This window comes from Pseudonocardia sp. NPDC049154, assembly GCF_040648315.1.
GTDB lineage: Bacteria > Actinomycetota > Actinomycetes > Mycobacteriales > Pseudonocardiaceae > Pseudonocardia.
The window spans coordinates 110,113-158,819 of the sequence record NZ_JBEZDN010000005.1; the positions used below are offsets into that span (position 1 = coordinate 110,113).

The window sequence follows — 48,707 nt, forward strand, 5'->3', positions numbered from 1 at the left end:
CCGTCGTCGCGGGCGTCGAGTCGATGGACCAGGTGCCGATCAACGCGAGCACGGACCCGACCTACGGCACCGGTCGCAACGCGCGCTACCGCGAGCACTGGGAGGTCACTACCCAGTTCGAGGGCGCCGAACGGATCGCCAAGCAGTGGGGGCTGACCCGGGAGGACCTCGACGCCTACGCCCTGCGCGCCCAGCAGCGCGCCGCCGAGTCCGTGGCGGACGGCCGGTTCGTCGACCAGATCGTCCCGATCGAGGTGGCCGACGGCGAGGGCGGCACCACCGTCTTCGCCATGGACGAGGCGCTGCGCGCCACCACCGCCGAGGGCCTGGCGAAGCTCAAGCCGAACCTCCCCGACCGCGCGGGCGGCGGCAAGCACACCGCCGCCACCTCGTCCCAGATCTCCGACGGTGCCTCCGCCCTGCTGCTCATGACCGAGCGCAAGGCGTCGGCGCTCGGGCTCACGCCACGCGCCCGGCTGGTCGGTTCCGCGCTCGTCGGCAGCGACCCGGTACTGATGCTGACCGGCCCGATCCCGGCTACCGAGAAGGTGCTCGCCGACACCGGGCTGAAGATCGACGACATCGACGTCTTCGAGGTCAACGAGGCCTTCGCCGCCGTGGTCCTGGCCTGGCAGAAGGAGTTCGGCGTCGACGGCGACAAGGTCAACATCGACGGCGGCGCCATCCCGTTCGGTCACCCGCTCGGCGCCTCGGGCGGCATCCTGCTCACCCGCGCCCTGAACCAGCTCGAGCGCACCGGCGGCCGCTACGGCCTGGTCAGCATGTGCTGCGGCGGCGGCCTCGGTACCGCCACGGTGCTCGAGCGGCTCTGACTCCGCGACGAGAACCACCGAGAACCAGCCGCTTCCCGGCCCACCCGCAGAACCTCTTGTACGTCGGCGGCAGAGTGTCTTGCCCTGAAACGAGGCGCTCCAGGTCGAGGGTCAAGCCCGTTCCAAGCAGAACTCGACGACCTCGGTAGCGGTTGGGTCGTGGTCGAACTCGACGGGTTCGGGGAATCGTGAGCCCGTCGAGTTCTTGTCCTGCCTCAGTCGACTCGTTGATGTCAGCGCGACCTCTTTGCGGACTGTCAGGCTAGGCGGCCCCTCCAGAGCGACGTGGCTAGCTGCACGACGATGTCAGAGCTCCGAGCCGAGAGCCCCCGAGACGACCAAGGGACTGCCCAGGATCCGGTTGACTCCTGGCCTGTGAGGACGTGGTCCTCGCTGGAAGGATCGACATCGTGCCCAAGCCGTTCCCGATGGAGTTCCGCCGCGACGTGATCGCTGTCGCCCGTCAGGGCGGCCAGTCCATTGCCGCGGTCGCGCGGAACTTCGGGATCTCGGAGTCCTGCTTGTCACGCTGGTTGAAGATCGCCGACCGCGAGGACGGCATCGCCCCGGACACACCCGCCGCGCCGGCCAGGGCGGGCGAGGGCGACCTGGAGGCGGAGAACCGCGAGCTGCGCAAACGCGCGAAGCAGCTCGAGCAGGAGAACGAGATCCTGCGCCGGGCCACTGCCTACTTCGCCCGTGACGTGCTCCCACAATGATGTACCCGCTGGTCCTCGACCTCGCCGACGACGGGATCCCTGTCGCGGTGACCTGCCGGGTGCTGGGCTTTAGCAAGCAGGCCTTCTACAAGTGGCGGGCCAAGCCCGTCTGCGACCGTGACTACGACGACGCTCACCTGGTCAATGCTGCGGTCGACGTCCACCACGACGACCCCGAGTTCGGCTACCGCTTCATCACCGACGAACTTGCTCAGCAGGGCTGGACGGCCTCGCGCAATCGCGTGAACCGGCTCTGCACACTGCAGAAGCTGTGGTCGGTCCACGCCCGTCGACAAGGCTCCCACCGCCGCCCGGGCCCGCCGGTGTACGACGACTCGTGGGCCGCGAGTTCACCGCCGCGGCGCCGAACCGGTTGTGGTTCACCGACATCACCGAGCACCCCACCGCGCAGGGAGCTTTACCTCTGCGCGGTCAAGGACGCCTGCTCCAAGCGGATCGTGGGCTACTCCATCGACGCCCGCATGACCTCGCAGCTGGCCGTGGACGCGCTGCGCAACGCCATCGCGCTTCGCGCCCCGGACGCGACTGCGATCGTGCACTCCGACAGAGGCAGCCAGTTCCGCTCCCACGCCTACCAGCAGGTTCTGCGTGAAGCGCAGCTCCAAGGATCGATGGGTCGGGTCGGGACCTGCGCGGACAACGCCGCGATGGAGTCGTTCCTCAGCCTGCTGCAGAAGAACGTGCTCAACCGCCGCCGCTGGCGCACCCGCGCCGAGCTCCGCCTGGCGATCGTGTCCTGGATCGAGACCACCTACCACCGCCGACGACGCCAAGACACCCTCGGCAGGCTCACCCCAGTCGAGTTCGAGATACTCGCCTCGGCCGCTCACGCGGCGTGAACGCCTACCCGACTCGGGTCAACCAAAGTCTGGGCAGACCCATGCGTCAGGACTCGAGTACGGCGGCTTCCCGGACCCCGAGCCCGAACCGGGCTTCACGGTTGTGCGGCTGGCAACGGCGGCCCTCAACTGGCACGACGTGCTCGTCCGGCAGGGCAGGTACCGCTCGCCCTTGACGCACGTGCCCGGCGCCGACGGCGCGGGCATCCGGGCCGACGACGGGAGCGAGGTCCTCGTCCTCCCGTCGTTGTGGTGGGCTCTGATGAGCGGTCCCCGGGCCCGCGAGGAGATCCTCGGGGATCACCGGCCGGGGACCTACGCCGAGTACGTCCGGGTACCGGACGAATGCGTCGTGCCCAAGCCCGCGGGCTTGAGCTGGGCCCAGGCGGCGGCGCTGCCGCTCGTCGGGTTGACGACCTACCGCGCCCTCTTCACCCGGGCACGGCTGGAGCCGGGCCAGTCGTTACTGGTCCTCGGCGCGGGCGGCGACGTCGCCACCATGGCCGTGATCCTCGCGTCCGCGATCGGGGCCAGCGTTCACGTGACCTCCTCCAGCACGGCCAAGATCGACGCCGGCGTCGGGCTCGGCGCCGCGGGCGGGGTGAGTTACCGCGACGCGGACTGGCCCGCCGCGGCCCGCGCCCTCTCCCCGGGGAAGGCCGGCTTCGACGTCGTCCTCGACTCCGTCGGTTCCTAGGCTTCCGTGTTCGAGGCGGTGCGGCCCGGCGGACGGGTCGTGGTCCTGGGATCCGTCTCCGCCGAACGCCCGGATCTGGACGTGCGACGGTTCTACTTTGGCCAGTACGACCTGCTCGGCACCACGATGGGCAGCCCTGCCGACTTCACGGGGCTGGTCGACCTGATCGAGCGACAGGGGATCGCGCCGCCGCCGATCGCAGGCGTCTTCTCTTTGTCCGAGACGGCGGACGCGCACCGTTACCTGGAGTCCGGCGCGGGCCCCGGCAAGGTCGTGCTGGACATCGGATCGTGACCTTTGCGGCAGGTCGAGCCGAGCGCGGTGAGGCGCGAGGGCGTAGGAGGCGGACCGAGTCAACTCGAGGGCAAGGGGCTGTCGACCTTGCCACCCGTGATCACCCCGCACGGCAGGCCGGAGGAGCTGTTCGACCTCGAACCCATGCGGGCAGGCCGAGGACGGGCGTCCGGCGCCAGGTGCCTCCGGGGTCTGGCTGTGCGACGGGCCCGGCCGTCCCGATGGGCGGACGGCGGTGGGAGCCCTGTCCGTCCTCCTCGACGACGTCTGGGGCAGGCCGTGCTGACCTGCATGCCCTCGGGCCACTGGACGGTGACCACCGAGCTGGGCATGAGCTTCCCCGTCCCGCTTCCCGCCACGGGCCGGGTGTCGGCCAAGGCGCACGTGGTGCACAGCGACCACACCAGGGGGCGCCGCCGAGGGACGGGCCGTGCACGAGGACGGGCGCGTCGTCGCCACTTCGACGGTCTGGGCGCAGGTGGTGGGTAGCCACCCGGAAGCCTGCGCGGCCGCCGTCGCTGGGGACGCGCGCCGGGTCGGCGGGCTCGCGGCCGCGCTGGCAGTGCGTGAGACGACGGGCGGTGGCTGCCGCGATCTATGCGGCCGTGGTCGTCGTTCCGAGGCTCGAGCGCTATGTGGGCAGGCTCGCCGACGCCTGGCGGCGGGTCCGTCTCGGTGACCACGCTGCCCTCGGCGACCCTGAGAAGGATGCCTACTTCGACGGCTTGACAGTGTCGTGCGCGTCACGCCAGTCTGTGGTCATCGTTATCAGCGACATCCTCCCCGTCGCGACTTCAGTGGAAAGGGGTGAGGGATGAAGCCGGCACCTTTCGAGCACTGGGGCCCGACCTCCGTCGACGAAGCGGTGAAGATCCTCTCGGGACTCGACGACCCGGGCGAGGCGAAGGTCATGGCGGGCGGCCAGAGCCTGATGCCGCTGCTGAACCTGCGGCTGAGCCAGCCGCAGCACGTGATCGACCTGAATGCCGTGACGGGCATCTCGGAGATCCGCCTCGACGGCGCGTTCCTCACAGTCGGGGCCATGTGCCGGCAGCGGGTGGCCGAGCGCTCCGACCGGGTCGCGACCGCCGTGCCGCTCGTGGTCGACGCCCTCGGTCAGGTCGGACACCCGGCGATCCGCAATCGCGGCACCGTGGGCGGCAGCATCGCCCACGCCGACCCGGCCGCCGAGCTCCCCACCGTCGCCCTCTGCCTCGACGCCGAGTTGGTCGCGCAGGGGCCCGCGGGGGAGCGCACGATCGCCGCTGCGGACTTCTTCGACGGCTTCCTCTCCACAGCCCTCACCGAGGAGGAGATCCTCACCGCGGTCCGCTTCCCCGTCGACGGACCGGGATGCGGCTCGGCGTTCGCCGAGGTGGCCCGCCGGCACGGGGACTTCGCCATGGCCGGCGTGGCCGTGCACCTCAGCCTCGCCGGAGACACGATCGAGCAGGTCCGGATCGCCGTCTCCGGTGTCGGACTCACCCCGGTGCGCGCCCCGGATGCCGAGGCCGCGCTGCGGGGTGCCACCCCGGGGGAGGAGGCGTTCGCCGCAGCGGCGGCGGCCACCTCGGCAGGCCTGAACCCGGCGTCGGACCTCCATGCGTCCGGCGCCTACCGCAAGCACGTCGCCGGCGTCCTGGTCCGGCGCGCTCTGGCCACGGCGACCGAACGTGCCACCGAGTCCGCGAGGAGGAACCCGTGAGCGAGCGGGAGATCACGGTGACGGTCAACGGCGCCGTCCGGAAGGCGACGGTCGAGCCTCGCCGCACCCTGGCGGACTTCCTACGCCACGACCTCGGCCTCACCGCCACCCACCTGGGCTGCGAGCACGGGGTCTGCGGGGCGTGCACGGTCCTGCTCGACGGCGAGACCGTCCGCTCGTGCCTCGCTCTGGCCGTGCACGCCGACGGTCACGAGGTCACCACCGTGGAAGGCGTCGCGCCACCGGGAGAGATGCATCCGGTGCAGGCGGCGTTGTGGGAGAGCGGCGCGTTCCAGTGCGGGTTCTGCACGCCCGGGTTCGTCATGGCGATCTACGGCATGGAACAGGAGCGCACGGCCGGCCTTCCGTGCCCGCGCTCGCGCGCGGAGATCCGCGAGGAGCTGTCCGGCAACATCTGCCGCTGCTCGGGCTACCAGAAGATCATCGACGGTGCCGAGGCTGTTCTCGCGGGGGAGGAGCGATGAGCTCGAGCGTGGTCGGCGGGATCGTCGGGGCGGCGGTCAAGCGTCGCGAGGACGTCCGCATCCTCACCGGCACCGGCCGGTACATCGACGACGCCGGCGACCGCTCCACCCTGACCGCCCACTTCGTCCGCAGTACCGTGCCGCACGGGCGCATCGCGGAGCTGAACGTCGACGCAGCCCGCGAGCTCGAGGGCGTGGTCGCAGTGATCACCGGCCCGGACATGGCCGCGTTCACCAACCCGCTCGTCCTGGGTGCCCCGATCCCGGGCCTCAACAGCCCGACCTACCCGGCGATGGCGGTGGACATCGTGCGGTACGTCGGCGAGCCGATCGCGCTGGTCGTCGCCTCGGACCGCTACGTCGCCGAGGACGCTGCCGGCCTGATCGAGGTCGACTACGACCTGCTGGATCCGGTCGTGAGCAGCACGGACGCCCTCGCCGAGGGGGCGCCGCAGCTGTTCGAGGAGGTCCCCGGCAACGTCGTGTACTCCGGCGGGTTCGAGGAGGGGGACGTCGACAAGGCGTTCGCCGAGGCGGACCACGTCCTGACCGACCGCATCGACCAGCACCGCTGGGGCTGCGCGCCCATGGAGGGCCGCGGCGGCGTGGCCACCTTCGACCGCTCGACCGGGCAGCTGACCTACGAGGCCTCCACCCAGACGTCGCACCTGCTGCGGCTGCTGGTCTCGGGCTTCATCAACCAGCCGATCCACCTCATGCGGGTCGTGACCAGCGACATCGGCGGCAGCTTCGGGCTGAAGTTCTCGATCTACCGGGAGGACGTGGCGCTCTGCGCCGCCGCCAAGCACCTGGGCGCCTCGCTGAAGTGGGTCGAGGACCGCAACGAGAACCTGACGGCGGGCGGGGCGGCCCGGGACGAGACCGTGACGATCGAGGCCGCGGTGAAGGCGGACGGCACGATCCTCGGGATCAAGGCCGACATGGTCATGAACTCCGGTGCCTACCCGATCATGCCGCCGGCCCCGGTGGTCACGAACATCGCAGGCTACATGCTGCCCGGTCCGTACCGGGTGCCCGCCTACCGGTTCAGCGCAAAGGTCACGGCGACGAACAAGGCGTCGTACATCTCCTTGCGCGGCCCGTGGGCGGTGGAGACGCTGGTCCGCGAGCGGATGATGGACCTGATCGCGGCAAAGGTCGGGCTCACGCCCGTGGAGGTGCGGCAGCGCAACCTGGTGCCCGTTTCGGAGCAGCCGGTGATCAGTGGCGGCGGCTTCACGATGGAGGGCGTCACCGCGGCGGAGACCTTCGAGAAGCTCGTGTCGATGATCGACTTCGACGCGTTCAGGGCCGAGCAGAAGGCGGCCCTCGCGGAGGGCAGGCTGCTCGGGCTCGGGGTCGGCACGTTCTACGAGCCCGCGCCGGGCACGCCGGAGTTCTGGGGCAGGATCGGCTTCCCGTTCGGCGCCGAGCCGGTGCGGCTGCGGATCGAGCCGGACGGCCACGTCACGGCGTTCACCACCCAGATCCCGCACGGCCAGGGGCACGAGACCACGCTCGCGCAGGTCGTGGCCGAGGAGATGGGGGTGGCCTTCGACGACGTCCGGATCGTCTTCGGGGACACGGACGCCACCGTCTTCACCATGATCGGCACCGGCGGCTCGAAGGCCGGGATGATGGCCACCGGCGGCGCGATGGTCGCCGCCCGCGAGGTCAAGGCGCGGGTGCTGGAAATCGCCGCGGCGATGCTGGAGGCCAACCCGGACGACCTGCAGATCGAGGACTCGGTGATCTCGGTCAAGGGCGCGCCGGCCTCGAAGGTGGCGCTCGCCGAGTTGGCCATGGGCTGCTACATGGCGCCGGCGATGATGCCGCAGGGCGTGGACCTCAACCTGGAGGCCACCGCGGTCTACGACGGTGAGAACGGCGGCTGGGGGCAAGGCAGCCACGCCTGCTGGGTCGAGATCGACCAGGAGACGGGCAAGATCACCATCCCGCGCTACCTCGTCGTGGAGGACTGCGGGAAGATCATCAATCCGTCCGTCGTCGACGGCCAGGTGATCGGCGGGGTGGCGATGGGCCTCGGCGGGATGTTGCTGGAGCACTCCGCCTACGGCGAGGACGGGCAGTACCTTGCCGGCACGTTCATGGACTACCTCATGCCCAGCGCCCCCGAGGTGCCGGAGATCGAGATCGTCCACATGGAGTTGGAGACGCCGACGATGGTGGGCTCGCGCGGGGTCGGCGAGGGCGGCACCGTGCTCGCCCCGGCCGCCCTGCTCAACGCCGTCGACGACGCCTTCGCCCAGGTCGGCGGCAGGCGGATCACCGCGACGCCGCTCACCCCGACGCGGGTACTGGAAGCCCTGGGCGTGATCGACGGCTGAGGCACGGGCCTCGAGTTCTCCGACGGCGACGGGACCCGCCCGTACTGAGCCCGCATGCGGGTCGGCATCCAGGGCGGGCAAGCCGGTGCGGGTGCGGGCGGGCGCTTTCGGCGCCCGGAGGTGTGGTCCCGCGCGGCGGTCAGGCGCGGAACACCGTGACCGGGTCCGCGTAGCGGGTGCCGGGGACGTCCCGCAGCCGTTCGGCGTTGGCCCGGACCACCGGCAGCGCGGCGGCGAGCGCCGTGCGCTCGGCGGGTCCGGCACCGAGGTCGGCCTGGTCCAGCATCGCCAGTGCCCCGGCGGACGGCGCCGGCAGCGTGCTGCCCGCCGCGGGCGCGGCCGGGCCGTCCACGGGGGCGGCTGTGGGTTCGGGGCGGGCCAGGTGCCAGGTCGTGCGTTCCTGGTAGGCCATCCCGACCCGCAGGACGGCCTCGTCCCCGAAAGCGGGGCCCACGACCTGCATCGCCAACGGCAGGCCTGCCGTGGAGAAGCCGATCGGGACGGTCAGCGCCGGGTTCCCTAGCGCGTTCCAGTACGCGGTGAGGTAGGCCAGGTCGGCCCCGGCGAACAGAGAGCCGACGTAGTCCCCGGCGGCCTCGAGCGGCGGTGCCGCGGCCGCGACGGTGGGGGTGACCAGGACGTCGACCTCGAGGAGCAGGCGTCCGAGGGCCTCCTGGCCCGCCCGGCGCACCCGTTGGGCCTGCACGTAGTCGGCTGCGGAGGCGAAGGCGGCCATACCGAGTCCGGCGCGGGTCGAGGCGAAGTAGTCCTCCCACCGGTCCCGCAGGTCCGGGGCGTGGTAGGCCGCGGCCTCGGCCAGGATCGAGACGGCGGCCGCCGCGGTGACCTCGCCGTAGAGTGGCAGCGCGACGGGAACGACCGTCGCACCCCGCTCGCGGAGGGTGTCGAGCGCGGCGTCGAGGAGCGCATCGAGCCCGGGGTCACGGGCCGTGCCGGACACGGCGTGCAGCGGGTCGTAGCCGACGCGCAGGCCCGCCAGGTCGCCCGGGACCGCGGGCGGCGCGACGGGCGGGCCGTCGACCGAGGCGGGATCGGCCGCCGCCCGCCCGGCGAGGACGGCGAGCAGCCGCGCGCAGTCCTCCGCGCTGCGGGCCATCGGTCCCACGCAGTCCAGGGTGTACCCGAGCGGGACCACCCCGGACTTGGGTACCCGGCCGTACGTGGGCTTGAGCCCGGTGATCCCGCAAAGCGCGGCCGGCATTCGCACGCTGGCCCCGGTGTCCGTGCCCAGGGCGCCCAGGAACATCCCTGCGGGGACCCCGGCTCCGGAGCCAGAGCTGGACCCACCCGCCCACCGCGTCGCGTCCCACGGGTTGCGCGGCAGCGGGAAGGGCTTGGTCGGGTCGGGGCTGCCGAGCGCGAACTCCATGGTCGTGGTCTTGCCGACGACGACGGCGCCTGCGGCGCGCAGCCGCGCGGCCACGGCGGCGTCTCCGGCTCCCCACGCGCGGTCGAGGACGAGGCTCTGGCCCGTCGTCTCGCCGTCCTCGGTCGCGATGATGTCCTTGATCCCGACCGGGACGCCGAGCAGCGGTAGGTCGGTCCCGCCCGACCGGGCCTCGTCGGCGGCCTTCGCCGCCGCCCGGGCGCGTTCGGGGAAGCGGGAGACGAAGACGCCGAGGGTCGCGTCGTCGCGGTCGGCCGCTGCGAGGGCGGCCTCGGTCAGCTCGACGCTCGAGGTCGTGCCGGCGGCGAGGGCGCGCAGCGCATCGGAGAGGGTGTGGGGGCCGTCGCTGGTCATGGCGGAAGAGTCGGGACGGCGAGTTGCGGAACGACATCCGCCCGGCTACGCGGTGGATGCGCGGCCCCGCGCGCCGGCATCGTGCCGCCGACCAGCGGCGATTCGGCGGGCGCGCGAAGATCCGCGGGTCCGCGCGGGTCAGGCGCGGTCCCTGCGCTGGCGGGAGTGCAGGGTCATCCGCCGTCCCGCCGAGCGGATCACCGCGACGTTGAAGGTCTCGCCCGCGCCGTCCCGCAGCAGCTGTTCCATGATCATGATCGGCTCGCCGGGGCGGAGGGTCAGGAGCTCGGCGTCGAACGCGTCCGCCAGGCCCGCCTCGAAGAGGATCTCGGTGTCCTCGACCACCAGGCCGGCATCGGCGAGCCTGACGTACCAGTCGGTACGAAACGGAGTGTCCCGCACCGCAGCAGCCTCCGGCATCCGGACGTAGTCGGTGGCGACGACGACCGGTTCGTCCCCCACTACCCCGACGTAGTCCACACAGAGCACCTGATCGCCGGGCTCGCGGCCGAGCAGCGCGGCGAGTCCCGCGGGGGCGGGCACGACGGCCTCCTCGAGGACGTGCGAGCGGATCGCCCCGCTAAGCAGGCTCGACGGCGTGGGCGGCTCCACCCCGTGGTACTCGCGCAACGACATCAGGGCGGGCAGGTCCAGCGTCACGGTGCCGCGGCCCTGCAACCGCGCGACCAGGCCCTCGTCCCGGAGGAGCCGCAGCGCGTCCCGGACGGTGGTGCGGGAGGCCCCGTAGGCCGCCATGAGCTCGCTCTCGGCGGGCAGTCTCCGGCCGGCGGTGCCCGCCCGGACCATCCCCGCGCGCAGCAGGTCCCGCAGCCGGCGGACGCCGTGCGCCGTGCGTTCTCGGGGCGCGCGCCGACCCCAGGCCAGGCGTTCGTGCCCGCGGCCCGCCGGTGTCCCGTCCATCGCGCCTCCGTCGGAGAGTCTAGATCTGGGCCGGTCGACGTCGGGCACATCGTGTGACGAAAGCAGCGACGATGACAGGGAATGTGTCCAAGGAGCGAGGAGTGGGTCGGCGCGTGGGCGACGGTGTAGCGGGTGTGGGCCTCGTACCGCGGATCGTGACGATCCCGTCGGGGCGGCCCGAGACGATGTTCGGCCTGGGCCTGATCCGGGCGACACGCGGGCGAGCCGAGATCCGATGACGACCGGCCCGTGACTGGCGGGCCCCGGCGGGCAGCCGTCCGCGACCGGGCTCGGCCTGCTGCCGGACGGCGCGCTCGGGCAGGCGATCCTCAACCACCGCGAGCCCGATCGCTGGTCGGCCACCACGGAGCCGGCGCTGGACATCGCGGTGCGGCTGCCGACTGATGGTCGGGAGCTGCTTGCCACGGCCGAGCCGGTCCTGCTCGACGACGGGGGCGGCCTCGCCCGCCGCCAGGTCTCGACGCCGCCGGGCACGTGCTCGCCCTGGGCACCACCTGGGCGCGGTACCTGCCCGGAGTGCCCCCGCCGTGCTGGATCCGCCGCCCCCGCCCAGCGACGTGCTCCGGGGTCGGACCTCGGGGAGCTGCTCGGTGTCGAGGCGGTCGCCGACCTGGTGGTGCCGGCCCGCCCCGACCTGGCCAACCCGGCGGGCGTGATGCACGGCGGCATCCTCGCCACGCCGGTGATGATGGTGGGGGAACGGGAGTGGGCGGGCTCGGACCTGGTCCTCGCCGCGGTCACGGTGCGCTACCTGCGGCCGGCCGTCGGGGAGCTGCGCTTCCGGACCGCCGTCAACCACGTCGGCCGGTCCCTCGTCCTCGTCCGGGTGGAGGAGCGCAACGCTTCGGACAGTCCTGGTGGAGGAGCGCAACGCTTCGGACACGGTCTGCGTCGCGGCGACGGTCAGCGGCCGCACGGCCACCCCGGCCTCGCCGCGGTAGCACGGCGGCCGGGTTGGGTGGTTCGGTCCGTCCCGGGTGGAGCGAGCGACCGTCGTGTCGGAGGGTGGGACCATGAACACCGAGGACACCCTGGCGATCCATGCCCTGCTCGCCGACTACGGCCACGTGGTCGACGACCACGACTGGGGGCGGGTCGACGAGGTCTTCGCCCCGAACTTCGTGTTCGACCGCACTGCGACGGGCCGGCCGGACGTGCACGGCCCGGCGGGCGTGGTTGCGGAGTTCAAGGGGCAACATGTACGCGTACCTCACCCCGAACACCACGCTTGACGAGGTCGACCCGGACACGGTGCGCGCCCACAGCAAGTTCGTGGCGTTCCCGAACGAGGGCCTGTCGGTCACGGGGGACTACCGCGACGAGATCGTCCGCATCCCGGCGGGATGGCGGCTGCGGCACCGGCGGGTCGAGATCCGGGCCCGCCGGTGCCGCAAGTTCTTCGACTGATGGGCGACCTGATCGAGGCAGGCGGCGGAGCCGCGCGGGGCCCGCTCCCCGCACCTGGCGGGGCCCGCGGGCGCGGCGTCGCTCAGTGGGCCTTGCTCAGCCCGACCCCGAGCTGCTCGGCGATGCCGACCGCGTCCCAGTAGGCGAGCTCCCGCACGATCCGGCCCTGCTCGTCAAACACGTTCACCGAGACCCCGCGGGTCTGGATCCGCTTGCCGTTCGTCGGCACACCGAGGAAGGAGGCGCAGTGCTCGGCGGTCCAGGTCCAGTGCGTGACCCCGCTGCGCTCGTCGCCGATGTACTCGTCCGCGACGAAGACGTGGATCCCGATGCCGTTGTCCGGGTCGGTGTTGGCGTAGGTCGCGAACGTTGCGGCGATGTCCTCCCGCCGGGTGCTGCGCTGGCCGAGCACGGGGTCCTCGTGCACCACCGGCCCCTCGGGTGCCCAGTGCGCCAGGACGTATTCCGGTCCCTTCGCGAAGGACTCGATGTACTCCGACGCCCATTCCTTGTTCATCTGATCTCCCTTGATCGGTGTCGTGCGCGGTCGGTGCGGCCGGTCAGCCGCGGGGGTCCTGGTCGGGCAACTGGCCCGCGGTGATCCCGCCGTCGACGACGAGGTCGGTGCCGGTGACCCAGCCCGCGGCGTCCGAGGCGAGATAGAGGTAGGCCTCGGCGACGTCGCCGGGGGAGCCGAAGCGGCGCAGCGCCGACTGGTTCGCCATCGAGTCGTGAAAGGCCTTCGGATCCTCCTGGAGGTCGATGAACTCCTGGAAGCCGGGAGTGAGGATGTAGCCGGGGGACACGCAGTTGACCCGGATGCCGAACCGGCCGCCCTCGATGGCCATGACCCGGGTGGCGGTCGCGATGCCCGCCTTGGACGCGCCGTACCCGGCGAGCCCGTACATCGCCATCCGCCCGGTGATGGACGAGGCGTTGAGGATGACTCCGCCGCCCGCCTCGGTGAACACCGGCCAGACCGCCCGTGAGGTCACGAACACCGAGCGCAGGTTCAGTGTGAGCATCCGGTCCCACTGCGGCACCGTCATCTCCGACACGAACGTCGGGTCCCCGTGTCCGGCGTTGTTGACCAGCACGTCGAGGCGGCCCCAGGTCGAGAGCACCTGCGTCACCGCGGTGCCGACGGCCTCCTCGTCGGTAACGTCGACGGTCAGTGGCAGCGCCTTCCCGCCGTCCGCCTCGATCACCGCGGCGATGCCCTTCGCCGCCTCGGCGTCGAGCTCGAAGAGGGCCACTCGCGCGCCCTCCGCGGCGAACCGGCGCGCCGTCTCCCAGCCGATCCCGGCCCCGGCCCCGGTGACCACGACGACCTTGCCGGTGAACCGGGTCGCCGTGGGTTGCGGTGCGGAAACGGTCATTGAGATCCACTCCTTCGTAGGCCGACCGAGCGCTCGCTCGGGTGCACTGTTGCAATTCTTCGCAGCGTGTGTCAAGTTGTGCACCGGCGGCTCGCGGCGGGACCGGCGAGGACCGTCCCGTCCACCAGTCAGAAGCGTCCCGCCAGCGACTTTCCGACCAGACGCGAAGGAGCACGACGTCGTGAACCGTTATCTCGAGGCGTTCCGGGATTGTCTGCAAGTGATCGCCGATGCCAGTGAGACGGAGAAGGACCCGCATCGACGAGCGATTCTCGACAATTTCCTGCGGCACGCGGGGCTCGAATTCAGCGGGCAGGACGAGAAGATCCTGACCCCGGAGATGACCGTGGACCAGCCGATCTACCACGTGAAGTGGGGCCCGAGCCTGGCCACGTACGAGGGCATGGACGCGGTGCAGGGCTACTACAACGCGGTCAACGAGGTCGTCTCGACCTTCCAGGACCACACCTGCTGGGTGAACGACTGGGGCATCGCGTCGTACTCGAAGTTCGTCAGGTTCACGACCGGGAAGGTGCTCGCCGGCGAGGGCGCGGACCTGCCCGCGGACGACCGGACCTACGCGCAGCTGCTTCCGATGGCGATGTTCTGGAAGTACGACGAGAACGCAAAGCTCATCGGCGAGGACGTCTTCATGCTCACCGATCCCTCGTACGAGGAGATCGGCGAGGGCGAGATGTTCGAGGTCGCCGAGCTGCACGCCGTCGCGCGGTCGTTCCTGCGGGACTGAGCTCCCGCGGGTTGCGCGGGTCCGAGCTGCGGCCGGGTGCGGCCGCGAGGAGAGGTGTGGGTGTGGCGAGGTCCGTCGCCGATCAGCAGGAGGACGCCGAGGACGTCGGCGCCCGGCTCGAGCGGTTCGTCCGGGACCGGGTCGGGGGAGCCGGTCACGTCCGGCTCACCGGCCTGACCCGGACGTCCGGCGGGCTGTCCCGGGAGAACTGGGTGTTCCGTGCCGCGTGGACGGACGCGAAGGGCACGCACGACCAGCCGCTGATCATGCGGCGGGACCCGGCGGGCAGCCTGCTCGACACCGACCGCCGCGAGGAGTTCGCGGTCCTGCGGGCGCTGGAGGCCACCGACGTGGCCGCCCCGCGCGCGTTCTGGCTGGACGAGGACGGCTCGGTACTGGGCAGCCCGTCGCTGGTGATGGAGCGGGTCGAGGGGGAGTGCGACTGGTTCGTGCTCAACTCGGCGCGGCCCGAACCGGTGCGGCTGGGCTTCGCACGCGGCTTCCTCGAGATGCTCGTGCGGATCCAGCAGGTCGACTGGCGGGTCCTCGGGCTCGACGCCGTGCTGAAGGACCCTGGTCCGGACGCGGCGGCGTCCGAGCTCGACCGCTGGGAGGGCGAGCTGCGCCGGGTCGCGCTGGAGCCGGTCCCGGAGCTGGAGGTCGTGCTGCGCTGGCTGCGCGAGCGGGCCCGGCCCGCCACCCGGATCGTGCTCGTGCACGGGGACTTCAAGCCGGGCAACGCGCTGCTGCTAGGCGACGGCATCTCGGCCATGTTGGACTGGGAGACCGCCCACCTGGGGGACCCGCTCGAGGACCTCGGGTGGATCACCAACCCCGTGCGGGCCCGGGAGCACCAGATCACGGGGGTCTGGGAGCGCGAGCGGATCGTCGAGGTCTACACGGAGCTGACCGGTCACGCCGTGGACCCCGACGAGCTGACCTGGTGGAACGTCTTCTCCTGCTGGAAGCTGGCCGTGATCGTGCTGACCGGTATGCACGAGTTCGTCGCGGGCCGGTTCGACCGCGTCCACCACAGCCCGACGTGGCTGGTGCGGGCGATGCTGCGGATGATCGAGGAGGGCGCACGGTGAGGCCGACGATCACCGAACAGCTCGAGGGGACCTGCGCGGTCCTGGAACGGGTGGTGGCTCCCGAGGTAGCCGGAACCCCGGCGGCGGAGGTCCTGCGGGGCCTGGTCCGCAACCTGCGAACGCTGGGCGAGAGCTGGACCGCCGACCTGCCGTTCCAGCACTGGGACATCCGGGAGACCGGGGCGCTGCTCGAGCGGCTGAGCGCCGTCGTGCCCGGCCCGCTGGCGCAGCGGATCGCGTCCGTGGGCCTCGACCCGGACCCGATCGACGCCGTCGCGGTGGACACGCGGGCCATCGAGCTGCGCGGGCTGCTCAGCGAGGCCGTGCGGGTGATGGACACCGACACCCCGGAGCACGCGGCCGTCGTCGCCCACCTGACGGAGCGGACCCGCCGCTACCCGCTGCGCATGGTGCCGGACACCCCGAGGTCGGCGGGCTGACGTGCTGACCAGTCTCGACGACACCCTCTGGCATCAGCTCCCGACGACCTTCGACCACGTCGGGACCAGCGATCCCCGGTTCTTCGACCGCTACTGGTTCGCCGGGTACGCCCCGGACGGCTCGGCCGCGGTCCAGGTGACCATGGGCGTCTACCGGAACATGAACGTCCTCGACGGCGGCGCGGTCGTCGTGCACCGGGGTCGGCAGTACAACGTCCGTGTGTCGCGCTCCCTGGGGCATGAGGTCGACACGGTCTGCGGACCGCTGCGGGTCCGCCCGACCGTGCCCCTGCAGGAGTTCCGGATCACGATCGATCCGGGGGAGCACGGTGTCTCCGGTGAGCTGACGTGGTGCGGGCTGCTCCCGGCCGCCGAGGAGCGCCCGCACTTCGCCCGCCGCCGCGGCCGCGTCACCGAGGACTATCGGCGCTTCGACCAGATCGGCACGCTGCGCGGCACGCTGAGCGTGGGCGACGAGCGGATCGACGTCGCCGAGTGGTGGTCCTGTCGGGACCACTCCTGGGGCGTGCGCCCGCGGATGGGGATCAAGGAGCCGGTCACCGGGCCGAAGGAGGACCTGGGGAAGCGCGGCTTCGCCATGGCCTTCCTGTTCTTCGCCACCGACGCCGCGGCCGGGCACGTGCTGTTCGAGCGCCGGGGCGAGGACCCGGGCTACCTGACCGGCGACCTCGCGCCGCGCGACGGCACAGCGGACGTGCAGTCGGTCTCCGGCACCGAGCTGGAGGTGGCGCTGCACGAGGGCACCCGCCGGTTCAGCGACTGCACGCTGGACGCCACCCTGGAGGACGGCAGCGCGGTCACCTTCCGCTGTGCCGCCCTCGGTCCCGCGATCGCGATGCAGGGCCTCGGCTACTCGGGCGGCTACGCCGACCGCGGCGGGCTCGGCGTCTGGCGGGGCGAGGAGGTCCTGGAGCACGACGTCTGGGACGTCTCGCACCCGTCGGTGATCGAGTACCCGGACGGGCGCACCGACGAGCACTGGCACCGGATCCAGCCGGTCGCGGTGGAGCTGGAGCGCGCGGGTTCGGTGAGCCGCGGGCAGGGGAGCATGACGTTGATCCTCAGTGGACGGCTGCCGTGGCTGGGCCTGACGTGAGCGCCGACGTGGGTGCCGAGGAGCTCCCGCTCGCCGGGATCCGCGTGCTGGAGCTCGCCCAGATGGTCGCCGGGCCGTCGGCGGGCCTGCTGCTCGCGGACTACGGAGCGGACGTGATCAAGGTCGAGCCCCCGCAGGGGGACGGCGGCAGGCAGCTGCGCTCCCTCGCCGCGGCCGGCCTGCCGGACTCCCCGGTCTTCGTCGGCTACAACCGCGACAAGCAGCTGATCCGGCTGGACCTGCGCAGCGCGGAGGGCCGGGCGAGGGTCCTGGAGCTGGTCGACGAGGCGGACGTGGTGATCGAGGCCGCCCGCCCCGGCGTGATGGAGCGGCTGGGGCTCGGCGCGGCGGAGCTGCTCGCCCGCAACCCGCGGCTGGTCTACGCGTCCGTCTCGGGCTTCGGCCGCGGCCCGGTCGGTCGCACCCGCGGCGGCGTGGACATCGTGGTGCAGGCCGAGAGCGGCATCATCTCGACCACCGGCTACCCGGACCGGCCCGGCACCAAGATCGGGTTCACCGCGGTGGACGCAGCGTGCGGGCACACGTTGTGCCACGGCATTCTGGCGGCGTTGTTCCGCCGCGAGCGCACCGGCCGCGGGGACGTGGTGCGGGTCAGCCTCTACGATGTGGGACTGCACCTGCAGACCGGTCCGCTCACCGAGTACCTGATGACCGGCGTCCAGTCCCCGCGCGCGGGCAACAGCGCACCGCTCACCGCCCCCGCGGACCTGCTCCGCTGCGCGGACGGGGAGATCGTCGTCAGCGCCTACCTGGACCCGCACTGGCGCGCGTTCACCCGGACCCTCGGCGCCCCCGAGCTGGTCGACGACCGGCGCTTCGCCGACGGCGTGCTCCGGGCCCGGCACCGGGCCGAGCTCGTGGAGCTGCTGGAGAAGCGGCTCGCCGCAGGCACCGTGGCGGAGTGGGTCGCCCGCTTGAGCGCGGTGGGTGTGCTGGTCGCCGAGGTGAAGGACTACGCCGGGGTGATCGCGGACCCGCTGGCCGCCGAGAGCGGGTTGCTGCGCCGGGTCGGTCCCGGCCACGGCGTCGCGAGCCCGGTCCGCTTGGAGCGCACGCGGGAGCGGGAGCTGCAGCCACGCCGCGAGCTGCCCGCCGACGATGTCCGGTTCGGCTCGTGAGCGCCGACCTCGCGGCCGCTCTCGACGGACTGACCGGCACGCGGGTGGCCGAGGTCCCGGTCAGCGAGCACGCCGTCCGCACGTGGTGCGCCGCGATCGGCGAGACGGACCCGCGCTACCTGGGGCCCGACCCCGTCGCGCCGCCCGCGATGCTCCAGACCTGGACCATGCCGATCGCCACGCGTGCGCAGCCGACCCTGCACGCCCGCGCGCGGGCCGCCGCCCGCGAGGCCGGGCTGAGCGCGGTCGTCGCGACGGATTACGAGCAGGAGTACCTGCGCCCGATCAGGCCTGGGATGCTCCTGCGCGAGCGGTCGTGGATCGAGGCGGTCTCGCCGCCGAAGGACACCGCGCTCGGGCGCGGCCGGTTCGTCACGATCGGCTTCGAGATGGGGGACGAGACCGGTCTGGTCGGCCGGATGCGCGCCCGGACCCTGTACTTCGATCCCGCCCCCGTGCGCCGCGCGCCCGCCGGGCCACCCGAGCCCGCGCCCGGCGACCCGCTCGTGGTCCCGATGACCCGCACGCTGATCGTGGCGGCCGCGCTCGCGTCGAACGACCACGAGCCGGTGCACCACGACCACGAGGTCGCGCGCGCCCAGGGGCTAGCGGACATCATCGCCTCCATCGTCACCACCGCCGGCCTGGTCCACCGCTGCGCCGGCGCCCTGGTCCCGGACGGGCACTGCACCGCGCTGCGGCTGCGGCTCGCGTTACCGTGCTTCCCGGGCGACGAGCTTGCCCTGCGCGGGAAGGTGCGGCCGGTGGGCACCGGCTGCGGTGTGACGGTGACCGGTGATCACGCCCGCGGCCGCCACGTCGCCGCCGAGGTCACCTACGATCGCGGTCTGTGACAGGAGGCGGCGCCATGGCGGGGAGGGAGACGGGCGTTGCCGTGTCGGACTGGCGGACCTACACCCACGACCGCACCCTGCCGGACGTGCTCGATGCCGCGCTGGACGTCTTCGTCCGCTATGGCTACCACGGCACCACGGTGCGCGCGATCGCTACGAAGGCCGGGCTCTCGGTCCCCGGGCTCTACCACCACTATCGGAGCAAGCAGGAGATCCTCGCCACGTTGCTGCGGACGTCCAACGAGGACGTGATGGCCCGCAGCCGGGCCGCGCTCGCGGACGCCGGGGACGACCCCCGGGAGCGGTTCACCGCCCTGGTCGAGAACATCGTCCTCTACATGACGCACCGCAGGCGGCTTGCGCACGCGGCCCGGGAGATCCACGCCCTCGACGAGCCCTACCGCAGCCAGCACGTCGCCCTGCGGGACGAGCTGGAGCAGATGGTGCTGCGCGAGGTGGAGGCCGCACATGCCTGCGGCCACTTCTCGAGCCCGGATCCCCACGAGGCGACGCGGGCCGTCCTGGTGCTCTGTCAGGGGGTCGCGGACTGGTACACCCCGGGCGGACCGAAGCGGCCGGAGGAGATCGCGGCACAGTACGTCGGCTTCGCGCTCGCGATCGTCGGCGATCGGCGCGCCGACGCCGAACGGTAGACCCCGCCGTCGTACCCAGGTGGGCGTCGTCACTCCCGGCGGCCCCTCGACGCGGAGGATCGAACCCACGGCGACCCGGGTGATCAGGGAGGTCCTCGCTTCGGTCGAGGTGGCCGGGCTCCAGGTCCTCCTCGTGCTCGGCACACACACCCCGATCTCCCCGATGCGAGCACGAACCACCGACGCCGGCGAGTGAGGGGCCGGCCCGACGATCGCCCGGCGGCACAACATCTCCGGGACGGCGACGAGCGGCTTCGGGCATCGGCGAACCGCCGGAACCCGCTGTTCCCCCTCAGGTCGTGGACCAGGACCGGGTCGGCGTGCAGCCGTCGGGTCGAGCTGTCGCCGCCCGGTCCGACGACGGCGGCGCGGGTCCCCGCTTCGACCACCCGCGAGCTCGCAGGCGGCCGCGTGGCCCGGGACGACGCGGGGTCGCAGGGGCTTCCGCTCACCGAATCCATGTATATAGTAATCCTGAGTAGGAGGCGTGATGCAGCAGGCTTATCTGGTGGACGCAGTCCGGTCGCCGATGGGGAAGGGCAAGCCGGGAGGCGCACTCTCGGGAGTGCACGCGGTGGAACTGCTGGCGCAGACGATCGCCGGTCTGTTCCGCCGGACCGGGATCGACCCCGGACGGGTGGACGACGTGGTGACGGGGTGTGTCAGTCAGGCCGGCGAGCAGTCCGGCAACGTCGGCAGGATGGCCTGGCTGGCCGCGGGATTCCCGGAGCACGTCCCGGCCGTCACCGTCGAGCGCAAGTGCGGGTCGAGCCAGCAGGCGATCCACTTCGGGGCCGCGGGCATCGCCTCGGGGCAGTACGACGTCGTGGTCGTGGCCGGCGTCGAGTCGATGAGCAGGGTCCCGATGGGCTGCAACAGACTCGAGGCGGACATCCACGGACCCTCGGTCACCGTGCGGTACGCCCCGGGCCTGGTGTCGCAGGGCGTTGCCGCAGAGCTGGTTGCCGCCCGCTGGAAACTGTCGCGTGAACAGCTCGACGACTACTCGGCCCGGTCGCACCGGCTGGCCGGCGAGGCGGCGGACTCGGGTGCGTTCGATGACGAGATCGTCCCGATCGCGCTGCCGGACGACACCGTCGTCGACCGGGACGAGTCCATCCGACGGGGAACCACCGTCGAGAAGCTCGCCGGCCTGAAGGCGGCGTTCGCCGACCCGCGAGTCGCCGAGCGATTCCCGGAGATCTCCTGGTCGGTCACGGCGGGCAACTCGTCGCAGATCACGGACGGCGCCTCGGCGATCCTCCTGGTCTCCGAGCGAGCAGCGGCCGAGCTCGGCCTCGCCCCTCGCGCACGGTTCGCCGGCTTCGCGGTGTGCGGCGACGATCCGCTGACGATGCTCACCGCCCCGGTCCCGGCCACCCACCGGGTGCTAGACCGGGCCGGTCTGTCGATCGGGGACCTCGACCACTACGAGGTCAACGAGGCGTTCGCGTCCGTGCCGTTGGCCTGGCAGTCCGAGTTCGACGCGGACCCGGACCGGCTCAACCCGCGCGGTGGCGCGATCGCCCTCGGACACCCGCTCGGGGCGTCCGGCGCGCGGCTGACCACCACCATGCTGGGTGCGCTCGAGGCGACCGGTGGGCGGTACGGCCTGCAGACGATGTGTGAAGCGGGCGGAATGGCCAACGCGATGATCCTCGAGCGGCTCTGACGCTCGGGGCACGGGGCCGTCGCCCGCGTCGTCGGGACGCGAGGACGGCCGGTATCCCTTCGAGGAGGCGGGGATTGTGGTGATGGACCGAGGCGACCGCACGGTCGCCGACGGCACGACCCGGACCGGGCTGTCGCTGCGCAAGATCGCAGCGGCGTCGGCCATCGGCAACCTGATCGAGATCTACGACTTCATCCTGTACTCGTTCGTCGCGGCCCTCGTGTTCGGGCCGCTGTTCTTCCCCAACGCGGCGCCGTGGGCGGGAACCCTGTTCGCGATCTCCAGCCAGGCCGTCGCCTTCGTCGTCCGCCCGCTCGGGGCCATTCTGTTCGGCCGGATCGGTGACAAGCTCGGCCGCCGGCGCGGACTGATCCTGACGCTGGGCCTGATGGGTCTGGCCACCGTCCTGCTCGGACTGTTGCCGACGTACGCCACGATCGGTGCGGCGGCGCCGATCCTTCTCGTCACCCTCCGGGTCCTCCAGGGACTTGCCTACGGCGGCGAGTGGGGCGGGGCGATCCTCATCGCCGTGGAGCATGCGCCGGAGCGGCGCAAGATCCTCTTCGGTGCGATCCCCCAGGTGGGCGCCACCCTCGGAGTGGGGCTGGCGGCCGGCTCACTGCTGCTGGTCGGCACCGTCGTGGCACCCGAGACCTTCCAGGCCTGGGGCTGGCGGATCCCCTTCCTCGTCGGCGCGGTGCTGATCGTGATCGGCATCGTGATCCGCACGCGCATCGAGGAGACGCCCGAGTTCGTCGAGGCCATGAGGCGCTCGGAGAGCAGCACGGTGCCCCGCGCGAGCGTCGGGGTGACGTTGCGGGAGGGCAGCAAGGCCATCGTCGCCATGATCCTCAACTGGCAGGCCGCCGCGATCGCGGTGCTGACCTTCGCGACCGGCCTGCTGGCCTTCGTACCCCGCCACGTGGAAGGGCTCACGGCCTCCGACGTCGAGATCGGCATGCTCATCGCCACGGTGGTGGTCGTGCCCGTGACGATCGCCTCGGCCTGGCTCGGCGCCCGCATCGGCAAGGAGCGGGTGCTGCTGATCTGCGGCATCTTCACCGTCGTCTGGGCCTTCCCGGGCTATGCGCTCGTGTCGGCGGGGTCGCAGGTCCTGCTGTGGATCGGCATGACGGTCGGCTTGGTCAACTACGGGCTCACCAACGGCGTCATCGGCGCGACGATGAGCGAGCACTTCCCGGTCCGGCTGCGGTACTTCGGGCTCTCGTTCGCCTTCGCGATCGCCAGCGTGATCGGCGGCGCGCTGTTGCCGATCCCGGCGCTGGCGTGGGCCGAGGACCTCGGCGGCTCGACGCTGCCGCTGGCCCTGATCTTCCTGCTGGGCGGCGTGCTCACCATCGCGGGGTCGTTGTGGACCATGCGACTGCCGAAGTTCCGCGGCGCGGCGGACTCCTTCGCGGAGGCCACCCAGCCGGATACCGAGAGGACGGGCCGATGAACGCAGGCGACAATGCCGTCGACCGGGCCGGGCAGCTGCTGCCCGACGCCCCGTGGCTGAGGGCGCTCGGGGACAACGCCCCGAAGTTCGCCGAGGGTCTCGCGCGGGTGTCAGACGTCATCGTCACCGACGGCGCTCTGCCCGCCGGGCTGAAAGCCTTGTTCGCGGCCGCGATCTGCGCGGTCAAGCGGGACGAGGGGCTCCTCGAGCACTTCCTCACGACGGCTCACAAGGAAGACGTCGGCGCCGACCAGGTGGCGGGCGCCGCGGTCGGGCTGCTGATCTCACGCGGTGTGAGGCCCCACGAGCTGTTCGTCACGGCCGCCGAGCGCGCCTACGGCGGCCCGGTCACCATCGACGCCTCGCCCGGCACGACCGAGGCAGACGTGGCGGGGGCCTACGCCTACTTCCAGAACTACTTCGGCGCCGTCCCGGACTACGTGGAGCTGCTGGGCGAGCGGGCGGGCCGGGCGTTGGAGGGCTACTTCCTGATGCGCGAGGCGGCCCTCGGCGAGACGCCCCTCCCCGCGAGGGACATGGAGCTGCTGCTCTGTGCGGTGAACGCCGCCGAGTACCAGGCCCGGTTCGTCGCGATCCACGCCCGCGGCGCCCGCCGGGCGGGCGCCACCGAGGAGCAGCTCGTCGAGGCGACCCTGACGGCGATGCCGTTCGCCGGGGTCGCGTCGTGGCTGCCCGCCGCCCAGGGAGTCATCGACTCGAGGGACGTCGCCGGTCCCTGACCGGCCGTCCCGAGCAGATCCGGAACGACAGGCCGCCCGCACGGGCGTGCCACGGAGAGGACAAGCGTGGACATCGCAGGGATTTCGGCCCTGGTGACGGGTGGAGCGTCCGGGCTCGGGCTCGCCACCGCACACCGACTGGCCAAGGCGGGGGCCAAGGTCGTACTGCTCGACCTGGAATCGTCACGCGGCGCCGAGGCGGCCGCCGAGCTGGGCGGCGACGCCCGCTTCGTGTCCGGTGACGTGCGCACCGAGGAGGGCGTGGCGCCGGCGCTCGACGCGGCCGAGGAGCTCGGGCCGTTGCGCGCCGTCGTGCACTGCGCGGGCCGCGGGCACGCGATGCGCGTCCTGCAGAAGGACGGCACACCTGGTTCGCTGGAGGACTACGCGTCGATCATCGACCTCAACCTGATCGGGTCGTTCAACGTCCTGCGGCTCGCGGCGGCCCGGATCGCGGCCACCGAGCCGGTCGACGGCGAGCGCGGCGCGATCGTGCTGACCGCTTCGGTGGCAGCGTGGGAGGGCCAGATCGGGCAGATCCCCTACGCCTCGTCCAAGGCGGGTGTCGTCGGGATGACGCTGGTCGCCGCGCGGGACCTGGCGACCAAGCAGATCCGGGTGGCGACGATCGCCCCCGGCATCTTCGACACGCCGCTGCTGGGCAGGCTGCCGCAGGAGGTGCGTGACTCCTTGGGCAAGATGGTGCCGCACCCCAGCCGGCTGGGCACCCCGGACGAGTACGGTGCGCTCGCGCTGCACATTCTCGAGAACCCGATGATCAACGGGGAGACGATCCGGCTCGACGGCGGCATCCGGATGGCGCCGCGATGACCGAGCAGCTGACCCGGTCGGCGGACGCGCGCACCCTGCCGCTGCTCGTCGAGCGTGTCGACGGCGTAGCGGTGTTCACCCTGCACCGGCCCGAGCGGCGGAACGCCATCGACCTGGAGACGGCCTGCCTGCTCAGCGCGGCCCTCGACGAGCTCGACGAGTCCAACGACCTGCGGGCCGCCGTGCTCACCGGCTCGCCGACGCTGTTCTCCGCCGGCATGGACCTCAAGGCCTACGCGGCGACAGGGCAGCGGCCGGTCGACGAACACCGCGGGGGCTTCGGAATCGTCGGACGCCCGCCGCGGAAGCCGATCGTCGCCGCGGTCGAGGGTCCCGCCCTCGGCGGCGGCTTCGAGATCGCATTGGCCTGCGACCTCATCGTCGCGGGGGAGGGAGCGACCTTCGGCTTGCCGGAGGTGAAGCGGGGGCTCGTCGCGTCCGGCGGCGGGATGCTGCGGCTGCCCCGGCGGATCCCGCGCAACCTGGCCACGGAGGCTGTGCTGACCGGCCGCCCGCTCACCGCGACGCGGTGCGCGGAGCTGGGGCTGGTCAACCGCGTCGTCCCCGACGGCGGTGCGCGCGCAGCCGCGCAGGCGCTGGCCGCCGAAATCGCGCTGAACGCGCCGCTGGCGGTGCAGGCGTCCAAGGTGGTCATGGCGGAGTCCGCGCTGTGGCCCGAGGACGAGCAGTTCGCCCGGCAGGAACTCCTCATCGAGCCCGTCCGCTCCTCGCAGGACGCCCGAGAGGGCGCCCGGGCGTTCGCGGAGAAGCGTCCTCCGCGCTGGCAGGGTCGCTGACGTCTCGGGACGAGACGGGGGCCGGCGCGTGGCGCCGGCCCCCTTCTCGTTCCGCGGTCAGCCGCGGGCCGTGGTGACCTCCAGCCTGCGGACGGCGGCGAGCCCCGCCGCGTAAGCCATGGTTGCGCCGGGACCGAGCGTCGCGCCCGCGCCCGGGTAGCCGGGGCCCATCGGGTGGGCCCTGGTGACCGCGCCGTGCGAGGTGCCGGGCCGCTCGACACCGCACCCGGTCACCGGGGTGACGCCGAGGGCCGCGCAGGCCCTGAGCAGCGGGGCGACGAGCGCCCGGCCGCGGGCGACCAGGCCCGCGTCCGCGCGGCGGCGCAGCTCCTCGTTCGGGAACCGGGTGAAGATTCGCCACTCCTCGTACTCCCGCATGGTGAACGGGGGCCGTGGGGTCCGGGCGGAGGCTCTCGGCCAGGTCACCGAGCTGCGTGATGTCGTACGGCTCCGGATCCAGTGAACGGCCGCCGGCGTGCGCTCCGTCCCACTCCGGGTGGTGGTCCGGGAAGGTGCGCGGCCATCCGCAGGCCGGCCCGACGCTCCAGGAAGTCCACCATCGCTGGACCCCGGTCGATCAGTGCCAGCAGCACGTCGTCCGCGGTGCGGCCCGCGGTGACCGCCCGCAGGTACCGCAGCGCGTCGTCGCGGTCTTCGGTGACCCCGAGCTCGGACATCCGGAGTTCATCGGCACTCAGAACATGCCGCCGGACACCGCCGACGTCCCGCCCAGGTAGTCCGCCTTCTCGACCACGTCGACGCCGTTCGTGCCCGATCCGTCCAGCGTCCCGCACCACACCCGCATCGTGTCGCCCTCAGTCGATCTCGGCGCAGAGTGTGCTCGCGATGCCGAGCTTGAGGACCTCGGAAGCGCCCTCGTAGACCCGCATCGGTCGGGCCTGTCGGTAGTAGCGCTCGATCGGCGTGTTCGCGATGAGGCCCCAGCGGCCCATCACCTGCACGCAGCGGTCCACGACCCGGGTGGCGGCCTCGGTCGCTGCCACCTTGGCCATGGAGGAGCGGTTGAGCGCGGCCCGCGGGTCCTCCCGCGCGCTCGCGGCGGCCTGGTAGGTCAGCAGGCGGGCCATCTCGACGTCGTTCCAGGAGTCGGCGAGCAGCTGGGCGACCGGGCCGTGCCTGAGCAGCGGGCGGCCGAACTGCTCGCGGGTGCGTGCGTGCCGCGCGGCCTCCTCGAGGGCACCGGTGGCCAGCCCCACCGCGGCCCCCGCGACGGAGACCCGGAACACCGCGAGGGTGGACAGGACCAGCGACATGGCCTTGCCCGGGGCGCCGAGGCGGGCCTCCGCGGGCACCACGACGTCGTCGAACGTCAGGTCGCCGAGCACATGCGGGGCGATCAGTTCGGGGCTGGGCCGGGTGGTGACGCCGGGCGCGTCCGCCGGGACCAACACCAGCGAAAGGCCCGGTCCCTCCGGCAGCTCCTCCTTGACCAGGGTGATGTAGAAGTCGGCGGCGCCGGCGTTGGAGATGAAGGTCTTCTCGCCACGGACGACGAGCGCGCCGTCCTTGTCCGTCACCGTCGTGGCGACGTTCTTCAGGTCCGATCCGGCGTTCTCCTCGGTCAACGCCAGGCCGGCGAGGGTCTCGAGGGAGGCGACCCGCGGCAGCCACTGCCTGCGCTGCTCCTCGGTTCCCCCGCGGGTGATCGCGTAGCTGCCGATGCCCTGCAGGGCGAAAAGCGAGTCGAGGTGGGACGAGGTCTTCATGAGGACCTCCCGCACCAGGCACACGGCCAGTGGGTCCACCGACTCGGACCGCCCTCCGTACGCCGCCGGGACCATGAGTCCGGCGAGTCCGCTCGTCCGCAGCGCCTCTCGCACGCGCGGGTGGACCTGGCTCATCGCGTCGGCCTCGGCGGCCAGGGGAGCGACCGTGGCGGCCAGCGCTCGGGCCTCGTCCTGCAGGGCACGCTCCGCCGGTCCGAGACCGAACCACATCTCCGTGGAGTTCATGAATACTATGTCTATCATCTCGGCGAACCCCCGTCGATGGGCCGCGAGTTCCGGTTCGGGGTGTCAATCCTGAGTACGATGTCCAGGAAATAGCCGGAGCTGCAAGGGGAGACCATGACCGCCGCTCGTAGGGACGTCGCGCCGCGCTCGGTGCCGGTCGGAATGCCGCCGAAGCGGGCGACGGTGATCGCCCAACGGATCGTTCGTGAGATCAAGGAGCGCAACCTCCCGCCCGGTAGTCACCTGCCGCCCGAGCGGGACATGCTCGAGACCTACAACGTCGGGCGCAACACGCTGCGCGAGGCGTTGCGGGTGCTGGAGCTGCAGGGAGTTCTCACCATCCGGCCCGGCCCGGGCGGCGGTCCGGTGATCACCTCCCCGGACTCGCGGCACCTCGCCAGCACGCTGGCGCTGCTCATGCAGTTCGCTGACACGCCCTTCCGGGCCGTGATCGAGACCCGGCAGCTGCTGGAGCCGATCACCGCCCGGCTGTGCGCGGAGCGCGGGGACCGGGGCCTGCTCGCGGACCTGCGGGCTTCGGTGGACCGCATGGGCTCCGACCTGGACGACCGGGAGGCCTTCCTCGACGAGAATCGGCGCTTCCACGACCTCGTGGCCTGGGGCTCGGAGAACCCGCTGTTCGGCTACTGCATCAACTCGCTGCACTGGATCACGGACGGGACCGTGTTGGGCGTGGACTACCCGCGACGGTTCCGCAAGCTCGTCTGGCAGGCGCACGACGAGGTGTGCATCGGCATCGAGTCCGGCGAGGGCGAGAAGGCCGAGGCGGCGATGCGCAAGCACATGGACGACACCCTGAGCTACTTCGAGCGCCACTATCAGCGCCAGATGGACGAGGTGCTGAGCTGGGAGATGTACGGCACCTGACGCGTCCCGTCCTCCGGTCTGGCCAACCGTGCGACGACCGTCTAACATCGGTGCTGCTGTTAATGATATCCCTAGATTCAGGCAGCTGGCGGGACGACGGAGTCAGGAACCGGGTATGGGCAAGACGTTGTTGGAGCGGGAGCAGGACCACCCGCAGGAGATCGTGGTCGAGCGCGGCGGTCGACGGATCGTCACGATGGACTCGGCGCGCTACGTCGACGAGCGCAACACCGGGCGGGACGTGGTCGTGCCGGCGTCCTACATCGGGGTGCTCCCCGCGCGGATGGTGGCCGTCCACCGCCCACGCGCGGTGATCGGGCACGACGCGTGCGTCGGCAAGGACGGCGCCGGGATCGCCGGTCTGTGGTACCTCGAGGCCCTGGGCATCGCGGCGGCGTGCGCGGACGGCATGACCGCGGACATGGGCAACGGCGAGGACCTGTACCGCTCGGGCGTGGTCAAGCACGTCAACTACGTGGCCGAGACGTGCGGGGTCAGGCCGGGCATGAGCGTGGCCGAGGCCGCGGACCTGCTGCTGGACACCGACCCCACGGATACCGAGGTGGGCAACAAGATCCGTCGCGAGGTGGTGGAGACGCACGAGAGCGGTCGCCGCGTCGTCGTCACCGACTCGATCGTCTGGGCCTACCCGGAGGACGAGAACACGTCCGTGCTGGTCACGGCGGGACACACCGGCCGCAGCGGCGCGAAGTTCCTGCTCGAGGCCAAGCCGTGGGGGTTCATCTGCCACGACGGCGGGATGAGCAAGAACCGTTCCGGCATCGCCGGGCTGGCGACCGCGGACGAGGCCGGGTTGGCCGGTGCCTGCATCGACGGCACCACCGCCCCCATCGGGGACGCCTTCGCGGGCTACGAGTACGGCCTGATCAGCGCGCACAACCAGGCCGCCGCGAAGCGCGGGGTCGAGGTCGGGATGACCGTGAAGGAGGCGGCGCACCGGCTCCTGGTGGGTGGCGCGTGACCGCACTCGACGCCGAGGGGCTGACCGCGGGCTTCTGGTCCGCGGCCGCCCGGCGCGAGCTCGTCCGGCCGGTGTGCCGGGCGTGCGGGCGCAACTTCTTCACCCCGCAGGTCGCCTGCCCCGCGTGCCTGTCCGAGGACTGGTCCTACCAGCGCAGCTCCGGGCGGGGCCGCGTCTACAGCGCCACGACGGTGCACAAGGCGCCAAGCCCGGAGTTCACCGCGCCCTACGGGCTCGGGATCGTGGACCTCGACGAGGGCTGGAGCATGCTCGCCGGTCTGGTGGGTAACCCGCTGCCGGCGATCGGTGCCGCCGTCGAGGTCACCTGGACCGAGCAGGGCGGACGGCTCGTCCCGGCCTTTCGGGAGACGACCTCGTGAAGCTCTCGGACGTGGCGATCGTCGGGGTCGGCGTGACGCCGCAGGAGAAGCGCTCGGAACGCAACTCCTTGCAGGTCGCGCTCGACGCGGCGAAGCTCGCCCTCGCCGATGCCGGGCTGCCGCACACGGCGGTGGACGGCATCGCCGCCCGGTGGCCCGGACCCGGCGGAACGGACCTCGCGCCGGGGTCGGCCGACTGGTCGACCTTGCTCGGGGTGCCGCTGCGCTGGATCGGCGACTCCTACCCGCAGGGCGTCCCCGCCCTGGTCGACGCGGCGGGTGCACTGCTCACCGGCCAGGCCACCACGGTCCTGATCACCGGTGGGCAGGCCGGGGTGCTGGGCGGGGGCCGGGTCGCCTCCTACACCCAGCCCGGTAACGAGTTCGTCGCCCCGTTCGGCGCGTTCACCGCCGCGCACTTCGCCCTGGTGGCCCAGCGCCACCTGGCCCGGTTTCCGCACGCCCGGCGCGGTGCGGCGGAGATCGCGGCCACGATCCGCACCACCGGATCGGCGAACCCCCAGGCGGTGATGGCGGGCCGCGGCCCCTACACCGCCGACGACGTGCTGGCCGCGCCGCCGGTCGTCGACCCCTTCACGCTGCTGGACCTCTGCCTGGCCTCCGAGGGCGGGGCCGCGGTCGTCGTGACCACGCTCGAGCGGGCGCGCGACCTGCCGCACCCGCCGGTCGTGCTGCTGGGCGCGGGCATGGAGTGGCTGCGCCAGCAGTACGTCGACCCGGCCCGCTACGAGCAGGCCTGGTCCATCGGCACGGCGGCGGCGCGGAGGGCCTTCGGGCAGGCGGGCGTCGGGCCGCAGGACATCCACGTCGCCCAGCTCTACGACGTGAACTCGCTGGAGGTCGCGCGGCAGTTCGAGGCGCTCGGCTTCTGCGCCGAGGGCGAGGGCACGGACTTCGCGCTCGCCACCGGCATCGGACCGCACGGGAAGCTCCCCACCTGCACGGACGGCGGCCTGCTGAGCTTCAGTCACATCGGCTGGGGCGCCCCCACCCTCAAGCTGGCGGAGGCAGTCCATCAGGTCCGCGGCACCGCGGGCGACCGACAGATCCCGAACGCCGAGATCGCCGCGGCCGCGGGCGCCGGTTCCGGTGCCCAGTACTACAACCTCGCGCTTCTCGGACGCGCACGCTGACCGGAGAGGAGATCGACAGTGACGACGATCGAGGCGCCCCAGGGCGCCCGTGACGAGACCGACCTGAAGAAGAACGGGGTGATCGACTCCGACGTCCACCCCAACTTCGTCAACGGCATCCGCGACCTCATGCCGTACATGACCGAGACCTGGCGGACCCGGCTGGGGATCAGCGGGGACGACTGGGCCAAGGGCATGGCCGCGGCCCAGTTCACGCTGCCGCTCGACTACCTCTACATCAACCCGGCGGGCGCGTACCGGGAGGACGCGGCCCAGCCCGGTGTCCCGCCGGCCACGGACCCGATCTTCACCGCAAAGCAGCTGCTGGACCCGCACAACGTCTACCGAGCGGTACTGCTGTCGGGGCAGTGCCTGGGCATCGGCGCGATGCCGGACGGGATGGTCGCCGCGACCATCGCGTCCGCCTACAACGAGTGGATGTGCGAGCGCTGGCTCCAGGAGGACAAGCGCTTCCGAGGCGCGCTCGTCGTCGCGCCGCAGGACCCGGACGCGGCGGTCGCCGAGATCGACCGGATGGCGAAGCGCGACGGGGTCGTGGCGGTGTTCATGCCGCTGGGCCAGATCCTGATGGGCGAGAAGCACTACTGGCCGATCTACGAGGCCTGCAACCGCCACGAGCTACCGATCGTGACCCACCCGTCCGGCACCGAGAACGTGTTCGCCAAGGCGCCGCAGATGGCCGGCACCCCGACCTTCTACCTGGAGTGGCACACCGCGCTCGGGCAGATCCACCAGTCCAACACGCTGAGCATGCTCTGTCACGGGGTCTTCGAAAAGTTCCCGAAGCTCACGCACGTGATCGCCGAGGGCGGCTTCATCTGGGCGCTCGAGGTGATGTGGAAGCTGGACCGGGACTGGAAGGGCCTGCGCAACGAGGTGCCGTGGCTGACCCGGCCGCCTTCGGAGTACCTGCTCGACCACGTCCGCTTCACCACGCAGCCCTTCATCGAGCCCCACGACCCCCGGCACCTGGCCCCGCTGATGGACATGCTGCACGCGGACCGCGTGTTGATGTACAGCTCGGACTACCCGCACTGGGACTTCGACAACCCGGACCGCGCGCTGGCGGGCATCAGCCCCGAGCTGCGCCGCCGGATCCAGGTCGAGACGCCCCGCGAGGTCTACGGAGACCGCCTTGACTGAGACCCTGAAGTCGACGCCGAAGTCGGAGACGCCCGCGCGCCCCAAGGGGAACCCGCACGTGATCTGCACCGTCGAAGAGCTGCCGGTCGGGCAGCGCAAGATCGTCGAGATCGACGGGAAGTCGATCGGCGTGCTCAATGTCGACGGCCGGTACCACGCCCTGCTCAACAAGTGCCCGCACCACGGGGCCCCGCTGTGCGAGGGGGTCGTGAAGGGCACCATGGCCGACACCGCAGTGCACGAGTACCGCTACGAGCAGCACAACGAGTGGATCACCTGCCCGTGGCACGGCTACGAGTTCCGCCTCGAGACCGGGCGGCCGCTGGTGAAGAACGAACGCGGCCGTGTCCGCGTCTACCCCGTCCGGGTCGAGGACGGGAACGTCGTGCTCTACGCCTGACGGCTCGGCGCGACATCCACGAGGAGACGACACAATGGACATCGGTGTCGCCGTACTGGCGCACGCCCGCAACACCCCCGGCGCGACGGCCGCCTTCGAGGGCGACCGGTCGCTGACCTACGCCCAGCTCGACGAGCGGACCAACCGCCTGGCGAACACCCTGCAGGGCCGCTTCGGCGTCCGCCCCGGGGACCGGGTCGCCGTGCTGCTGCGCAACCGGCTCGAGGTCGCCGAGGCGATCGTCGGCTGCACGAAGGCCGGCGCGGTGTACTGCGGGCTCAACTTCCGGATGAGCGAGGACGAGTACCGCGCCATCCTCGAGAACGCCGGCGCCAGGGTGCTGCTCACCGAGGGACCGTTCCGGGAGCTCGCGCAGACCCTTGCGGCGGAGTTCGGGCTGGCGGTGCTCGACGTGGACTCCGAGGCGGACTGGTCGCTCGCGGACGCGTCCGCGGCCCCGCCGCCCACGGTCCACGCGCGGCGGCCGGAGGACGAGTTCTGCATCGTCTACACCAGCGGCACCACCGGGGCGCCCAAGGGCATCCTGTTCGACGGCCGGGCCGTCGCGACGCACGCGATGGTCGCCGGGTTGGAGTACGGGATGTCTGCGAGCTCGCGCTGGTTGACCACCATCCCGCACAACTCCAGCGTGCAGATCACGCTGGCCCCGACCTTCTTCCTCGGCGGCGCCGTCGGGTTCCACGACGCCCGGGGGTTCGATCCCGCGGTGTTCGCCGCCGAGGCGACCAAGCGGGCCGTCACGCACACCTACCTGGTGCCGACGATGCTCTACCGAGTGCTGGAGGCGAACCTGGGCAAGGCCGACCTGGCCACGCTCACGTCGATCGGGTACGGGGCGGCGCCGATCGCCCCGGAGCGGGTGACCGAGCTGGTCAACCGCTTCGGGCCGGTGTTCTCGCAGCTCTACGGCATGGCCGAGGTCGCCTCGATCGCGACCATGCTGCGGCAGGCGGACCACCAGCGGATCGCCGACGGGAAGACGGGGCTGACCGCCTCGGCGGGCAGGCCGTCGTTCCTCACGGACGTCCGCGTGGTCGACGAGCAGGGCGCCGACTGCGGGCCGGGGGAGCGGGGCGAGGTCCTGTTCCACACGCCGTACACGATGCTCGGGTACCACAAGAACCCGGAGAAGACGGCCGAGACGCTGGTGGACGGCTGGGTGCACTCCGGCGACATCGGCACCTTCGACGACGAGGGCTACCTCTACATCGTCGACCGCAAGAAAGACCTGATCATCCGCGGCGGCTACAACATCACGCCTTCGGAGATCGAGAACGTGCTGTACTCGCACCCGGCCGTGCTGGAGGCCGCCGTCGTGGGCCTCCCGGACCGGGAGTGGGGCGAGTCGGTGCTGGCCGCGGTGGCGCTGCGCGAGGGCGCCGCGGCCACCGAGGAGGACCTGCAGCAGCATTGTCGGGCCGCCGGGCTACCGAGCATCAAGGTCCCCGGCCAGGTGCTCACTCTCGACTCGCTGCCGAAGAACGCCGTCGGCAAGATCGCCAAGCGCTCGGTCGTCGAGATCGTCACCAGGGCCGGTGGGTCGTGACCGGGCCCGCGCCCGGCGCACCGGCCCGGGCCGCCGCCGAGCAGGAGCTCAAGGTCGAGGTCACCGTCCGCGAGGAGGTCGCGGACGGGGTCGTCGCGCTGGAGCTGCGCCGCGCGGGCGGGGGCGAGCTCCCGGCGTGGGAGCCCGGCGCCCACATCGACCTGGTGCTCGACACCGACCTCGAACGGCAGTACTCGCTGTGCGGCGATCCCGCGGACCGGCAGGTCTGGCGGATCGCCGTGCTGCGCGAGCCCGAGTCCCGCGGGGGCTCGGAACACGTGCACACGGCCGTCGCGGTGGGGGACACCCTGACGGCACGGGGCCCGCGCAACAACTTCGCGCTGGAGCCCTCGCCCCGCTACCTCTTCGTGGCGGGCGGCATCGGCATCACCCCGATCCTGCCGATGATCGCCGCGGCGCAGGCCGCCGGCGCGGAGTGGATGCTCGCCTACGGCGGCAGACGCGCCGCGTCGATGGCCTTCCGCGACACCGTGTCCGAGCACGGCGAGCGGGTTCGCATCCACCCGGAGGAGAGCCACGGCCTGCTGCCGCTGGCCGAGCTGCTCGACGCCCCGGCCGCGGACACGCTGGTCTACTGCTGCGGCCCGGAGCCGCTCCTGCGCGCGGTCGAGGAGCGGTGCGCGGGCTGGCCGAAGGGCAGCCTGCACGTGGAGCGGTTCGCGCCCAAGGAGGTCGGTGCCCCCGTGCGCGCCGGCTCCTTCCGGGTGCGATGCGTGCGCTCTGCCGTCGAGGTCGAGGTGGGCCCGGACCGCTCGATCCTCGAGGTGCTGGAGGAGGCAGGCGCCCCGGTGCCGTCCTCGTGCCGCGAGGGCACCTGCGGGACCTGCGAGTCGCCGGTGGTCTCGGGCCGACCCGACCACCGCGACTCGCTGCTGACCGAGGACGAGCAGGAGGCGGGCGACACCATGTTGATCTGCGTGTCCCGCTCGCTCGACGACGAGCTCGTGCTCGACATCTGAGGAGAGACCCCATGGAACTGGACCTGGAGGGGAAGGTCGCGATCGTCACCGGCGCGAGCCGCGGGCTCGGCCGCGCCGCGGCCGAGGCGCTGGCCGCGGAGGGCGCGAACGTCCTGGCGGTCGCCCGCGCCACCCCCGACCTGGAGAAGCTGCAGGCCGCGAACCCCGAGCGGATCGCGATCGAGACGGTGGACATGCGGTCCGCGGAGCAGGTCGCGGCGCTCGCGGAACACGCCGTCGCCCGGTTCGGGCGGCTCGACGTGGTGGTGAACAACGCCGGCATCGCGCCGGCGGGGCGGTTCGTCGACCAGCCCCAGGAGGAGTGGGACGAGGTCTTCGCGGTCAACGTCCGGGCCCCGGCGGTGCTGGCCCGGGCCGCAGGCCGCTACTTCCTCGAGCAGCGGTCCGGCAAGGTGATCAACGTGGCGAGCACGTCCGGCATCAACGGCAAGCCGGTGCTGGTCTCGTACTCCGCCTCGAAGGGCGCCGTGCTGCAGTTCACCAAGGCCCTCGGGGCGGAGTGGGCGCGCTTCGGCGTGCAGGTCACCGCGATCGCGCCCGGTGCCTTCGAGACCGACGCGCAGTCCGCGGTCCTGGAGGACCCGCAGACCCTGGAGCGGCGGCTGCGCAAGATCCCCGCCGGTCGGATGGGCCGCGGGGACGAGTTCGGGCCGCTGGTCTGCTACCTGGCGTCGTCGTTGTCGGACTTCATGACCGGCTCGGTGATCGTGTTCGACGGCGGCGAGGTGAACAAGCTGTGAGCTCCTTGATCGTGGACGGGCACACCCACGTCTACCCGGACAGCGTGGCGCGCAAGGCCATCGCCGGCTCGCCTGCGGACCTCAAGCGCTTCGGCGACGGCACCGTGGGCTCGCTGACCGAGGTCATGGCCGCGGCCGGGGTGGACCGGTCGGTCTGCCTCGGCGTGGCCAACACCCCGGACCGGGTGGACAACGCCAACCGGTTCGCGGGCTCGCTGGACCCGGCCCACTTCGTCGGGTTCGGGTCGGTGCACCCAGGGCTCAGCCCGGAAGAGAACGTCGCGAGCCTGCGGGCGCACGGCCTCAAGGGCGCCAAGGTGCACCCGATGTTCCAGGACCTGCGGCTGGACGACCCGCGGCTGCACGCCACGTTCGACGCGATGTCCGGCGAGTTCGCCGTGATCATCCACGTCGGCGCGGCGGGGACGGACCCGGGCGAGCGGTGCAGCCCGGCGATGCTGGCGGACATCGTGCGGCGGTTCCCGCGGCTCGACGTCATCGCCTGCCACTTCGGCGGCTACCGCCGCCTGGACGAGGCGATCGAGACGGTGATCGGGCTGCCGGTCTACGTCGACACCTCCTGGCCGCCCTCGCTGGGCACGCTGGAGCCGGCGAAGGTCCGCGCGGTGATCGAGAAGCACGGGCCGGAGCGGGTGGTGTTCGCCTCGGACTGGCCGATGGCGGACCCGGGCGCGGAGATCGAGGTCATTCACGGTCTCGGGCTGTCGGACTCCGACACCGACCTCGTGCTCGGCGGCAACCTCGCCCGGCTGCTGGACCTCGCGTGAGCCGCCGGGTCGCCCTGGTCACCGGGAGCGCCCGCGGCATCGGCCGGGCGGTCGCGGAGCGGCTCGCCGCCGACCACGACGTCGTCGTGCACGGCAGGCGGGACCGGGCCGCGGCCGACGAGGTCGCGGCGCTGCTGAAGGAGCAGGGCGCCGAGACGCTCGTCGTCACAGCGGACCTGGGCGACCCGGAGCGGGTGGCGGAGCTGGCCGACGCCGTCCTGGACCGGTTCGACCGGGTGGACACCCTGGTGGCGAACGCGGCGTCGACGGCGTTCAAGCCGCTCGTCGAGGTCGCCGGGCGGCACAGTCGGATGACCTTCGCGACCGTGATCGACAGTCTGGTCGAGCTCGTCCACCGGCTTGCGCCCGCGATGGGCGAGGGCGGGCGGCTGCTCACGGTCGGCGGGCTCGACGCCCGGTTCGCGCAGTCCGGGCACGGGCTGCTCGGCGGGGCGAAGGCGGCGCTGGAGGCGCTCACCCGGTCCTGGGCCGTCGAGCTGGGACCGCGGGGCGTCACGGCCAACACCGTTGTCCCGGGTCCGGTCCTCACGGACTCCCTGGAGACCTACCTGGCCGGGCAGGAGGAGGTGCGGCGGCTGCTGGTGGACCACACGCCCACCGGGCGGCTCTGCACTCCGGAGGACATCGCCGGCGTCGTCGGGTTCCTGGTGTCGCCCGCCGCCGCGATGATCTCCGGCCAGGTGGTCACGGTCGACGGCGGGATCAGCGCCCAGGGCGGTCCGTGGGGGACCATGCGGGAACTGTGGTAGTGGCGGTGGCGCCCAGCGCGCCGAGCACCGAGCGCTGCAGGTGGGCTGCGACCTCGGCGGGGGACCAGCCGAGGGCGAGCAGGTCGACGACCACCCGTTCGTCGAACAGGGTGACCCAGACGAGCACGGCGTAGTCGACGTCCTGCTCGGGGCAGACGCCGTCCGCCACCAGCTCGCGCACGACCGGGGCGAGGACACCGTGCAACGCCGACGTCACCGGCTCCTGCGTGCGGACGCGCTCCAGAAACCCGGTCGGGCTGCGCATCTGGGTGGCGGCGCGACCCCACCCGGCCGCGAGCGCGACCCACCGGCCGCTCATCCGCGTGAACCGGTCCAGGCCCCGCACGTCGGCGGGCACGGCGCCGAGCTCGGCCACCAGCTCGTCCGCGAGCCGCAGGAAGAACTCGGCGAACACCTCGTACACGTCGGTGAAGTGCCGGTACGCCGTGGCCGTGGAGACACCCGCGCCGCGTGCCAGCTCCGGCAGGCTGAAGGTGGGGCCCTGCTCGGCGAGCAGCGCGCCCGCCGCTGCGATCAGCTTGTCCCGGGTGCGGGCGGTGTCCCGGCGCAACCGGGCCTGGCCGGTGGTCTGTGACGTCATGGTGTCCGCCATCCTGCCATATTTCGAGAAGTTCTTCTCATGTTAAGCCGAGAAGAACTTCCCGACTCCGTCATTGACCCGCAGAGGCAGTGCCGCACACCCTGAGGGCTCAAGCCGAGAATATCTTCTCGACTCCGCTCCTCGGGAGGTCCACCGTGTCCCCGCTCCGTCCCTTCGGGCCCCGTGCTCGCCGCCTGCTGCGCGGCGTCGCGCTCTCGGGGCTGCTCGGTGCCCTGGTCGCCGGGTGCTCCGCGGCGCCCGCCGACGACACCCCGCTCGCCGAGCGCGACACCTACCGTGTCGGCCTGCTCCAGATCGCCCCCGCGACCCTGCTCGACCAGACCGTGCAGGCCTTCGAGGCGCGGCTCGGTGCGCAGCTGGCGCCCAAGAAGGTCGAGGTCGACGTCGTCAACGCGCAGGGGGACCAGAGCCTCATCGCCTCGTCGGCGCGCGACCTCGCGGGCTCGGACGCGGACGCGTTCGCCGTGATCGGCACCCCGGCGGTGATCGCGCTGGCCAAGCAGGTCACCGATCGGCCGGTGATCGCCATCGCGATGGGAGACCCGGTGGGTGCGGGCCTGGCCGCGAGCCTCGACGCGCCCGGCGGGAACGTCACGGGCAGCGTCGACTACGTCGACCCGGCGCTGCTGCTCGACCAGATCATGACGGTGCAGCCGGCCCCGACCCGGCTCGGCACGCTGTACGACCCGTCCAACCAGAACATGGTGGTCTGGACGGACGCGCTGAAGCAGGCGCTCGCCGCCCACCCCGGCTTGGAGCTGGTGGAGTCCACCCTGTCCGGCTCCGCCGACGTCGCGACGGCGGCGCGCGGGCTGGTCGGGCGCGCGGACGCCGTGCTCGTTGGCCCGGACGCCACGGTGTTCGCCGGCCTGCCCGCGGTCGGCGCGGCGCTGGGCGGCGCGGGGCTGCCGGTCTACGTGTCCGGCGGCGACGCCTCGGTCGACGGCATCCTCGCCACGATCGGACCGGACTACCCGGCGGTCGGTGCGCTCGCGGCCGACGCCGCGGCCCAGGTGCTGGCGGGCACGCCCGCGGCGCAGGTCCCGTTCGGCAAGCCCTCCGGTGTGGAGTTCGGCATCAACCGGGCGACCATGGAATCCCTCGGGGTGACCATCCCGCAGGCCATCCTGTCCACCGCGACGGTCCAGTGATGCTCGGCCGCCTCGTCCTCGACACGCTGGTCACCGGCCTGCCGCTGGTCATCGTCTTCCTCGGCATCTACACCGTGTTCCGGCTGCGCTCGGACTTCGACCTCACCGTGGAGGGCAGCTTCGCCCTCGGCGGCGCGGCGACGGCCGTCGCGTTGATCGCCGGCGTCGACCCCACCCTCGCCCTGCTCGTCGGGGCGGCGGCCGGAGCGCTCGCCGGCCTGGCCACGGCGCTGCTGCACCTCACCCTCGGGGTGCAGGTGCTCCTCGCCGGGCTGGTCATGAGCATCGGGCTGTTCAGCGTCACCCTGCACGTGCTCGGGGCGCCGACGGTCGGGCTGCTCTCCGCCGCCACGGTGTTCGACGGCGGCGGGGACGCGCGGACGGTGCTCGTGCTCGCCGCCGTGGTCCTCGTCGTGCTGGGGCTCTACCTGCTGTTCCTGCGCACCGAGATCGGGCTGGCGCTGCGCGCGAGCGGTGTCAACCCGCGGATGGCGCGCAGCCAGGGCGTCGACGACCGGGCGATGACGGTCCTGGCGCTGGTACTCGCCAACGGCCTGGCCGGGCTGGGCGCCGGGCTGGTCGTGCAGACCCAGGGCTACGCGGACGTCAACATGGGGATCGGGACGTTCGTCGGCGGTGTCGGGGCGATCCTGCTCGGCGAGCTGCTGCTGCGGCCCAGCGGGTCCGCCGTGCTGCGGATCGTGGCCTGCGTGCTGGCGGGCACCCTGCTCTACCGGCTCATCCTGACCGGCGCGCTGCGCGTCGGGCTGCCCGCGGCGGACCTCAAGGGCGTCACCGCGCTGACCCTGATCATCGCCGTCGCGGCGCACCGCTACCTCGGCGGCGGCGTTCGGTGGCTGACCCGCTCGCGCCGCGAGCGCCCGACGGTGGGGGTGTCCTGATGCTCGAGATCGACGACGTGACCCTGGTCCACAACGCGGGCCGCACCGACGAGGTGGTGGCCCTGAACGGGATGTCGCTGACGTTGCCGACCGGTCAGTTCACCACCGTGATCGGCAGCAACGGCGCGGGCAAGAGCAGCCTCGTGCAGATCGTCTCCGGCGCGGCCCGGCCGACCCGCGGCCGCGTCCGGCTCGACGGCGTGGACGTCACCCGGCACGGCGACCACCGACGCGCGGGGCGGGTCTCGCGGGTGTTCGACGACCCCCGCGCGGGCACGGCGCCCGAGCTCAGCATCGAGGACAACCTGGCCCTGGCGCTGGCCCGCGGCAGGCGCCGGACCCTGCGGTTCGCGGTGAGCGCCGAGCGCCGCACCCTCATGCGCGAGCACCTCGCCCGGCTCGGCCTCGGGCTGGAGGACCGGCTCGGCGACCGCGTCGGGCTGCTGTCCGCCGGACAGCGGCAGAGCCTGACGATAGTGATGGCCGGGCTGTCCCGACCCTCCGTCCTGCTGCTCGACGAGCACCTCGCCGCCCTCGACCCCGGCACCGCCGGTCGGGTCCTCGACCTGACCCGCGAGCTCGTCGAGGAGATGGGCGCGACGACGCTGATGATCACCCACAACATGGAGCACGCGCTGTCGCTCGGCGACCGGCTGCTCGTGCTCAGCCGCGGACGCGTGATCGGCGACCTCGACGCTGCGACCAAGCGGGAGACCACCGTGGGCGGGCTCGTCGACATGATCACGGCTTCGCAGGACGCCGTGAGCGACCGGCTGCTGCTCGCGGAGCGGGCATGAGCGCGTCGTCGTACCGAGTGGACCGGGAGGGCACCATGACCGCAGGCACGCAGACGACCGAGCTGAGCTTCCACCCCGGTGACGTCGAGTTCGCGACGCTGTCCGAGATCGCCGCCGCGGCCCGCGCGGCGCTCCCGGCCGACGTCGTCGACTTCCTCGACGGCGGGGCGGGGGAGGAACGGACCCTGCGCCGCAACCGGGAGGCGTTCGCGCGGTGGGAGTACCGCCCTCGCGTGATGAGCGGGCGGGGGGTGCCCGAGCTCGCCACCATGTTCCTGGGGGTCCCGCTCGATGTGCCGGTGCTGACCTCGCCGTTCGGCGCGGACGGGCTGTTCCACCCGGAGGGGCAGCGCGCGGTCGCCCGGGCCAATGCCGCGATGGGAGCCGCGAGCATCGTGCCGGAGGCCGGGACGCACCCGATCGAGGCGGTCGCCGCGGCCGCGCCCGCTGCGGCGCGGATCGCCCAGCTGCACCCGATGGGCACGCCGTCGACCTACTCGGCGATGCTGCGCCGGATCGTCGACGCGGGGTACTCCGCCGTGTGCGTCACGGTCGACTGTCCGACGGCGGGCTGGCGGGAGCGCAACCTGCGCAACCGGTTCGACCCGGACCCCGCGGTGATCACCGGCAACTACCCGGTCGGCGGCCCCGTCCGCCCCGCGGAGGTGTTCGGGCAGCTCTTCACCCGCACCGAACCGGTCTGGACCTGGGCGGAGCTGGGCGAGCGGATGGCCGAGTGCCCGCTGCCGTGGATGGCCAAGGGCGTCCTGACCGCGGCGGACGCGCAAGCGGCCGTGCACGCCGGTGCGTCGGCGGTGCTGGTGTCCAACCACGGCGGCCGCCAGCTCGACGGCGCCCCCGCGGCCCTCGAGCAGCTGCCCGAGATCGCCGCGGCCGTCGGCGACCGGGCGCAGGTCGCGCTCGACAGCGGCGTGCGGTCCGGCGGCGACGTCGTCACCGCGCTCGCGCTCGGCGCGGACGTCGTGGTCGTCGGGCGGCTTGCCGCCACCGCGCTGGCCGCGGGGGGCGAACCCGCCGTCCGGCGGATGCACGAGCTGCTCCGCGCGGAGATGTTCAGCGTGCTGACCCTGCTCGGGGTCGGCGCCGTCGCCGACCTCGGCCCCGACCTGCTGCAGCGGGTGCGGCCGTGATTCGGCGGTGGCCGGGGCAGGCCGCGACCATCTCCGGCGCGGTCGCCCACGGCGGCCTCGTCCACACCGCGGGCTTGGTGGCGCCGTCGGTGCTGACCGGGGCGCCGGGCACGATGGCGGAGCAGGTCGAGGAGGTCCTGGACCTGCTGCGCTGCACGCTGGAGGCGGCGGGCACGGTCCCCGGCAACGTGCTGCGGGTGGAGGCCTACCTCACCGACCCGGCCGACCTGTCTACGTGGGACGCCGGGTTCGCGACGGTATGGCCCACCGACCCGCCCGCCCGCACCACGGTCTGCCTCACCCTCGCCGCGCCGGGTGCCCGGATCGAGATCCAGGCCGTAGCGGTGGCGGCGGGGGCGAGGTGATCAGCCGACTCGGTCGCCGGCGACCAGCGGGGTGTCCGCGCCGACCCGACCCAGGCCCGAGGCGCCGCCGGGCGCGCCGAGCGGGGTGTCCCGGTCGGGCAGGATCTCGCTGAAGAACCGGGCGTTGTCCGCCACGTGGAGCAGTGCGTCGCCGGCGGCCACCGGGGCCTCCACGATGGCCTCGACCGGGCAGGCGGGTTCGCAGGCCCCGCAGTCCACGCACTCGTCCGGGTGGATGTACATCTTGCGGTCGCCTTCGTAGATGCAATCGACCGGGCACTCCTCCAGGCAGGACTTGTCGAGCACGTCGATACAGGGTCCGGCGATCACATAGGTCATGGCGGATTCTCCTCCTACGGTCCGGGCCGGGCCCCGGCTTCGCGCGTGGGGCCCGGCGCGAGTAGGTCGCTCGGGTGGCTACGGGGCGACGCGCATCTCCTTGGGCCCACGAATCCAGAACGAGGGCATCCACTCCTGCTCCGGGGAGACTGGGTGCAGGTTCGGCATCCGTTCGAGGGCCTGCCGGATCGCGCTGCCGCACATGATCTTGCCGAGCATGTCGCCGATGCAGTAGTGCGCGCCGCGGGCGAAGCCCATGTGCTTGTTCTTGCCCTTGCGGTCGATGTCGAAGGTGTCGGGGTCGTTGAACATCCGCTCGTCGCGGTTGGCGGAGCCGATGAAGGAGAACACCAAGGAGTCGGCGGGAATCGTCTCGTCGTGCATCTCGATGTCCTGCGTCGCGGTCTGGAACACGAAGTGCACCGGGGACTGGTGCCGCAGGGTCTCGTCGACGACCTCCCCGACGAGTGAAGGATCGGCCTGCACCCGGGCCCGGGTCTCGGGCTGCTCGAAGAGCTCCCACATGGAAGTGCCGATCAGGTGGGACGGGGTCTCGGAGCCGCCGAACTGGATCAGGGCAGCCAGGCTGAGGATCTCGGTCTCCGTGAGGGACTGGTTCTCCTCCTCCGCTTGGATCAAGGCGGAGATCAAGTCGTTGCCGGGGTTCTTGCGCCGGTAGGCGATCTGGTCGATGAAGTAGGCGCGTAGTTCCTCGACGCTCTTCTTCATCTGGGCGAGCTCGGCCTCGGGCAGCGCCATCCGGCTCGGAGCCTTGATCAGATCCATCGTCCAACGCTTGAAGTCGCCCCGTCCTAGCACGGCGTCGACGCCGAGGATCTCGGCCGTGACGCTGACCGGCACGTAGGCGGCGAAGTCCGACACGAAGTCGAACTCGCCCTTCGCCTGAGCCTCGTCGAGCAGATCGCTGATCACCTTGTCGATCTGGTCCTGCATGCCGCGGATGACCCTGGGTGTGAAGGCGACGTTGGCGATCTTCCGCAGTCGGGTGTGGTCCGGCGGGTCCAGCGCGATGATCGACGGCACCTCGGGGACCGGGTCGAACTCTCCGAAGGCGTTGGTGATGAAGTCGCGGGCGGAGAAGAGCTCGGGGTGCTTGAAGGTGTAGGCGCAGTCCTCGTAGCGGAAGATCCCCCAGGCGTTCAGCGCCTCGATGAACCGCACGGGCGTCTCGTCGCGTGCCTGTCGGTAGTGCGGGTACGGCTGCTGCTGGAACTCCGGGGAGAGCGGGTTGAAGTCGACCGCGGTCGTCATCGTCCGGGTGTCCTTTCGTGGCGCGTCATGGAGCGAAATCTAGGATTATGGTATTGATGGAACCGGTCGAGTCAAGCTTCTCCGTCGTTGCTCAGTCCAGCTGCCGTTCCTTCGTCTCGGGCATGGTCAGGTACAGGACGAGCCCGACGAGGGCCGCCGCGGCGACGTACGTTCACAGCAGGTGGGGCCCGCCCGCTCGTCGCGAGCCAGGTGGCTCCGCGACCTCACCCGGCGTGTGGGTGCGCCCGGTCCGGTGGGCTCGACCTGTCCCTGGGCTCGGTGAACGGGCCGGTCACGTCGCGACCACCGCGGTGAGCTCGTCCCACAGGACCTCCTCGCCGCCGTCGGCGACCCGCCTGCCCAGGAGTGCGGCCCAGTCGTGTTCGGGCAGATCGGCGTCCCGGGTGGCCCAGAGCAGCCGGGTCAGCGGGTGCAGCGCGTACTCCTGGGTGATGCCGAGCGCGCCGTGCAGCTGGTGGGCGATCCGGGCGCCCTCGGTCGCGGCAGACCCGCAGACCACGCGAGCCGTGGCGGCCGCATCCCGGGCCCGCGGGGTCTCGGCCAGGTCGAGCGCCGCGGCGAGCGCGGTCTCCGCCTGCAGCAGCTCGACCCGCAGCCGGGCCAGCGCGGTGGCCACGGCGGGGAGCTTCACGAGCGGGCGGCCGAACTGCTCGCGCGTCCGGACGTGCTCCCGGGTGAGCAGGTAGGCACCGCGCAGGGCGCCGACGAGGGTGGCGGCCCGCAGCAGGGCGAGGCGGGTGAGGACCTGCGCGGAGTCGACCCCGGTCAACAGTCGGCCCGTCTGGACCTCGACCTCGTCGAGAGGCTGCCCGGCGGGATCGGTCCCCGGCGTGACGACGCGCCCCACTGGTGTGGACACCGTCGCCGTCCCGTCGGGGGACAGGAGCACCAGGTGCGACGCGCGTGAGGCCCAGGGGGCGACCACCCGGCCCGGGCGGCCCACGGCGACGGTCCCCAGGGCTGGCGGTTCTCGGTGTCCGGCGAGGGCCCTGCAGGCCGTGGCGTGCTCGGCGAAGGGGACGGCCACGCCGTGCTCACCGAGCGCCTCCGCCACCTCGACCAGGTCGTGCAGCGTCCCGCCGGAGCCGCCGGCTTCCTCCGGGACCCCGATCGTCGTCAGGCCCAGCTCGGTCAGGGTCTTCCATACCTCCCCGCCGCCGCCGACGACGTCCCGGACCAGCTCGCGCAGTTCACTCATGCCGCCACCTCGGCCTTCGTGATCATCGACAGCAGAACCTCCGACGCCCCGCCGCGCAGCGAGAACCCGGGCGAGGCCAGCAGAGACTGGCTCAGTGCGGCTCGCAGCGCCGGCGGCCCGGTCGGGGCGACCCGGCGGGCCAGCTCCAGGACGTCGCGCTCGAAGGCGTTCCCGAGCAGCTTGCACGTGGCGGCCTCCTGGACGGGCGCGGCGCCCGAGTCCAGCAGCTCGGCGATGTGACGGCACAGCCGCCGCAGGACGGCCAGCCGGGCGACGAAGCCGCCCAACTCCGCCTGGTCCGCGACCTCGGCCTCGGCGAGGACCTGGACCAGTAGGGGATAGGTGGTGAGCACCCGCTCCGGCCCGCCGCGTTCGAAGGCGAGCTGCTCGGTGACCTGCCGCCAGCCGTCGTCCCGCGTGCCGATGAGGCGGTGCGCCGCGACCGGGACGTCGTCGAACGCGACCTCGTTGAAGTGGTGCTCGCCGGTCATGTCGACGATGGGGGAGACCTCCACCCCGGGGGCGCTCATGTCGACCACGAACTCGGACAGCCCGGCATGCGGGCGGGCGCCCTCGGCCCGCGGGGTGGTGCGGGCGAGCACGTAGGCGTGCGTGGCGTGGTGCGCCCCGCTCGTCCAGATCTTGCGTCCGGTGATCCGGAAACCGTCGCCGTCGGGCACCGCGCGGGTGCGCACCGAGGCGAGGTCCGACCCCGCCCCGGGCTCGCTGAGGCCGAGACAGAACACGACGTCCGCCGCCGCGATACCAGGCAGGATCTCGTCCTGCAGCTGCTCGTTCCCGTGCCGCAGGATCGCGGGTCCGATCTGGCGGTCCGCGATCCAGTGCAGGGCCACGGGTGCCCCGGCTCGCAGCAGCTCCTCGGTCACGGCGAGCCGGTGAACGTAGCCGAGCCCGCGTCCGTAGGGCGCCGGCCACGTCAGCCCGATCAGGCCGCGTGCCGCCAGCTCCTTGCTGAACGCGAGGTCGGGGCTGCGCAGCCACGAGTCGGCCCGCGGGACGTAGCGACCGGCGGACCGCCAGTCCGCACAGAGCCCTCGCACCTCCTCGCGGAGTGCCTGCTCGGACTGGTCCTGCACCATGACGACCGCCTCTCCCGCGACATAATCTATGAACACAGTAACCCGGATTGGTGGCGCGCCGACCGATCTGCCCTCGGAGGTGGCGGGCGAACTTGACACCAGACGCTCAGCCCGGCCAGTCTAGGGTCATCGTTATCAGTTGTTCGTCCACGGCGGACCTGCTGAGGACGTCTCCGAAGACGTAGAAGGGCACGACGAGGTGACCGAGACCGCGCACACCACGCGACGCGACATGCACAACGACTTCGACATCGAGGACGTCAGCCTCGCCGAGAACTTCGAGGAGGTGCTCGACGACCTGGTCGCCCGTTGCCCCGTCTCCCACAGCACGGTCGGCAAGGGGTACCACGTCATCAACCGGCACGCCGACGTGCGGCGCGCCGGGCAGGACTGGCGGACCTTCTCCAGTGCCGACGGCTGGCTGCTCAACCCGCCGGACGAGTCCATCCCGATCCTTCCCGAGGACCTCGACCCGCCCTACCACGACACCTGGCGTCGCGTCCTCAACCCGTTCTTCGCCCCGAAGAGCGTGGAAGGCATCGAGGACCTCGCGCGCAAGTACGCCCGTCAACTGGTCGACGGGTTCGCGGAGAAGGGGGAGTGCGAGTTCGTAGCGGACTTCGCCGCCCAGCTCCCCGGGTTGATCCTCTTCAACTCCATCGTGCCGGTGCCGGTGGAGGACCTGCCGCAGCTGTTCCAGGACATCGACACCTACTCGTTCGGCCCGCTCGAGGACCGGATCCCGGCGTTCGCCCGGGTCTACGAGTACCTGAACACCTACCTGAAGTCGCGCGCCGAGCAGCCCGCGAAGGGCGACGTCATCGACGTCATCAATGCCGGCGTGGACCGGGACGGGGAGCCCTGCCCGTGGGAGGACAAGGTCCACATCCTGCTGGACGTCATCTTCGGTGGCCTCGCGACCACGACCCACGCGATGTCCGGTGCGGTCTACCACTTCGCCACGCACCCGGAGATCCGTAAGGACCTGATCGCCCACCCCGAACTGATCCCGAACGCGGTGGAGGAGACGGTCCGGCTCTACCCGCCGGTCGTGGCGCCGGCGCGCACGGTCCGCAAGGATGTCGAGATCGGCGGGGTCCAGCTGAAGGCGGGCGACCGGATCGCCCTGAACTACGCCGCCGCCTCCCGGGACCCGGAGGCCTGCGCCAACCCGACCGAGTTCGACATCCGCCGCACCGACATCGTGCAGGCCGCGTTCGGCGTGGGCGTGCACCGTTGCCTCGGCGCCCACCTGGCGCGGCTGGAGCTGCGCGTGACGATCGAGGAGTTCCTGGCCCGCATCCCGGACTTCGAGCTCAAGCCGGGCACCAAGCCCACCTACGAGAGCGCGCAGCTGCGGACGATGAAGAACCTGCACCTCGTCTGGCCCACCTCTGCCTGACGCCGGAGCCGACCAGGAGGACAACGTGAAGGTCACTGTCAACGGAGCGCTCTGCACCGGTCACGGTCGCTGCTACTCGCTCGCGCCGGACGTCTTCGAACCCGACGACGAGGGCTACAACCTGGAGCGGGACGTCCCCATCGACGTGCCGGCGGAGCACGAGGAGAGCGCTCGGCTCGCGGCCCACGCCTGTCCCGAGGGGGCCATATCGATGGCGGAGTCGTGACCGCCAAGCTCTATGCGCTCATCCCGCGCAGGCCGGACCTCTCCGACGAGGCGTTCCATCAGCACTGGCGCACCACGCACGCCGATCTCGCCCGCCGGATAAGCAGCCTGCGCCGGTACGTCCAGAGCCACCGCCTCCCCGTCCACACGGGGTTGCCGCCGTCGCCCTACGAGGGGATCGCGGAGGCCTACTTCGACGACGCCGCGGCGGGCCTGGCGATGGGGGAGGACCCCGAGTACACCGAGCACGCCCTCAAGGACGAGCCGAACTTCATGGACGTGCCCGGCCTGGCCTTCCTCGTCACCACCGAGGAGGTGATTGAGGAGGGCCCGCCACGGGGGCCGGAGGCGGTCGGCGTCAAACTGCTCCAGCTCGTGCGGCGGCCCGCGGGTACCGACCACGCATCGTGGCGGGAGGAGCTACTCGCCGCCGACCACGTCGCCGTGGGCAACAGCCTGCGCGCGGAACGGCACGTGATCGCCCTCTGTGTCCCGGAGAGCTACGGGACCGAGGGCTCGGAGCCGCTCTTCGACGCGGTCCGAGAGCTGAGTTGGCCGACCCTCGAGGACTTCCAGCGGGCCCGGGACTCCGCGGCCTGGGCGCGGTTGGTCGACCCCGGCCTGATGGACGAGGACTCGGTCGCCGCCGATGTCGCCGAGGAGTACCGGGTCATCTGGCCGCAGGGCTGAGGCGGCACGAACATCGAGGAGAAGATCGAATGACCGCAAGCGCCACGGAGACGGGCACGGCCCTGGTCCGTCGGTACATCGACGCCGTGTCGGACCTGGACGTCGACGGCATCGTTGCGACGTTGCACCCGGACGTCGTCATGCACATCCCCTTCGCGCCGGAGGGCATCCCCACCGTCGTTGAGGGCAAGGCGGCCGTCACGGAGTGGTTCAGCGCGGTGCCGAACCTGATGGCGCCGCTGAACTACAAGGACCACGACATCGTCTCGACCGAGCGGGAGGGCGAGTACGTCGCCCGTTACTCCGGCTCGACCACCGTCCTGCCGACGGGGAACCCCTACAGCACGAGCTACGTGGCCCTGTTCACCGTCAAAGACGGACTCCTGATCAGCACGACCGAGTACTTCGACGCCGTCGCCCTGGTCAAGGGGCTCGGCTGGACCGTCACGCCGCCCTCCGGGGCCTGACCGGTCGACGACCCGGGGCGGGTGGGCGTCTGTCGCCCACCCGCCCGTTCCATGTCCGATCCTCTCGAGCGAGGAGACCTGAGAGCATGACCTCCACCGTGACCCCGATCCGCAGGGACCGGGTGGTCATTCGGTTCGCGGGTGACTCCGGCGACGGGATGCAGCTCACGGGTGACCGGTTCACCTCGGAGACCGCGACCTTCGGCAACGACCTGTCCACGCTGCC

The 48,707-nt window shown here is 72.1% G+C and carries 54 protein-coding genes (1 of these 54 running past the window's edge); 43 read left to right on the top strand and 11 right to left on the bottom strand.

The window, feature by feature from the left end:
- From AB0B41_RS05090 to AB0B41_RS05130, 9 genes are all read left to right on the top strand, one after another.
- On the top strand, positions 1-833 hold the 3' portion of the coding sequence (locus tag AB0B41_RS05090) for an acetyl-CoA C-acyltransferase (protein WP_358199096.1). The gene continues 337 nt to the left of window position 1, outside the view; 833 of the gene's 1,170 nt are visible here — the last part of the coding sequence; its start codon lies beyond the left edge, outside the window; its stop codon occupies positions 831-833.
- 410 nt (positions 834-1,243) lie between these two features.
- The gene (locus AB0B41_RS05095) at positions 1,244-1,552 is read left to right on the top strand and encodes a transposase (RefSeq protein ID WP_358199098.1); all 309 of its coding nucleotides are present in this window, start codon (positions 1,244-1,246) and stop codon (positions 1,550-1,552) included.
- On the top strand, positions 1,549-2,412 hold the full coding sequence (locus tag AB0B41_RS05100) for an IS3 family transposase (RefSeq protein ID WP_358199100.1): 864 nt from the start codon (positions 1,549-1,551) through the stop codon (positions 2,410-2,412). Before AB0B41_RS05095 ends, AB0B41_RS05100 begins: the two co-directional genes overlap by 4 nt.
- A 181-nt stretch (positions 2,413-2,593) precedes the next feature.
- Entirely contained in the window at positions 2,594-3,109 is a 516-nt protein-coding gene (locus AB0B41_RS05105) for a zinc-binding dehydrogenase (protein WP_358199223.1), read from the top strand.
- Positions 3,110-3,115: 6 nt separating this feature from the next.
- The gene (locus tag AB0B41_RS05110) at positions 3,116-3,403 is read left to right on the top strand and encodes a zinc-binding dehydrogenase (RefSeq protein WP_358199102.1); all 288 of its coding nucleotides are present in this window, start codon (positions 3,116-3,118) and stop codon (positions 3,401-3,403) included.
- A 581-nt stretch (positions 3,404-3,984) separates the two neighbouring features.
- Positions 3,985-4,221 (top strand): hypothetical protein, encoded by a 237-nt coding sequence (locus AB0B41_RS05115; RefSeq protein WP_358199104.1) that lies wholly within the window; start codon positions 3,985-3,987, stop codon positions 4,219-4,221.
- Entirely contained in the window at positions 4,218-5,108 is an 891-nt protein-coding gene (locus AB0B41_RS05120; protein WP_358199106.1) for a xanthine dehydrogenase family protein subunit M, read from the top strand. The genes AB0B41_RS05115 and AB0B41_RS05120 overlap by 4 nt, the downstream gene beginning before the upstream one ends.
- A complete protein-coding gene (locus AB0B41_RS05125) occupies positions 5,105-5,593 on the top strand; it encodes a (2Fe-2S)-binding protein (protein ID WP_358199109.1) in 489 nt (162 codons plus the stop codon). The genes AB0B41_RS05120 and AB0B41_RS05125 overlap by 4 nt, the downstream gene beginning before the upstream one ends.
- Positions 5,590-7,941 (top strand): xanthine dehydrogenase family protein molybdopterin-binding subunit, encoded by a 2,352-nt coding sequence (locus AB0B41_RS05130; RefSeq protein ID WP_358199111.1) that lies wholly within the window; start codon positions 5,590-5,592, stop codon positions 7,939-7,941. Before AB0B41_RS05125 ends, AB0B41_RS05130 begins: the two co-directional genes overlap by 4 nt.
- A 139-nt stretch (positions 7,942-8,080) precedes the next feature.
- Here AB0B41_RS05130 and AB0B41_RS05135 read toward each other — a convergent pair whose 3' ends face one another.
- The gene (locus tag AB0B41_RS05135) at positions 8,081-9,703 is read right to left on the bottom strand and encodes an amidase (protein ID WP_358199113.1); all 1,623 of its coding nucleotides are present in this window, start codon (positions 9,701-9,703) and stop codon (positions 8,081-8,083) included.
- A gap of 138 nt (positions 9,704-9,841) precedes the next feature.
- Positions 9,842-10,624, bottom strand: coding sequence for a GntR family transcriptional regulator (locus AB0B41_RS05140; protein WP_358199116.1), 783 nt, complete (start codon positions 10,622-10,624; stop codon positions 9,842-9,844).
- Positions 10,625-11,658: 1,034 nt separating this feature from the next.
- Here AB0B41_RS05140 and AB0B41_RS05145 point away from each other — a divergent pair.
- Positions 11,659-11,877, top strand: a complete 219-nt coding sequence (locus AB0B41_RS05145) for a nuclear transport factor 2 family protein (RefSeq protein ID WP_358199118.1) — start codon at positions 11,659-11,661, stop codon at positions 11,875-11,877.
- The gene (locus AB0B41_RS05150) at positions 11,843-12,052 is read left to right on the top strand and encodes a hypothetical protein (RefSeq protein WP_358199120.1); all 210 of its coding nucleotides are present in this window, start codon (positions 11,843-11,845) and stop codon (positions 12,050-12,052) included. Before AB0B41_RS05145 ends, AB0B41_RS05150 begins: the two co-directional genes overlap by 35 nt.
- 82 nt (positions 12,053-12,134) lie before the next feature.
- On the opposite strand, the gene AB0B41_RS05155 is transcribed toward AB0B41_RS05150, so the two are convergent.
- A complete protein-coding gene (locus tag AB0B41_RS05155; RefSeq protein ID WP_358199122.1) occupies positions 12,135-12,569 on the bottom strand; it encodes an ester cyclase in 435 nt (144 codons plus the stop codon).
- 43 nt (positions 12,570-12,612) lie between these two features.
- Positions 12,613-13,431, bottom strand: coding sequence for an SDR family NAD(P)-dependent oxidoreductase (locus tag AB0B41_RS05160; protein WP_358199124.1), 819 nt, complete (start codon positions 13,429-13,431; stop codon positions 12,613-12,615).
- Positions 13,432-13,612: 181 nt separating this feature from the next.
- Between AB0B41_RS05160 and AB0B41_RS05165 the strand changes: the two genes are divergently transcribed.
- From AB0B41_RS05165 to AB0B41_RS05220, 12 genes are all read left to right on the top strand, one after another.
- Complete coding sequence (locus AB0B41_RS05165) at positions 13,613-14,179, top strand: hypothetical protein (RefSeq protein ID WP_358199126.1); 567 nt, start codon at positions 13,613-13,615, stop codon at positions 14,177-14,179.
- A 62-nt stretch (positions 14,180-14,241) separates the two neighbouring features.
- Positions 14,242-15,270, top strand: coding sequence for a phosphotransferase family protein (locus AB0B41_RS05170; protein WP_358199129.1), 1,029 nt, complete (start codon positions 14,242-14,244; stop codon positions 15,268-15,270).
- The gene (locus AB0B41_RS05175) at positions 15,267-15,710 is read left to right on the top strand and encodes a hypothetical protein (RefSeq protein ID WP_358199131.1); all 444 of its coding nucleotides are present in this window, start codon (positions 15,267-15,269) and stop codon (positions 15,708-15,710) included. The genes AB0B41_RS05170 and AB0B41_RS05175 overlap by 4 nt, the downstream gene beginning before the upstream one ends.
- A gap of 1 nt (position 15,711) precedes the next feature.
- A complete protein-coding gene (locus tag AB0B41_RS05180) occupies positions 15,712-16,827 on the top strand; it encodes a hypothetical protein (protein ID WP_358199133.1) in 1,116 nt (371 codons plus the stop codon).
- Positions 16,824-17,966 (top strand): CoA transferase, encoded by a 1,143-nt coding sequence (locus AB0B41_RS05185; protein WP_358199135.1) that lies wholly within the window; start codon positions 16,824-16,826, stop codon positions 17,964-17,966. The genes AB0B41_RS05180 and AB0B41_RS05185 overlap by 4 nt, the downstream gene beginning before the upstream one ends.
- Positions 17,963-18,820, top strand: coding sequence for a MaoC/PaaZ C-terminal domain-containing protein (locus AB0B41_RS05190; RefSeq protein WP_358199137.1), 858 nt, complete (start codon positions 17,963-17,965; stop codon positions 18,818-18,820). Before AB0B41_RS05185 ends, AB0B41_RS05190 begins: the two co-directional genes overlap by 4 nt.
- Before the next feature lie 14 nt (positions 18,821-18,834).
- Positions 18,835-19,473, top strand: coding sequence for a TetR/AcrR family transcriptional regulator (locus tag AB0B41_RS05195; RefSeq protein WP_358199140.1), 639 nt, complete (start codon positions 18,835-18,837; stop codon positions 19,471-19,473).
- Positions 19,474-19,963: 490 nt separating this feature from the next.
- Positions 19,964-21,145 (top strand): thiolase family protein, encoded by a 1,182-nt coding sequence (locus AB0B41_RS05200; RefSeq protein ID WP_358199142.1) that lies wholly within the window; start codon positions 19,964-19,966, stop codon positions 21,143-21,145.
- Between the two features lie 82 nt (positions 21,146-21,227).
- A complete protein-coding gene (locus tag AB0B41_RS05205; RefSeq protein ID WP_358199144.1) occupies positions 21,228-22,604 on the top strand; it encodes an MFS transporter in 1,377 nt (458 codons plus the stop codon).
- Complete coding sequence (locus AB0B41_RS05210; RefSeq protein WP_358199147.1) at positions 22,601-23,344, top strand: carboxymuconolactone decarboxylase family protein; 744 nt, start codon at positions 22,601-22,603, stop codon at positions 23,342-23,344. Before AB0B41_RS05205 ends, AB0B41_RS05210 begins: the two co-directional genes overlap by 4 nt.
- Positions 23,345-23,410: 66 nt before the next feature.
- A complete protein-coding gene (locus tag AB0B41_RS05215; RefSeq protein WP_358199149.1) occupies positions 23,411-24,175 on the top strand; it encodes an SDR family NAD(P)-dependent oxidoreductase in 765 nt (254 codons plus the stop codon).
- Entirely contained in the window at positions 24,172-24,972 is an 801-nt protein-coding gene (locus AB0B41_RS05220) for a crotonase/enoyl-CoA hydratase family protein (RefSeq protein ID WP_358199151.1), read from the top strand. The genes AB0B41_RS05215 and AB0B41_RS05220 overlap by 4 nt, the downstream gene beginning before the upstream one ends.
- 57 nt (positions 24,973-25,029) lie before the next feature.
- On the opposite strand, the gene AB0B41_RS05225 is transcribed toward AB0B41_RS05220, so the two are convergent.
- Both AB0B41_RS05225 and AB0B41_RS05230 read right to left on the bottom strand, forming a co-directional pair.
- The gene (locus AB0B41_RS05225; RefSeq protein WP_358199153.1) at positions 25,030-25,398 is read right to left on the bottom strand and encodes a hypothetical protein; all 369 of its coding nucleotides are present in this window, start codon (positions 25,396-25,398) and stop codon (positions 25,030-25,032) included.
- A 389-nt stretch (positions 25,399-25,787) separates the two neighbouring features.
- Complete coding sequence (locus AB0B41_RS05230) at positions 25,788-26,945, bottom strand: acyl-CoA dehydrogenase family protein (RefSeq protein WP_358199155.1); 1,158 nt, start codon at positions 26,943-26,945, stop codon at positions 25,788-25,790.
- Between the two features lie 114 nt (positions 26,946-27,059).
- On the opposite strand from AB0B41_RS05230, the gene AB0B41_RS05235 reads away from it, so the two are divergent.
- From AB0B41_RS05235 to AB0B41_RS05285, 11 genes are all read left to right on the top strand, one after another.
- The gene (locus AB0B41_RS05235) at positions 27,060-27,833 is read left to right on the top strand and encodes a FadR/GntR family transcriptional regulator (protein WP_358199157.1); all 774 of its coding nucleotides are present in this window, start codon (positions 27,060-27,062) and stop codon (positions 27,831-27,833) included.
- Positions 27,834-27,948: 115 nt separating this feature from the next.
- On the top strand, positions 27,949-28,815 hold the full coding sequence (locus AB0B41_RS05240) for a hypothetical protein (protein WP_358199159.1): 867 nt from the start codon (positions 27,949-27,951) through the stop codon (positions 28,813-28,815).
- Entirely contained in the window at positions 28,812-29,195 is a 384-nt protein-coding gene (locus tag AB0B41_RS05245; RefSeq protein ID WP_358199161.1) for an OB-fold domain-containing protein, read from the top strand. The genes AB0B41_RS05240 and AB0B41_RS05245 overlap by 4 nt, the downstream gene beginning before the upstream one ends.
- Entirely contained in the window at positions 29,192-30,349 is a 1,158-nt protein-coding gene (locus tag AB0B41_RS05250; protein WP_358199163.1) for a thiolase family protein, read from the top strand. Before AB0B41_RS05245 ends, AB0B41_RS05250 begins: the two co-directional genes overlap by 4 nt.
- Before the next feature lie 18 nt (positions 30,350-30,367).
- On the top strand, positions 30,368-31,513 hold the full coding sequence (locus AB0B41_RS05255; protein WP_358199166.1) for an amidohydrolase family protein: 1,146 nt from the start codon (positions 30,368-30,370) through the stop codon (positions 31,511-31,513).
- Positions 31,506-31,913: a Rieske (2Fe-2S) protein gene (locus AB0B41_RS05260; RefSeq protein WP_358199168.1), complete on the top strand. Its 408-nt coding sequence runs from the start codon at positions 31,506-31,508 to the stop codon at positions 31,911-31,913. The genes AB0B41_RS05255 and AB0B41_RS05260 overlap by 8 nt, the downstream gene beginning before the upstream one ends.
- 34 nt (positions 31,914-31,947) lie before the next feature.
- Positions 31,948-33,480, top strand: a complete 1,533-nt coding sequence (locus AB0B41_RS05265) for an AMP-binding protein (protein ID WP_358199169.1) — start codon at positions 31,948-31,950, stop codon at positions 33,478-33,480.
- Positions 33,477-34,460, top strand: coding sequence for a PDR/VanB family oxidoreductase (locus tag AB0B41_RS05270; RefSeq protein ID WP_358199171.1), 984 nt, complete (start codon positions 33,477-33,479; stop codon positions 34,458-34,460). The genes AB0B41_RS05265 and AB0B41_RS05270 overlap by 4 nt, the downstream gene beginning before the upstream one ends.
- Before the next feature lie 11 nt (positions 34,461-34,471).
- Positions 34,472-35,221, top strand: coding sequence for a glucose 1-dehydrogenase (locus AB0B41_RS05275; protein WP_358199173.1), 750 nt, complete (start codon positions 34,472-34,474; stop codon positions 35,219-35,221).
- Positions 35,218-36,009, top strand: coding sequence for an amidohydrolase family protein (locus AB0B41_RS05280; protein ID WP_358199175.1), 792 nt, complete (start codon positions 35,218-35,220; stop codon positions 36,007-36,009). Before AB0B41_RS05275 ends, AB0B41_RS05280 begins: the two co-directional genes overlap by 4 nt.
- Positions 36,006-36,779: an SDR family oxidoreductase gene (locus AB0B41_RS05285; protein WP_358199176.1), complete on the top strand. Its 774-nt coding sequence runs from the start codon at positions 36,006-36,008 to the stop codon at positions 36,777-36,779. The genes AB0B41_RS05280 and AB0B41_RS05285 overlap by 4 nt, the downstream gene beginning before the upstream one ends.
- On the opposite strand, the gene AB0B41_RS05290 is transcribed toward AB0B41_RS05285, so the two are convergent.
- Positions 36,733-37,380, bottom strand: a complete 648-nt coding sequence (locus AB0B41_RS05290; protein ID WP_358199178.1) for a TetR/AcrR family transcriptional regulator — start codon at positions 37,378-37,380, stop codon at positions 36,733-36,735. The two genes, AB0B41_RS05285 and AB0B41_RS05290, sit on opposite strands and share 47 nt — an antisense overlap.
- Positions 37,381-37,535: 155 nt before the next feature.
- Here AB0B41_RS05290 and AB0B41_RS05295 point away from each other — a divergent pair, with 155 nt between their 5' ends.
- The 5 genes from AB0B41_RS05295 to AB0B41_RS05315 are packed head-to-tail and all read left to right on the top strand — an operon-like array spanning position 37,536 to position 41,767.
- Positions 37,536-38,552 (top strand): ABC transporter substrate-binding protein, encoded by a 1,017-nt coding sequence (locus AB0B41_RS05295; RefSeq protein ID WP_358199180.1) that lies wholly within the window; start codon positions 37,536-37,538, stop codon positions 38,550-38,552.
- A complete protein-coding gene (locus AB0B41_RS05300) occupies positions 38,552-39,454 on the top strand; it encodes an ABC transporter permease (RefSeq protein WP_358199184.1) in 903 nt (300 codons plus the stop codon). The genes AB0B41_RS05295 and AB0B41_RS05300 overlap by 1 nt, the downstream gene beginning before the upstream one ends.
- On the top strand, positions 39,454-40,251 hold the full coding sequence (locus tag AB0B41_RS05305) for an ATP-binding cassette domain-containing protein (RefSeq protein WP_358199185.1): 798 nt from the start codon (positions 39,454-39,456) through the stop codon (positions 40,249-40,251). The genes AB0B41_RS05300 and AB0B41_RS05305 overlap by 1 nt, the downstream gene beginning before the upstream one ends.
- Positions 40,248-41,402 (top strand): alpha-hydroxy acid oxidase, encoded by a 1,155-nt coding sequence (locus AB0B41_RS05310; RefSeq protein WP_358199188.1) that lies wholly within the window; start codon positions 40,248-40,250, stop codon positions 41,400-41,402. Before AB0B41_RS05305 ends, AB0B41_RS05310 begins: the two co-directional genes overlap by 4 nt.
- The gene (locus AB0B41_RS05315; RefSeq protein WP_358199190.1) at positions 41,399-41,767 is read left to right on the top strand and encodes a RidA family protein; all 369 of its coding nucleotides are present in this window, start codon (positions 41,399-41,401) and stop codon (positions 41,765-41,767) included. The genes AB0B41_RS05310 and AB0B41_RS05315 overlap by 4 nt, the downstream gene beginning before the upstream one ends.
- On the opposite strand, the gene fdxA is transcribed toward AB0B41_RS05315, so the two are convergent.
- From fdxA to AB0B41_RS05335, 4 genes are all read right to left on the bottom strand, one after another.
- The gene (gene fdxA / locus AB0B41_RS05320; protein ID WP_358199192.1) at positions 41,768-42,106 is read right to left on the bottom strand and encodes a ferredoxin; all 339 of its coding nucleotides are present in this window, start codon (positions 42,104-42,106) and stop codon (positions 41,768-41,770) included.
- Positions 42,107-42,184: 78 nt separating this feature from the next.
- On the bottom strand, positions 42,185-43,378 hold the full coding sequence (locus AB0B41_RS05325; protein WP_358199194.1) for a cytochrome P450: 1,194 nt from the start codon (positions 43,376-43,378) through the stop codon (positions 42,185-42,187).
- A 292-nt stretch (positions 43,379-43,670) separates the two neighbouring features.
- Entirely contained in the window at positions 43,671-44,597 is a 927-nt protein-coding gene (locus AB0B41_RS05330) for an acyl-CoA dehydrogenase family protein (RefSeq protein ID WP_358199195.1), read from the bottom strand.
- Positions 44,594-45,697, bottom strand: coding sequence for an acyl-CoA dehydrogenase family protein (locus tag AB0B41_RS05335; RefSeq protein WP_358199197.1), 1,104 nt, complete (start codon positions 45,695-45,697; stop codon positions 44,594-44,596). The genes AB0B41_RS05330 and AB0B41_RS05335 overlap by 4 nt, the downstream gene beginning before the upstream one ends.
- Positions 45,698-45,896: 199 nt before the next feature.
- Between AB0B41_RS05335 and AB0B41_RS05340 the strand changes: the two genes are divergently transcribed.
- From AB0B41_RS05340 to AB0B41_RS05355, 4 genes are read left to right on the top strand one after another with little or no spacing between them, the layout of a single operon-like run.
- Positions 45,897-47,099, top strand: a complete 1,203-nt coding sequence (locus tag AB0B41_RS05340; RefSeq protein WP_358199199.1) for a cytochrome P450 — start codon at positions 45,897-45,899, stop codon at positions 47,097-47,099.
- A gap of 25 nt (positions 47,100-47,124) precedes the next feature.
- Positions 47,125-47,325 (top strand): ferredoxin, encoded by a 201-nt coding sequence (locus AB0B41_RS05345; protein WP_358199201.1) that lies wholly within the window; start codon positions 47,125-47,127, stop codon positions 47,323-47,325.
- The gene (locus AB0B41_RS05350; protein ID WP_358199203.1) at positions 47,322-48,014 is read left to right on the top strand and encodes an EthD domain-containing protein; all 693 of its coding nucleotides are present in this window, start codon (positions 47,322-47,324) and stop codon (positions 48,012-48,014) included. Before AB0B41_RS05345 ends, AB0B41_RS05350 begins: the two co-directional genes overlap by 4 nt.
- Before the next feature lie 29 nt (positions 48,015-48,043).
- Positions 48,044-48,481, top strand: a complete 438-nt coding sequence (locus AB0B41_RS05355; protein WP_358199205.1) for a nuclear transport factor 2 family protein — start codon at positions 48,044-48,046, stop codon at positions 48,479-48,481.
- Positions 48,482-48,707 lie beyond the last annotated feature (226 nt).

What these genes read in the sequence shown, in the direction of transcription:
- AB0B41_RS05100 (WP_358199100.1), top strand. Translation starts at nt 1,549, where the DNA reads ATGATGTACCCGCTGGTCCTCGACCTCGCCGACGACGGGATCCCTGTC.
- AB0B41_RS05120 (WP_358199106.1), top strand. Translation starts at nt 4,218, where the DNA reads ATGAAGCCGGCACCTTTCGAGCACTGGGGCCCGACCTCCGTCGACGAA.
- AB0B41_RS05130 (WP_358199111.1), top strand. Translation starts at nt 5,590, where the DNA reads ATGAGCTCGAGCGTGGTCGGCGGGATCGTCGGGGCGGCGGTCAAGCGT.
- AB0B41_RS05135 (WP_358199113.1), bottom strand. Translation starts at nt 9,703, where the DNA reads ATGACCAGCGACGGCCCCCACACCCTCTCCGATGCGCTGCGCGCCCTC.
- AB0B41_RS05140 (WP_358199116.1), bottom strand. Translation starts at nt 10,624, where the DNA reads ATGGACGGGACACCGGCGGGCCGCGGGCACGAACGCCTGGCCTGGGGT.
- AB0B41_RS05145 (WP_358199118.1), top strand. Translation starts at nt 11,659, where the DNA reads ATGAACACCGAGGACACCCTGGCGATCCATGCCCTGCTCGCCGACTAC.
- AB0B41_RS05150 (WP_358199120.1), top strand. Translation starts at nt 11,843, where the DNA reads ATGTACGCGTACCTCACCCCGAACACCACGCTTGACGAGGTCGACCCG.
- AB0B41_RS05155 (WP_358199122.1), bottom strand. Translation starts at nt 12,569, where the DNA reads ATGAACAAGGAATGGGCGTCGGAGTACATCGAGTCCTTCGCGAAGGGA.
- AB0B41_RS05160 (WP_358199124.1), bottom strand. Translation starts at nt 13,431, where the DNA reads ATGACCGTTTCCGCACCGCAACCCACGGCGACCCGGTTCACCGGCAAG.
- AB0B41_RS05195 (WP_358199140.1), top strand. Translation starts at nt 18,835, where the DNA reads ATGGCGGGGAGGGAGACGGGCGTTGCCGTGTCGGACTGGCGGACCTAC.
- AB0B41_RS05200 (WP_358199142.1), top strand. Translation starts at nt 19,964, where the DNA reads ATGCAGCAGGCTTATCTGGTGGACGCAGTCCGGTCGCCGATGGGGAAG.
- AB0B41_RS05205 (WP_358199144.1), top strand. Translation starts at nt 21,228, where the DNA reads ATGGACCGAGGCGACCGCACGGTCGCCGACGGCACGACCCGGACCGGG.
- AB0B41_RS05210 (WP_358199147.1), top strand. Translation starts at nt 22,601, where the DNA reads ATGAACGCAGGCGACAATGCCGTCGACCGGGCCGGGCAGCTGCTGCCC.
- AB0B41_RS05220 (WP_358199151.1), top strand. Translation starts at nt 24,172, where the DNA reads ATGACCGAGCAGCTGACCCGGTCGGCGGACGCGCGCACCCTGCCGCTG.
- AB0B41_RS05230 (WP_358199155.1), bottom strand. Translation starts at nt 26,945, where the DNA reads ATGAACTCCACGGAGATGTGGTTCGGTCTCGGACCGGCGGAGCGTGCC.
- AB0B41_RS05235 (WP_358199157.1), top strand. Translation starts at nt 27,060, where the DNA reads ATGACCGCCGCTCGTAGGGACGTCGCGCCGCGCTCGGTGCCGGTCGGA.
- AB0B41_RS05240 (WP_358199159.1), top strand. Translation starts at nt 27,949, where the DNA reads ATGGGCAAGACGTTGTTGGAGCGGGAGCAGGACCACCCGCAGGAGATC.
- AB0B41_RS05265 (WP_358199169.1), top strand. Translation starts at nt 31,948, where the DNA reads ATGGACATCGGTGTCGCCGTACTGGCGCACGCCCGCAACACCCCCGGC.
- AB0B41_RS05275 (WP_358199173.1), top strand. Translation starts at nt 34,472, where the DNA reads ATGGAACTGGACCTGGAGGGGAAGGTCGCGATCGTCACCGGCGCGAGC.
- AB0B41_RS05290 (WP_358199178.1), bottom strand. Translation starts at nt 37,380, where the DNA reads ATGACGTCACAGACCACCGGCCAGGCCCGGTTGCGCCGGGACACCGCC.
- AB0B41_RS05300 (WP_358199184.1), top strand. Translation starts at nt 38,552, where the DNA reads ATGCTCGGCCGCCTCGTCCTCGACACGCTGGTCACCGGCCTGCCGCTG.
- AB0B41_RS05305 (WP_358199185.1), top strand. Translation starts at nt 39,454, where the DNA reads ATGCTCGAGATCGACGACGTGACCCTGGTCCACAACGCGGGCCGCACC.
- AB0B41_RS05310 (WP_358199188.1), top strand. Translation starts at nt 40,248, where the DNA reads ATGAGCGCGTCGTCGTACCGAGTGGACCGGGAGGGCACCATGACCGCA.
- fdxA (WP_358199192.1), bottom strand. Translation starts at nt 42,106, where the DNA reads ATGACCTATGTGATCGCCGGACCCTGTATCGACGTGCTCGACAAGTCC.
- AB0B41_RS05325 (WP_358199194.1), bottom strand. Translation starts at nt 43,378, where the DNA reads ATGACGACCGCGGTCGACTTCAACCCGCTCTCCCCGGAGTTCCAGCAG.
- AB0B41_RS05330 (WP_358199195.1), bottom strand. Translation starts at nt 44,597, where the DNA reads ATGAGTGAACTGCGCGAGCTGGTCCGGGACGTCGTCGGCGGCGGCGGG.
- AB0B41_RS05335 (WP_358199197.1), bottom strand. Translation starts at nt 45,697, where the DNA reads ATGGTGCAGGACCAGTCCGAGCAGGCACTCCGCGAGGAGGTGCGAGGG.
- AB0B41_RS05355 (WP_358199205.1), top strand. Translation starts at nt 48,044, where the DNA reads ATGACCGCAAGCGCCACGGAGACGGGCACGGCCCTGGTCCGTCGGTAC.